The sequence below is a fragment of the Siminovitchia sp. FSL H7-0308 genome (genome assembly GCF_037980985.1).
Classification (GTDB): domain Bacteria; phylum Bacillota; class Bacilli; order Bacillales; family Bacillaceae_C; genus Siminovitchia; species Siminovitchia thermophila.
Genome location: NZ_CP150282.1, coordinates 1960830 through 2018500 on the forward strand (window position 1 = coordinate 1960830; position 57671 = coordinate 2018500).

General features: G+C 41.9%; 56 protein-coding genes and 1 pseudogene (2 of these 57 cut by a window edge). 15 read left to right on the top strand and 42 right to left on the bottom strand.

The window, feature by feature from the left end; genetic code table 11:
- The 3 genes in view from MHB50_RS09330 to MHB50_RS09340 are tightly spaced (at most 50 nt apart) and all read right to left on the bottom strand, a layout consistent with a single transcriptional unit that may run on beyond the window.
- Positions 1-611, bottom strand: the 5' portion of a protein-coding gene (locus MHB50_RS09330) for a PepSY domain-containing protein (protein ID WP_077112055.1). 79 nt of this gene lie to the left of the window's left edge; the window shows 611 of its 690 coding nt (coding positions 1-611); its start codon is at positions 609-611; its stop codon lies off the left edge, out of view.
- Between the two features lie 50 nt (positions 612-661).
- Complete coding sequence (locus tag MHB50_RS09335) at positions 662-2020, bottom strand: ATP-binding protein (protein WP_077112057.1); 1359 nt, start codon at positions 2018-2020, stop codon at positions 662-664.
- Positions 2017-2715, bottom strand: a complete 699-nt coding sequence (locus tag MHB50_RS09340) for a response regulator transcription factor (protein ID WP_339163373.1) — start codon at positions 2713-2715, stop codon at positions 2017-2019. Before MHB50_RS09340 ends, MHB50_RS09335 begins: the two co-directional genes overlap by 4 nt.
- A gap of 596 nt (positions 2716-3311) precedes the next feature.
- Between MHB50_RS09340 and MHB50_RS09345 the strand changes: the two genes are divergently transcribed.
- On the top strand, positions 3312-4931 hold the full coding sequence (locus MHB50_RS09345; protein ID WP_339163376.1) for an ATP-binding cassette domain-containing protein: 1620 nt from the start codon (positions 3312-3314) through the stop codon (positions 4929-4931).
- A 116-nt stretch (positions 4932-5047) separates the two neighbouring features.
- Here the strand turns inward: MHB50_RS09345 and MHB50_RS09350 are convergent, their stop codons facing one another.
- The 8 genes from MHB50_RS09350 to MHB50_RS09385 all read right to left on the bottom strand — a co-directional run bounded on the left by MHB50_RS09350 (position 5048) and on the right by MHB50_RS09385 (position 11951).
- A complete protein-coding gene (locus MHB50_RS09350) occupies positions 5048-5914 on the bottom strand; it encodes a DUF421 domain-containing protein (RefSeq protein ID WP_077112063.1) in 867 nt (288 codons plus the stop codon).
- Positions 5915-5929: 15 nt separating this feature from the next.
- On the bottom strand, positions 5930-6136 hold the full coding sequence (locus MHB50_RS09355) for a DUF1657 domain-containing protein (protein WP_077112065.1): 207 nt from the start codon (positions 6134-6136) through the stop codon (positions 5930-5932).
- A gap of 61 nt (positions 6137-6197) precedes the next feature.
- The gene (locus tag MHB50_RS09360) at positions 6198-6401 is read right to left on the bottom strand and encodes a DUF1657 domain-containing protein (RefSeq protein WP_077112066.1); all 204 of its coding nucleotides are present in this window, start codon (positions 6399-6401) and stop codon (positions 6198-6200) included.
- A gap of 108 nt (positions 6402-6509) precedes the next feature.
- Positions 6510-7580: an AI-2E family transporter gene (locus MHB50_RS09365; RefSeq protein ID WP_077112068.1), complete on the bottom strand. Its 1071-nt coding sequence runs from the start codon at positions 7578-7580 to the stop codon at positions 6510-6512.
- Between the two features lie 115 nt (positions 7581-7695).
- On the bottom strand, positions 7696-8661 hold the full coding sequence (locus tag MHB50_RS09370; RefSeq protein WP_077112070.1) for a rhodanese-related sulfurtransferase: 966 nt from the start codon (positions 8659-8661) through the stop codon (positions 7696-7698).
- Positions 8662-8794: 133 nt separating this feature from the next.
- On the bottom strand, positions 8795-10258 hold the full coding sequence (locus tag MHB50_RS09375; RefSeq protein ID WP_340085187.1) for an amidase: 1464 nt from the start codon (positions 10256-10258) through the stop codon (positions 8795-8797).
- 119 nt (positions 10259-10377) lie between these two features.
- On the bottom strand, positions 10378-11604 hold the full coding sequence (locus MHB50_RS09380) for an MFS transporter (RefSeq protein WP_340085188.1): 1227 nt from the start codon (positions 11602-11604) through the stop codon (positions 10378-10380).
- A gap of 14 nt (positions 11605-11618) precedes the next feature.
- Positions 11619-11951 (bottom strand): DUF1033 family protein, encoded by a 333-nt coding sequence (locus MHB50_RS09385; RefSeq protein ID WP_077112076.1) that lies wholly within the window; start codon positions 11949-11951, stop codon positions 11619-11621.
- 155 nt (positions 11952-12106) lie between these two features.
- On the opposite strand from MHB50_RS09385, the gene MHB50_RS09390 reads away from it, so the two are divergent.
- Positions 12107-12349, top strand: a complete 243-nt coding sequence (locus MHB50_RS09390) for a YkuS family protein (protein ID WP_340085189.1) — start codon at positions 12107-12109, stop codon at positions 12347-12349.
- A 20-nt stretch (positions 12350-12369) separates the two neighbouring features.
- Here the strand turns inward: MHB50_RS09390 and mobB are convergent, their stop codons facing one another.
- The 3 genes from mobB to moaA are packed head-to-tail and all read right to left on the bottom strand — an operon-like array spanning position 12370 to position 15188.
- Positions 12370-12894: a molybdopterin-guanine dinucleotide biosynthesis protein B gene (gene mobB / locus MHB50_RS09395; RefSeq protein WP_077112081.1), complete on the bottom strand. Its 525-nt coding sequence runs from the start codon at positions 12892-12894 to the stop codon at positions 12370-12372.
- Entirely contained in the window at positions 12867-14150 is a 1284-nt protein-coding gene (gene glp, locus MHB50_RS09400) for a gephyrin-like molybdotransferase Glp (protein ID WP_077112083.1), read from the bottom strand. Before glp ends, mobB begins: the two co-directional genes overlap by 28 nt.
- A gap of 27 nt (positions 14151-14177) precedes the next feature.
- Entirely contained in the window at positions 14178-15188 is a 1011-nt protein-coding gene (gene moaA, locus MHB50_RS09405; RefSeq protein ID WP_077112085.1) for a GTP 3',8-cyclase MoaA, read from the bottom strand.
- 162 nt (positions 15189-15350) lie between these two features.
- Here moaA and MHB50_RS09410 point away from each other — a divergent pair, with 162 nt between their 5' ends.
- Together MHB50_RS09410 and MHB50_RS09415 are read left to right on the top strand one after the other, a co-directional pair.
- Positions 15351-15929, top strand: coding sequence for a LemA family protein (locus MHB50_RS09410; RefSeq protein ID WP_077112087.1), 579 nt, complete (start codon positions 15351-15353; stop codon positions 15927-15929).
- Positions 15929-16699, top strand: a complete 771-nt coding sequence (locus MHB50_RS09415; protein WP_340085190.1) for a TPM domain-containing protein — start codon at positions 15929-15931, stop codon at positions 16697-16699. The genes MHB50_RS09410 and MHB50_RS09415 overlap by 1 nt, the downstream gene beginning before the upstream one ends.
- A 286-nt stretch (positions 16700-16985) precedes the next feature.
- Here MHB50_RS09415 and MHB50_RS09420 read toward each other — a convergent pair whose 3' ends face one another.
- The 3 genes from MHB50_RS09420 to MHB50_RS09430 form a co-directional block, all read right to left on the bottom strand.
- Positions 16986-18896: a hypothetical protein gene (locus MHB50_RS09420; protein ID WP_340085191.1), complete on the bottom strand. Its 1911-nt coding sequence runs from the start codon at positions 18894-18896 to the stop codon at positions 16986-16988.
- A gap of 13 nt (positions 18897-18909) precedes the next feature.
- Positions 18910-19782, bottom strand: a complete 873-nt coding sequence (locus tag MHB50_RS09425) for a MoxR family ATPase (protein ID WP_077112095.1) — start codon at positions 19780-19782, stop codon at positions 18910-18912.
- A gap of 99 nt (positions 19783-19881) precedes the next feature.
- Entirely contained in the window at positions 19882-20430 is a 549-nt protein-coding gene (locus tag MHB50_RS09430; protein ID WP_340085192.1) for a competence protein ComK, read from the bottom strand.
- Between the two features lie 229 nt (positions 20431-20659).
- On the opposite strand from MHB50_RS09430, the gene MHB50_RS09435 reads away from it, so the two are divergent.
- Positions 20660-22144, top strand: a complete 1485-nt coding sequence (locus MHB50_RS09435) for an aldehyde dehydrogenase family protein (RefSeq protein ID WP_340085193.1) — start codon at positions 20660-20662, stop codon at positions 22142-22144.
- A gap of 172 nt (positions 22145-22316) precedes the next feature.
- Positions 22317-22439 carry a sporulation histidine kinase inhibitor Sda gene (sda, locus tag MHB50_RS09440; RefSeq protein ID WP_077112101.1) on the top strand — a complete coding sequence of 41 codons (123 nt, stop codon included), beginning with the start codon at positions 22317-22319 and terminating at the stop codon, positions 22437-22439.
- Positions 22440-22492: 53 nt separating this feature from the next.
- On the opposite strand, the pseudogene MHB50_RS09445 reads toward sda, so the two are convergent.
- A pseudogene (locus MHB50_RS09445) lies at positions 22493-23279 on the bottom strand (DUF2935 domain-containing protein).
- A 213-nt stretch (positions 23280-23492) separates the two neighbouring features.
- Here MHB50_RS09445 and MHB50_RS09450 point away from each other — a divergent pair.
- Positions 23493-23933, top strand: coding sequence for a transposase (locus MHB50_RS09450; RefSeq protein ID WP_077112103.1), 441 nt, complete (start codon positions 23493-23495; stop codon positions 23931-23933).
- Here the strand turns inward: MHB50_RS09450 and odhB are convergent.
- Positions 23887-25155: a 2-oxoglutarate dehydrogenase complex dihydrolipoyllysine-residue succinyltransferase gene (gene odhB / locus MHB50_RS09455; RefSeq protein WP_077112105.1), complete on the bottom strand. Its 1269-nt coding sequence runs from the start codon at positions 25153-25155 to the stop codon at positions 23887-23889. The two genes, MHB50_RS09450 and odhB, sit on opposite strands and share 47 nt — an antisense overlap.
- Before the next feature lie 37 nt (positions 25156-25192).
- Positions 25193-28033 carry a 2-oxoglutarate dehydrogenase E1 component gene (locus tag MHB50_RS09460; RefSeq protein WP_340085194.1) on the bottom strand — a complete coding sequence of 947 codons (2841 nt, stop codon included), beginning with the start codon at positions 28031-28033 and terminating at the stop codon, positions 25193-25195.
- A 334-nt stretch (positions 28034-28367) separates the two neighbouring features.
- On the opposite strand from MHB50_RS09460, the gene MHB50_RS09465 reads away from it, so the two are divergent.
- Positions 28368-28841 (top strand): hypothetical protein, encoded by a 474-nt coding sequence (locus tag MHB50_RS09465; protein ID WP_077112109.1) that lies wholly within the window; start codon positions 28368-28370, stop codon positions 28839-28841.
- A 41-nt stretch (positions 28842-28882) separates the two neighbouring features.
- The gene (locus MHB50_RS09470; RefSeq protein ID WP_340085321.1) at positions 28883-30160 is read left to right on the top strand and encodes an MFS transporter; all 1278 of its coding nucleotides are present in this window, start codon (positions 28883-28885) and stop codon (positions 30158-30160) included.
- 541 nt (positions 30161-30701) lie between these two features.
- On the opposite strand, the gene MHB50_RS09475 is transcribed toward MHB50_RS09470, so the two are convergent.
- From MHB50_RS09475 to MHB50_RS09520, 10 genes are all read right to left on the bottom strand, one after another.
- Positions 30702-30929, bottom strand: coding sequence for a hypothetical protein (locus MHB50_RS09475; protein ID WP_340085195.1), 228 nt, complete (start codon positions 30927-30929; stop codon positions 30702-30704).
- Between the two features lie 339 nt (positions 30930-31268).
- Complete coding sequence (locus MHB50_RS09480; protein ID WP_077110326.1) at positions 31269-31454, bottom strand: H-type small acid-soluble spore protein; 186 nt, start codon at positions 31452-31454, stop codon at positions 31269-31271.
- Between the two features lie 64 nt (positions 31455-31518).
- On the bottom strand, positions 31519-32478 hold the full coding sequence (locus tag MHB50_RS09485; RefSeq protein ID WP_340085196.1) for a siderophore ABC transporter substrate-binding protein: 960 nt from the start codon (positions 32476-32478) through the stop codon (positions 31519-31521).
- Positions 32479-32497: 19 nt separating this feature from the next.
- A complete protein-coding gene (locus tag MHB50_RS09490; RefSeq protein WP_077110324.1) occupies positions 32498-33256 on the bottom strand; it encodes an ATP-binding cassette domain-containing protein in 759 nt (252 codons plus the stop codon).
- Complete coding sequence (locus MHB50_RS09495) at positions 33253-34206, bottom strand: iron chelate uptake ABC transporter family permease subunit (RefSeq protein WP_077110323.1); 954 nt, start codon at positions 34204-34206, stop codon at positions 33253-33255. Before MHB50_RS09495 ends, MHB50_RS09490 begins: the two co-directional genes overlap by 4 nt.
- Complete coding sequence (locus MHB50_RS09500) at positions 34199-35149, bottom strand: ABC transporter permease (RefSeq protein WP_340085197.1); 951 nt, start codon at positions 35147-35149, stop codon at positions 34199-34201. Before MHB50_RS09500 ends, MHB50_RS09495 begins: the two co-directional genes overlap by 8 nt.
- A 301-nt stretch (positions 35150-35450) precedes the next feature.
- The gene (locus tag MHB50_RS09505; RefSeq protein ID WP_340085198.1) at positions 35451-36161 is read right to left on the bottom strand and encodes an EcsC family protein; all 711 of its coding nucleotides are present in this window, start codon (positions 36159-36161) and stop codon (positions 35451-35453) included.
- A gap of 447 nt (positions 36162-36608) precedes the next feature.
- A complete protein-coding gene (locus tag MHB50_RS09510) occupies positions 36609-36800 on the bottom strand; it encodes a hypothetical protein (RefSeq protein WP_077110320.1) in 192 nt (63 codons plus the stop codon).
- A 16-nt stretch (positions 36801-36816) separates the two neighbouring features.
- Positions 36817-39948, bottom strand: coding sequence for an AAA family ATPase (locus tag MHB50_RS09515; RefSeq protein ID WP_340085199.1), 3132 nt, complete (start codon positions 39946-39948; stop codon positions 36817-36819).
- Complete coding sequence (locus MHB50_RS09520; RefSeq protein WP_077110318.1) at positions 39945-41090, bottom strand: exonuclease SbcCD subunit D; 1146 nt, start codon at positions 41088-41090, stop codon at positions 39945-39947. Before MHB50_RS09520 ends, MHB50_RS09515 begins: the two co-directional genes overlap by 4 nt.
- 973 nt (positions 41091-42063) lie before the next feature.
- Between MHB50_RS09520 and MHB50_RS09525 the strand changes: the two genes are divergently transcribed.
- The 5 genes from MHB50_RS09525 to MHB50_RS09545 all read left to right on the top strand — a co-directional run bounded on the left by MHB50_RS09525 (position 42064) and on the right by MHB50_RS09545 (position 43733).
- Entirely contained in the window at positions 42064-42489 is a 426-nt protein-coding gene (locus MHB50_RS09525; protein WP_077110316.1) for a DUF2621 domain-containing protein, read from the top strand.
- Positions 42490-42542: 53 nt separating this feature from the next.
- Positions 42543-42926 (top strand): fluoride efflux transporter CrcB, encoded by a 384-nt coding sequence (gene crcB / locus MHB50_RS09530; RefSeq protein WP_077110315.1) that lies wholly within the window; start codon positions 42543-42545, stop codon positions 42924-42926.
- Positions 42926-43285: a fluoride efflux transporter CrcB gene (gene crcB / locus MHB50_RS09535; RefSeq protein ID WP_340085200.1), complete on the top strand. Its 360-nt coding sequence runs from the start codon at positions 42926-42928 to the stop codon at positions 43283-43285. Before crcB (MHB50_RS09530) ends, crcB (MHB50_RS09535) begins: the two co-directional genes overlap by 1 nt.
- An 84-nt stretch (positions 43286-43369) precedes the next feature.
- On the top strand, positions 43370-43582 hold the full coding sequence (locus tag MHB50_RS09540; RefSeq protein WP_213089103.1) for a YozQ family protein: 213 nt from the start codon (positions 43370-43372) through the stop codon (positions 43580-43582).
- Positions 43575-43733 (top strand): hypothetical protein, encoded by a 159-nt coding sequence (locus tag MHB50_RS09545; protein WP_171973836.1) that lies wholly within the window; start codon positions 43575-43577, stop codon positions 43731-43733. The genes MHB50_RS09540 and MHB50_RS09545 overlap by 8 nt, the downstream gene beginning before the upstream one ends.
- 1050 nt (positions 43734-44783) lie before the next feature.
- Here MHB50_RS09545 and MHB50_RS09550 read toward each other — a convergent pair.
- The 6 genes from MHB50_RS09550 to MHB50_RS09575 form a co-directional block, all read right to left on the bottom strand.
- Positions 44784-45005 (bottom strand): YneF family protein, encoded by a 222-nt coding sequence (locus MHB50_RS09550; protein ID WP_077110312.1) that lies wholly within the window; start codon positions 45003-45005, stop codon positions 44784-44786.
- 78 nt (positions 45006-45083) lie between these two features.
- Positions 45084-45521, bottom strand: a complete 438-nt coding sequence (gene sirA, locus MHB50_RS09555) for a sporulation inhibitor of replication protein SirA (RefSeq protein WP_077110311.1) — start codon at positions 45519-45521, stop codon at positions 45084-45086.
- 358 nt (positions 45522-45879) lie between these two features.
- Positions 45880-47898, bottom strand: coding sequence for a transketolase (tkt, locus tag MHB50_RS09560; RefSeq protein ID WP_077110309.1), 2019 nt, complete (start codon positions 47896-47898; stop codon positions 45880-45882).
- Positions 47899-48015: 117 nt separating this feature from the next.
- The gene (locus MHB50_RS09565) at positions 48016-48249 is read right to left on the bottom strand and encodes a DUF896 domain-containing protein (protein WP_077110308.1); all 234 of its coding nucleotides are present in this window, start codon (positions 48247-48249) and stop codon (positions 48016-48018) included.
- Between the two features lie 153 nt (positions 48250-48402).
- Positions 48403-49059 carry a recombinase family protein gene (locus tag MHB50_RS09570; RefSeq protein WP_077110307.1) on the bottom strand — a complete coding sequence of 219 codons (657 nt, stop codon included), beginning with the start codon at positions 49057-49059 and terminating at the stop codon, positions 48403-48405.
- A 22-nt stretch (positions 49060-49081) separates the two neighbouring features.
- The gene (locus MHB50_RS09575; protein ID WP_077110306.1) at positions 49082-49267 is read right to left on the bottom strand and encodes a hypothetical protein; all 186 of its coding nucleotides are present in this window, start codon (positions 49265-49267) and stop codon (positions 49082-49084) included.
- 153 nt (positions 49268-49420) lie between these two features.
- On the opposite strand from MHB50_RS09575, the gene lexA reads away from it, so the two are divergent.
- On the top strand, positions 49421-50041 hold the full coding sequence (gene lexA, locus MHB50_RS09580; RefSeq protein WP_340085201.1) for a transcriptional repressor LexA: 621 nt from the start codon (positions 49421-49423) through the stop codon (positions 50039-50041).
- A gap of 78 nt (positions 50042-50119) precedes the next feature.
- On the opposite strand, the gene MHB50_RS09585 is transcribed toward lexA, so the two are convergent.
- The 6 genes from MHB50_RS09585 to spoVK form a co-directional block, all read right to left on the bottom strand.
- Positions 50120-51214, bottom strand: a complete 1095-nt coding sequence (locus MHB50_RS09585; protein ID WP_077110304.1) for a stage II sporulation protein P — start codon at positions 51212-51214, stop codon at positions 50120-50122.
- A gap of 363 nt (positions 51215-51577) precedes the next feature.
- On the bottom strand, positions 51578-51844 hold the full coding sequence (locus tag MHB50_RS09590; protein ID WP_077110303.1) for a hypothetical protein: 267 nt from the start codon (positions 51842-51844) through the stop codon (positions 51578-51580).
- A 1039-nt stretch (positions 51845-52883) separates the two neighbouring features.
- Positions 52884-54218: a type I glutamate--ammonia ligase gene (gene glnA / locus MHB50_RS09595; RefSeq protein WP_077110302.1), complete on the bottom strand. Its 1335-nt coding sequence runs from the start codon at positions 54216-54218 to the stop codon at positions 52884-52886.
- Between the two features lie 161 nt (positions 54219-54379).
- The gene (locus tag MHB50_RS09600) at positions 54380-55651 is read right to left on the bottom strand and encodes a methionine gamma-lyase family protein (RefSeq protein ID WP_077110301.1); all 1272 of its coding nucleotides are present in this window, start codon (positions 55649-55651) and stop codon (positions 54380-54382) included.
- A gap of 15 nt (positions 55652-55666) precedes the next feature.
- A complete protein-coding gene (gene hflX, locus MHB50_RS09605) occupies positions 55667-56914 on the bottom strand; it encodes a GTPase HflX (RefSeq protein ID WP_077110300.1) in 1248 nt (415 codons plus the stop codon).
- A 96-nt stretch (positions 56915-57010) separates the two neighbouring features.
- Positions 57011-57671 carry the 3' portion of a stage V sporulation protein K gene (gene spoVK / locus MHB50_RS09610; RefSeq protein ID WP_077110299.1) on the bottom strand. Its footprint extends 290 nt past the window's final position, so the window shows 661 of its 951 coding nt (coding positions 291-951); its start codon lies beyond the right edge, outside the window — the gene reads right to left on this strand; its stop codon occupies positions 57011-57013.

Genomic DNA, 57671 nt, shown 5'->3' on the forward strand with positions numbered 1-57671 from the left:
TCAATCTCTACTAAATAATACTTCAAGCCATCCGATTCCTTCAAATCCACATCTTCCACTTTGCCCTTTACTTGTTGTAAAGCAATGCCGGCCGCATCCTGTTCAGTGATGCCATTGCTTGTTTTGCCACTAGACTCCACAATGCTTCCGGTTTGGGCATCCACCTTTATTGTTTGATTCGACTGGCCATCATTCAAAACCGCATAATAAAAGTAGCGGTCCCCTTCGCGCTTTTTTTCTAACCGGTTGATTTCTCCTCCATATTGATCATGAATGATTTCTTTAATTTTATCTTCAGGCAGAGTTTGTTCATTGGGAGCTTCCGCTGGTTCCGGATTTTTCTGGTCGACTTTTAAAATGTCTCCATCTTTCCGTTGAACATAAATATCATAAAGCCCCGATTTCGTCTTAATGGTAAACAAATATGCTTCATTCGTCTCGCTGACTTCGGTAATATCTCCGCCATACATGTCTTGTACAATTTCTTTTGCTTCCGCTATAGTTAACGAATCTGCAGGCTTTAGTACATTGAAGAAAAGCCACAATAGGAAGCCAAGGAAGATAACGGTGGCAATGACGATGGGGGTTGGGCCTATTTTAACCTTTTTCATTTGGATCTCTCCATACGTTTTTTCCTATTATACCTGTTGTTGATGAGAATTTAATGAGAAGCAGGCATGTCCAGCCAAACTTGCGCTGTTGTTCCCTTTCCTGGCTCGCTTTCCAGCTTTACGTCGGCATGAATTGCGGCTGCCAGTTCCTTGGCAAGCGGGAGTCCCAAACCAAACCCGCCTGTTTTTCGCGCCCTTGACTGCTCCACACGATAAAACCGGTCGAACACTTTAGAAAGTTCCTCTTTGGGAATCCCCATCCCAAAGTCAATCACTTCAATGAGAGCCTGATGATGGCGAATTTTCACGTTCACTTTTATTTTTTTGTCACTATACTTTTGCGCATTGTCCAAAAAAATATATAATAACTGTTTTAGTTTTTGCGGGTCGGTAACGACGGTTGCATCCGCTTCTATAAACAGTTCTATTTCCCGTTTAAACCCTTCCCGAAAAGATTTGATTGATTCTTCCACAAATCCCTTCAAAGCGACGTTTTCCATTTCAACGTTCCACTGTTCATCATGCTTGGCCAATAATAGGAGCTGTTCAATCAAATTTCTCATTCTATGGGCTTCTGAATGAATCGCCTCTACTGATTCCTCAAACAGTTCAGGAGTATTCTTACCCCTCCTGAGCAAAAGGTCGGCATAAGCTTCTATAACAGTCAGCGGTGTTTTTAATTCGTGGGAAGCATTTTCCACAAACTGCTCCTGTTTTTGGTAATTAGCCTCCAGTTGCGCAATCATGTTATTAAATGTTTCTCCCATTTGATAAAGCTCATCTTTCGATTGTTTTGGGAGTTCAATTTTTTTATAACGGCCGCTTTCTTGAATCTCCTTCATTGTCCGAGTAAGTGAGGCAATGGGAGAAGTGATGAAATTGCTTAAAAGGCGGGACGATAAAAAGACCGGAATGGACGCCAGCAGCATGGCGGCAATTAAGACGGCCCGCAAAGTGTTTAAGTTACGTTCAACCGCGCCCATGCTCTCGGCCAATTGCAGCTTTACGACCTCGCCATCACGCCAAATCATGGGAATGGAAACAACTGCATAGGGAGTGCCGTTAAACGTCATGATTTTCTTTTGTTCATCCTTCGTAACCTTCCCGATTTTCTTTCTGAGTTCACTTTGTTCGGCTGTTGTGACAGAGGCAATCCGTGACCCATCCGCAGTAACGACTTGGAGCATGCCATTTGCCGGGACATAAGCCCTTAATAAATCATCGGCTGGAATGGACCCTTTTACCCTGTTGATTCCTTTAACCGTTTGCTTCGCCTCTCCTGTAACTCTTTCCAGCGCGCTGTCATATAACATTCGGCTAAAAGAAAAATAAATCGCGCTATTGATGAGCAGTAATAACACAATAAACATCGCGGTAGAAAATAAGTTGATTTTACTTTGTAATTTCATTGGCTGTCCTTTAATACATAGCCTACTCCCCGAACCGTATGGATGAGCGGCTCATGATATTTTTTGTCCACTTTATTTCTTACATAACGAATATATACGTCAACAATATTTGTATCTCCCAGATAATCATATCCCCAAACCCCGTTTAACAACTGCTCTCGATTTAAAACCTGGCGGGGATGCTTCATCAAAAAGGCCAGCAGATCAAATTCTCTTTGTGTCAAATTAATCGGTTCCTCCCCTCTTTTTACTTCTCTGGATAATTCGTTTAATTTTAATTCTCCAACTTGTATCCATCCTTCACTGACATGATCATTGGTCATCCGTCTGCTTGACCTCAATGCAACCCGTACTCTTGCAAGCAGTTCTTCCATTTGAAACGGCTTGGTTACATAGTCATTTGCGCCCAAATCCAGCCCCGATACTTTATCTTCCACTGAACTTTTCGCAGTCAGTAATATGATCGGCGTTTGCTTGTCGCTGCTTCTGATTCGCCTCAATATCTCGATTCCGCTCATTTCTGGAAGCATAATATCGAGGATGACCAAATCCCATGATTGTTCCCGAAACATCCTTAAACCGTCTAGTCCATTAAAAGCTTTTCCAATGTCGTAACCTTCAAAAGACAGTTCCAGTTCAATCACGCGAGCTATCTTCTCTTCATCTTCAACGATTAGTATTGCAGACTTATCCATATGCAACCCTCTTTTTTATTGATTGACAAACTCCCCAAACTTTACATTATGATAAATAAAGAATGTAAGTCTTGTAAAAAACATACCGAAAAAATACCGTTTTGAAAAGTCCTGGCAAAGGCCGACAAAGTAAAGTGCCCTGTTATTCTTTATCATCAAGCTCGGTAAAACCGCCAATGACGCAACCTCGTTTCAGGAAATATTTAGTGGAGCCGACAGAAACAGATCCGCGAACTATGCCCGAGGGTGGAATATAACCCTCGCCACCCATTCAATCATTCCATGACCGTTCAGAGAGTGTTGTGTTCCCCGTTTTTTCCTTCAAGGCAAGGAGAGCTTTTTACCGGCGGGATCGGCGACAAATAACGATCAGGCGCCCTGTCATCTGCTTTCTTACTTACTTGATAGTTTGAGTCAAGCAAAAGTCCATCTTTTTTCGCCTGCTCCGCTTAACACACCTGTCGGGATTCAGGCTGCTAACATTAAAAAATAGAATTTTGGCAAGTATTTTTTTAAATATATGTTTCCTTCTATCCAAACGAACAACTAAAAGTGTTATAATGGGTAGGAATTTCTTATGGAGGATTTGATTATAATTGATTACGGTGAATAATGTGGGTCTTCGTTTTGGAGACCGTAAACTGTTCGAAAATATAAACATAAAGTTCACGCCCGGAAATTGTTACGGTTTGATCGGAGCAAACGGAGCCGGCAAGTCCACCTTTCTTAAAATATTGTCCGGTGAGATCGAACCGCAAACAGGAGTTGTAACGATCAACCCCAATGAACGAATTGCCGTTTTAAAGCAGGACCACTTTCAATATGAGGAAGTAGAGGTCATCCAAGTAGTCATCAGAGGCCATGCGCGCCTATACGAAATCATGCAGGAAAAAGATGCTCTTTATATGAAAGCAGATTTCTCCGAAGAAGATGGAATGCGTGCGGCCGAACTGGAAGGCGAGTTTGCAGAGCTGAATGGATGGGAAGCCGAATCGGAAGCCGCCATTTTGTTAAAAGGCTTGGGAATTGCTGAAAACCAGCATGCCAAAAAAATGGCTGAACTTTCAGGGGCTGATAAAGTAAAAGTATTGCTGGCCCAGGCTTTATTTGGAAAACCCGATATTTTGCTGTTGGATGAGCCGACGAACCACTTGGATATTAAAGCGATTCAATGGCTGGAAGAATTCCTTATTAACTTTGAAAACACAGTTATTGTTGTCTCTCATGACAGACATTTTCTAAACAAGGTTTGCACCCATATTGCCGACCTCGACTTCAGCAACATCCAAATTTATGTCGGGAATTATGATTTCTGGTATGAATCAAGCCAATTGGCGCAACGGATGGCGCAAGAAACAAACAAAAAGAAAGAAGAGAAAATAAAGGATTTGCAGGCATTTATCGCGCGTTTTAGTGCCAATGCATCCAAATCCAAACAAGCCACATCTAGGAAAAAACTGCTTGAAAAAATTACCCTTGATGATATTAAGCCCTCTTCCAGGCGTTATCCGTATATTTCGTTCACGCCAAATCGGGAAATCGGCAATGACTTGCTAACGGTTGACGGTCTTTCCAAGAAAATAAACGGTGTCAATGTAATGGATCATATCAGCTTTACCATGAATAAAGGCGACAAAATTGCCCTAATCGGGAAAAATGAGATCGCCAAAACGACGCTGCTGGAAATTCTTTCGGGAAACATGGAGCCTGACAGCGGTTCGTATAAATGGGGAGTGACGACTTCACATTCCTATTTCCCGAAAGACCATACAGACTTTTTTGATGGGGTAGATGTAAATCTGGTTGACTGGTTAAGACAATTTTCACCAGAAGATGAAACTGAAAGCTTCTTAAGAGGTTTTCTCGGCAGAATGCTTTTTTCCGGAGAGGAAGTATTGAAAAAAGCATCTGTCCTTTCTGGTGGTGAAAAGGTTCGCTGCATGCTTTCGAAAATGATGCTTAGCGGCGCTAACGTCCTGTTACTGGACGAACCGACGAACCATTTGGATTTGGAGTCGATCACGGCACTGAATAATGGATTGATCAATTTTAAAGGATCGATCATTTTCACATCCCATGACCACCAATTTATCGAAACGATCGCAAATCGAATTGTGGAATTGACTCCTAAAGGAGTCGTCGACAAGCATATGACATATAATGAATATTTGGAGAACGAACCATTACAGAAACAAGTAGCAACCATGTATTCATAAATAGCTGTTCCACACAACTCACGGGCGCCAAGCTTTTAGCTGCCAAAGTTGCTTTGTATATGAACGCATAGGTTTATCGACGTTAAAAAAGGTCCCTTTCCTCAAGGTGACCTTTTTTATTGTCTCAACAAATGTTCTGACTTCTGAATAATTTCTTCTATTTTCTTAGCGTTTCTGCTATACATTTCCTTTGCTTTTTCATCTTCTGTCGCCAGTGCAAATGTCTCCAAGTCGGCGCCGCACTTTTTCAATGCGCTCAATAACATCGGCCTGTCTTTCGGTTGAGGAACTTGCATGTTATCATCATAAATATCGACAACCAACTGTCCGAACGGATCTACTTGTCCGATATATACATTATCAAGCGCGATATTTCGTTTCTTCAGCTCTACATCCAGCCATTCTCTTGTCATTCCGCTGGCGGACAAACCCGAATCCATGATTTTTCCCTCGAGGATAACAGTGTGTGGAGGCCTTTCCGGCGCAACTTCCATTTGCAAGTCTTTGGGAGTGATCGGCTGCTTTTCCTTTTTGAACATGACATTTAAATCGCCGTTTGCTTCAAGGACTGCAAATTCAACATCAGCAATATTAAAAACGTTTTTCTTCCTGAGAAGATGAAGGAGCTCTTCCACGGTATATTTTTCTTTGGTCAAGCTTTCTTCTTGAATTTTTCCATTCTTAATGACGACTACTTCTTGCCCTTCAATAAAGTTTCTTGCTTTCTTGCTTTTTAGCGCTAATAACCCGGCAATAAACGGAATGCCCGCCCAAACAAACATGCTGTATATGCCAGGCAGCATGTTTCGCTCCAAGCCGGTCGACAGTTCAGCGGCAATGCTGCCCAGCGTAATTCCTGCTACATATTCAAAGAATGAAAGCTGGGACAATTGCTTTTTTCCAAGCCATTTTGTCAATAAAAATAAAAAAAAGACTAAAAATAGTGATCGAAGAACAATGTTTAGCCATTCAGGGATTTCCAATCATTTCCCTCCTGTTTACGATTTTCTATACTGCAACTCTTCAGCCTTCAACAATTCGACCCTTAATCTCAAGTCACGGATAATCGGGTCTGTTTGCATCATACATTCATGGAAAATCTGCTTGGCTTCAGTATGGGAAGATGTGAGCGCCAGTTTACTGAACGAAGCCTGGATGCCTTCCAAAGTAGCAAGTGTCGTCTTTACATCTGATATGATCGTCATTTGTATTCACCTCTTATGGGAAAGGACAGAATGATTCGCCACTCTGCCCCCTTTTTTACGATTACTCACCATATTGCGGCTCTTCTTGAATCACTTCTTGAATCCTTGGCTCCAGTTGGTCTATCACAGACTGAGTTTGTTGAGCAGCTGTCTTGTACAGCTGTTTTGCCTGTTCATTATCTGTTTGTAAAGCATATCCTTCAAGGCTAGCCTGAGCGCTTTTTAAACCGGCCAGTGTTGTCTTCAAGTTGGTGATAACAGTCATATATGATCCCCCTTAAAAATGTTTTCATGAACGTTCCTATTTTGCGATAATCTGTCCGTATTTATAAAAAGAAAAAAATGACAAAAAAAATACCGCCAAACGGCGGTGTCATTCAAGTTTAACGTAACGGTACATGTGGCTGACGATTACCTTGATCAATGCATAGGCAGGAACAGCAAAAATCAGCCCGAGCAAACCGCCAAACTTTCCAGCGATTAATAAGACAAAAATGATCGTTAACGGATGGATATTCAGTTTTTTCCCCATGACGAGAGGAGAAGTGATATTGCCGTCAATTTGTTGGACGATGACGATGACGAGAATAACTAAGACCGCACGCAATGGGGAGTCTAATAGTCCCACAATCACAGCTGGAAAAGCCCCAATCCATGGACCGACAAACGGAATCACGTTTGTCACCATCGCCACAACTCCCAACACAAGCGAATATTCCAATCCGATAATTAAATAACCGATATAGGCTGTCACACCCACACAGAAGCTTACGATGAGCTGACCTTGGATATAAGCGCTTAATGCCTCATCCATATCTTTTAAAATATTCTCTGCTTCATCATGATGTTTTTTGGGCAATATTTTCAATAAAAAAGTGGGAGCTTGCTTTCCGTCCTTCAACATAAAAAATAAAACGAACGGAACGAGGACAAGCAGCATGACGGTATTGGCTATGAAACCAACTGCGCCGGCAATTCTTGTACCCGCGTCTTGCAGCATGCCTTTGGCGTTTTGCTCAATATAATCGGTGATCTTTTCGATCGAGAAATAATCATTTTCCTGGAAACGTAAAAACCAATCGCTCTGAGTCGTTGAATGAAACCATTGCTGAATATTGCTGGAGTAAGCAGGTATATTGTCGATCAAGAGATTAAATTGTTTTTGCAATTCAGGACCAATGACAAATACTGCTCCCGTCATTACGCCCGCTATCCCCAAAAATACAATAATGATTGCGAGGGTTCGCGGCATTTTTTTAGAGAGGAGATTTACTGCCGGCCTTAACAAATAATAAAGAATACCGCTAAGGACAATAGGAGGAAACAATGATTGAAATATGATCACAAGCGGTGTGAATATAAAACTGATTTTTGTTCCAAGATAAATAATGATGAAAACCATAATAATGGCCGTTAATCCTTTAAACCATTTTTCTTTAAGCATTCGTTCCCCTCTCTTTCACTGTTTGACAACATCTCCATTATCGCACATTTGAATATGTTTGTACCATACCATATTTAAAAACCCGCCACCTGGAAAAGATGACGGGTTTCATTCGTTACACGGAGGATGCTTTTTCCTCTTCCAGCTTTTGCAGCCTGTCCTGTATTTCTTCTTCTGTGAGCTGATGTTCTTTTACATAAAGATTCCTCGGATGTACACGGCATTCATCCGTACAGCTTCTCATATATTTATGTTCATTTTCTTCGGAGCATAGGAACTGTCTATTGCATTCCGGGTTGGCGCAGTTTACGTACCTTTCACACGGCTTGCCGTCAAAATAGTCACGCCCTACGATGACATGTTCTTTCTGATTGACAGGAACCGAAATCCTTTGGTCAAACACATAACATTTGCCATCCCATAACTCCCCTTGCACTTCTGGGTCCTTCCCATATGTGACAATTCCGCCATGAAGTTGAGACACGTCTTCAAACCCTTGCTTTAACAGCCAGCCGGAAAATTTTTCACAGCGTATGCCGCCCGTGCAATACGTTAAAATTTTCTTGCCCTCAAGTAAATCCTTGTTTTTTTCAACCCATTCAGGAAGCTCCCTGAATGTTTTAATGTCTGGGCGAATCGCTCCCCGGAAATGGCCAAGGTCATATTCATAATCATTGCGGGCATCAAGGACGACTGTATTGTCATCTTGCATCGCTTCATAAAATTCTTTCGGACTGAGGTATGTGCCCGTCACTTTCCGTGGGTTGACGTCATCTTTCAACCGCAGCGTAACAAGTTCTTTCCGTGGGCGAACGTGCATTTTTTTGAAAGCATGCGTGTCTGCCTCGTCTATTTTGAATACGATATCCGCAAAACGCGGATCTTTTCTCATTGTTTCCATGTACTTGTCTGTTTGCTGGACAGTTCCGGAAACCGTGCCATTAATCCCTTCTTTTGCCACGAGAATGCGGCCTTTCAGTCCCAGCTCTTTACAAAACTTCAAGTGTTGAGCGGCAAACTGTTCAGGATCATCAATGGTCACATACTGATAATAAAGCAACACCCTAAACTCTTTGGACATGTCAAATACCACCTATCGATTTATATTTGCAAGATATAAATGTATTTAGGCGTTTTTTCCAAGTGCGTGAAGGCACTAAGATATACACTTTACTCTTACACAATGAGTATTTTACATTTTGTCCAATTAAAAATCAAGAGCGTTCACTTTCCTGATCATGAGCCGCGCAGCGGACGTAACCGCCAAATTCTTCTTCAATGATTTCACCAACCGCAAAAAGTTGCTCTTCATTTCCTATTTTGCTGATGAGTTGTACGCCAATGGGCATGCCGTTCTCATCCTTCCCGGCAGGAACTGTTAGAGAAGGCAATCCCCACACATTTGCATACGCAATATACGGCATATACTTTTTAAACGTCTTTTTAATGGAAAATATTTCGGAATACAATTCTCCGTGCGGCGGGGCAGTCCGATGGTAAACCGGCAACAGCAAAATCTTATTTTCAAAGTATTCAGCAATGGCTTTATCTCCTTTTTCGATGATCTTGTGGAGATCCCTGACGCGTTTTTGACTTGGCTTGAACATTTTGGCACCAATGAGCGCCCATGTGAAATAACGGTGGTAATCCGAACGATTGGTGATTGCTTCCTTCACATATTCTTTCACAACTTCCCCATGCCCCTGAAAACCTGCGGCATCCGCAACCGATTTTCCACCATCGACTGACATGATTTGCTGCCAGATGATGGCACTCTCTTTAAAATAAGGGGGGTCTTCAATTCCAACCAAAAATACTTTGTTCAAATGATCCGCAATTTTTTGTATCAATTGTTCGGAAGATTTTTCAAGCGGATAAGCGCCTGCCGGAAGCTTATGAATGATGATATCGGAAAGTTTCTTTGCTGGGCTTTCCTGTCGCTTTGCAATCAACGAGTATATGAACCGGACATCCCTTATGGATTTGGCCATCGGACCGATGCCGAGCATTCTTTTTTGAATGGGGTGAACAATATCCGGAAAACTGCCGATATCGGAAACTTGCGCATTTCCAGACTTGAAGCCGACGACCCCGTTGAAATGTGAGGGAAAGCGAATAGAGCCCCCTATATCTGATCCGATTCCCGCAGCCGCGCCCCCAACAGCCATCAATGCCGCCTCTCCTCCGGAAGAACCTCCCGCGGTTTTCTCCAAATCCCAAGGGTTGTTTGTTTTTCCGAATCGTTTATTAGCTGTTTCCTGGCAAAAACAAAGGGTCGGGGTGTTTGTTTTTCCTAAAATAATGGCCCCTTCTTTTTGCAGGATTGAGACAACCTCCGCATTTTTATCGGCAACGATCCCGTCTCTGTTGGTAAGTCCGCCAGTCGTTTTCATGCCTGCTACATCAAAAGATTCTTTCATGCTGATCGGGACACCAGTCAATGTACCGTTACTGTTTCCGCTCTCCAAAAGACGATCAGCTTCTTTTGCTTCCTCCAGCGCCTCCTCGAAGCGATCTTCGACAAGCATATTCACTCTTGAATTGACATGTTCCAAATGTTTCATGTACGTTGTGACAACTTCAACAGATGACATTCTACCGGAATGTATTAAATCTATTAAAGTAGTAACATCCATATCCAAAATGCGCAGGCTGTTTTCAGGTGCCGTTTTCAACATTCTTGATATAAGCACTCCCTTCGGATTTTCATATATTTTACTAATTATTCGATAAATTCTCTCCAATATCCTTTATTTGATAAATATAAAACCCCGGGACCATCCCGGAGTTTTACACACTACACATGTTTTGTCAGTTCTCTTACTCTATCATCGCTTGGCAGCAACCATGTAAAAATACCGGCCAAAGGAAGAAGACTGCAAAGGATCATGACGAATTTGATGTTATATAAATCGGCAAGCATGCCTAATGCAACTGCACCAACCGCCCCCATGCCAAATGCGAGTCCGACAATCAGCCCGGATACCATCCCCACTTTTTTGGGGAGCAGTTCTTGGGCGTATACAACAGCGACGCTGAAGCTAGAAAGTAAAATAAAGCCGATAAGAAAAAAGATCGGTATAATAAACGAAAGCGGAACATGCGGCAAGGCGAGCGTCAATGGTGCCGCCCCTATCATTGACAAGGAAAGAATATTTCTTCTCCCGAACCGATCTGCCAACGGTCCGCCGAAAAATGTACCAAGGACACCGGCAAACATAAAGATAAAGACATATAATTGCGCGTGCCGGACAGTCAATCCGTAATCTTCCATCAAATAAAATTGATAAAAATTGTTGATGCCCGCTACATACCAGGATCTGGCAAAAACAAGAAAAACGAGCAAGGCAATGGCCACTTTAATTTTGGGATGAATCGGATACCCATTCTTATGAACCGTTTTTCCTTTTCTCGAAAAAGCGGCGGTTTGCAGCTGGGCTTTATACCATTTGGATACGAACATCAACATGATAATGCCTACTGTCGTAATGGCTATAAAAGCCAAGGCCCCCTTTTGGCCAAGCGGGACGAAAATGAAGGCCGTAAAAATGGGCGCAAGCGACTGGCCAAAGTTGCCTCCCACCTGGTAAATGGACTGGGCAAGCCCGCGCTTCGACCCGGCTGCCATATAAGCAACACGCGACCCTTCCGGATGAAAAACAGCCGAACCAATCCCAATGAAAAAGACTGATGCCAATATCATATAAAAATGGGACGATAAAGCAAAACCGATGAGCCCCAGCGTACTGACAAACATGCCTGCCGGAAGCAAAAAAGGCGTTGCTTTGCGGTCGGCAAAATAGCCAAACACCGGCTGCATGACAGATGCAGTCATGTTTAACACGAAAGCAATCCAACCAATTTGCGCAAATGACAGATGCAAATGCTGCTCAAAAATAGGATTCATCGCCGGTACAACAGATTGAATGGAATCATTTATCAAATGGCTGCCGCTGATCGCATAAAGCACTCCGTATACGGTCGTTAACTGTGTTTGTTGTTTTGAAGTCAACGCATTATTCATAATAACTCTCTTTCTTAGCCAAAAATAAACTGCTCTTCTATTTTTGACAAATGATAAGGTTCCCCGTTCAATAATATGAGCAGGCCGTAATATATTTGCAAATCTTCGTCGCAAGGATCACAGTAAACATAATCTCCATCTTTCCAAAACGCCACCATGGAGGTATTTTTTATTTTTACGTGATCAAAACGGGAAACGAATAATTTGTATAGAGCACCAAACTTCATAAAGGCGCTGTTCTTGTCCGAACATACATATGTGGCCAATATATCGTTTTTCCAATCAGGAAAAAACCACCACGGTTCATTTTCACCTTTCATGATTATGACTTCCCATTTTTGAACCATGTTTAATCCCCCAAACTATCATCCACGCTTTTCATTATACTACAAAGACATGTCTTTGATTATACAATTCTCCCGTTTTTGACTCCATCAAAAAGCTCTCTTACTGTTTATTTTTCCTAACAGTTGGACATGGATATTTAGCAAGGAGGTGTTGATTGATGAGAATTGGCGTGGAAGAAGGATTAACGAACGTTACAGAAGCGCTTCAGCAAAAAGGCTATGAAGTTGTTTCATTATCGAATGCGACGGATTTGGACGGATGTGACTGCTGTGTTGTCACCGGAATGGATTCCAACATCATGGGCATGCAAACGACCACGACAAAAGTACCTGTGATTGAAGCGAGTGGATTGAGTGCAGAAGAAGTATGTAAAGAAGTTGAAAACAAATTACATTAAAACAAAAGAAAGACCGGCCTTCATTTCCGGTCTTTCTCTTTATATACATATTGACCCACAAACCACTCCAGAAAAGGTTCCAATTCAGTCAGCAAAAATAAAGGAACATTTGCCCCCAATTGTAATGGCTCCCGGCAAATAATCGCCTCAATGTGATGTAATTCTCCCAGCAAATCCACATCTTCATTGTCCCTTAACAAGACTGCCTTGGGGTAGCCGTGATGCTTATAACCTTCCACTAGAATAATGTCCACTGGGATATCGTTGTATAATTGAATGATTTCCTCCAGTTCCCACGAACTTTTTTGGGCTTCTATATGCAATATACCGTTGCCTTCCACAGCGGTCACATTTGCACCGGCCAGGCGGTGTTTTTCCGAATCTTTTTGTACTGAAATTCTTTCTGGAAAACCGCCGTGACCGTGATGCTTAATCGTCCCCACCTTAAGGCCATGGATTTTACATGTGGCAATCAATTGTTCCATTACCGTTGTTTTGCCGCTGTTTTGATATCCCGTTATTTGGAAAATCTTGGCTCCTGCCATGGCTTGTCACTTCCTTCGGCATCTTCCAGAAGCATCATATCAACATGATCTCCCGCCTGAAACCCTCTCGTTCCTCCGGGAAGGACAATGAAACAATCGGCCCAAGCAAGGGATGTGACAACACCTGACTTATCAAGCCCAACCGGTTCGGCATACACTTTGCCATCTTCAAACAAGATACGGCTCCGAACAAATCGGCTGAAAGGATTCGGTTTCGGAAAATCACTTTTTAACGTGCCTCGAATCGTCCGTAAATAAGGCCTGTCCGAGTGCAGCCAATATTTAATATAGGGCCCTGCAAACAACTCAAATCCGACATAGCAGGCTGAAGGGTTTCCCGATAGACCAAATAATAGTTTTCCATCCCTTTCCGCACAGCTCGTTACACTTCCCGGCCGCATCGCTATTTTATTAAAAAGGAGGCGGGCACCGATTTGTTCATATATTTCCGGAAGGTGATCATAATCGCCTACGGACACCCCCCCAGTGGTGATGACGGCATCACACTCTTCAGTTGCTTGCATAATCGTGTCGCGCAGTTTTTCCAAGTCATCGGCACACTGTTCATACCTTTTATATTGCGCACCCGCACGCAATATTTGTGATTCGATCATATACCCGTTGCTGTTGCGGATTTTCCCCGGAACCAGGTCATCTTCCGGCCCAAGAAGCTCACTTCCGGTCGCGAGGACGCCGATAAGCGGCTTTTTGGCGACAGGCACTTTGCTGTAGCCAAACGTGGCAAGCAGTGCTTTGATTCCTGGGTTGATACGGACGCCTTTGTCGATAAGCGGAGTTCCTTTTTTCGCGTCTTCCCCTTGAAAGGATATATTATCCCATTTTTTCATCACGCGTTTGATTTCAATAAAGCTTTCTCCATTTTCTTTCAGTTCGTTTACAAGCTCCAACATCACAACACAATCGGCCCCTCCCGGGATTTGCGCGCCTGTCATGATCCTGATCGCTTCCATGGGACCGACTGTTTTTCCGCTCACTTGGCCTGCCCCTATTTCATCAACCACTTGCAGCCGTTGCGGGTTGTCACGGGAAGCATTTTCGGTATCGGATGATCTTAACGCAAACCCATCGTAAGGTGAACGATTGAAGGGCGGAACATCATGATCTGCAATGATCGGCTCCGATAAAAAGCGGCCATCACACTCATCGATGGAGACAAGTTCCGTTTCGCCCCTTTTCTTATATTCCATCATCTTTGCAACTGCATCCCGCACCCAAATCGGCTTTCTAATTTCCATCGGCTTCCCCCTCATCTTCTCACTATGTTATCCACCTATATAAGACATTTCAATTTTCTCTTTGCGCCTTACACTTTCTTCTGTCCGCTCATCTGAATAACGATCTGTTCTTCGTTCCCATACTGAACGGATTTTGTCAACGAGCGGACCTTCATCTGGATAGGTTCTTAAAATGTTCCGCAAATCATGTCCTTTGGAAGCAAACAAGCATGTATAAAATTTTCCGTCAGCCGAAATCCGCGCTCTTGTGCAACTGCCACAAAAGGATTCCGATACAGATGTTATGAATCCGATCTCCGTTTTTGAATCCTTGTATCTGTACCGCTTGGCTACTTCTCCAAAATAATCGGGATCTACAGGCTCCAATTCAAAGTGTGCGGCGAGCTTGTTGAATATTTCTTTTTTGGTAACGACTTTTTGAAAATTCCAGCCGTTCGTATTGCCTACATCCATAAATTCTATAAAACGAAGCGTGACCCCCATATCCCGAAAGTGCTCGGCCATTGGAATGATCTCACTTTCATTGACGTCCTTTTGTACAACCATATTCACTTTTACCCCTAAACCTGCGCGAATGGCGGCTTCTATTCCACGTAAAACAACGTTGGAACTCACACCCCGGCCATTTATCTTTTTAAATATCTCATCATGCAGAGCATCAAGACTGACATTAACCCTTTTAAGTCCTGCTTGCTTCAGATTTTCCGCTTCTTTCGTCAATAAGACTCCGTTAGTCGTCAATCCGATATCATCAATTCCTTCTATTTTCGTTAAGCGTGATATTAAGGAGGTGATATGTCTTCGAAGCAGCGGCTCGCCACCCGTAATTCTCAATTTCCTGACACCCAATTTGCTGAAGACAACTGCAAGCCTTTCTATTTCTTCAAATGACAAGATTTCCTCTTTGGGCAAAAACGTAAAATCAGGCCCAAATATATCAGCAGGCATGCAATATTGACACCTGAAATTGCATTTATCTGTGACGGAAATCCGCAAATCCTGCAAAGGACGCCTCAATTTGTCCTGTAATCCCTCCATTAAATCTCCTCCAATTCCAACTGTTCGCCGCTATATGGAAATTGTATCATTTTTCTATTGTTTGGACTAACAAACTATATTTGAATGATAAGCTCTTTTTAAGAAAAAAATGAAACCTTATAAGGCTTTATTCGGTATAATGACTAATAAGGAGTGAAAGAAATGAGAAAAAGCCTGAGTGCGATTATTGGGATTGTTGTGGTACTCGCCATTATCCTGATCCCTTTATTTGGGAGCTATAATGGATTTGTCAATGCTGAGGAAGAGGTCGAGAAGACACATGCCCAAATTGAAAATCAGCTCCAGCGACGAGCCGATTTGATCCCAAATTTAGTAGAAACGGTGAAAGGATACGCGAGTCATGAAGACAAAGTTTTTAGTGACATTGCGGAAGCAAGATCCAAGTTGATCGGGGCAAAAACGCCTGAAGAGCAAGCAAATGCAGATGCCGAACTGACGACCGCTTTAAGCAGACTGCTCGCCATCTCTGAAAATTATCCCGAATTAAAAGCCGATAAACAATTTACACAGTTGATGGACGAGCTTGCCGGAACTGAAAACCGGATCGCGGTTGCGAGAATGGATTACAACGATCAAGTGACAGTCTACAATAAGAAGGTAAGACAGTTCCCGGGACGCATTACAGCATCCATATTTGGGTTTGAGAAGAAGGAGTACTTTAAAGCAGATGAAGAAGCGCAAAATGTGCCGGATGTAGATTTTGAAAGGAATGGGGAGTAATGAAAAGGGTCCTCTTTTCCCTCCTCTTCCTTTTTCCCATCCTTTTATTTGCCCAAGGACAGCAGGGTTTTGCAGCTAATATACCGGATCCAGTTGGAGATATTTATGTACAAGATTTCGCCAATGTGTTATCAGAAAAGGAAAAGCAGGAGCTTGTGGAACTGGGGAAATATTTGGACGATCAAACGGAAGCGCAAATTGCGGTTTTAACCGTTGAGTCGCTTGGAAAAGAAACAGTCGAGGAATACGCATTGGAAGCTTTCCGCCAATACGGGCTTGGCGGCAAAAACACAGACAATGGGGTATTGTTGCTGCTTTCTCTGAATGACCGAAAAATCCGCATTGAAGTTGGGTATGGTCTTGAAGGGGCTCTTCCTGACGGAAAAGTTGGACGAATCTTGGACAGTTACGCCCTCCCCTACTTGGAAAAAGATGAAGTCAATTCGGCAATCATCAATACGTATAAACAATTGTTTAATGAAGTTGGAAAAGAATACAATGTGGATAAAAAGGCCGATGCAAAAGGGTTTGAATATACGGAAACAGATGACGGACCTTCATTGCTGACGGTCATTATATTTTTCCTGATTTTCGCCGGACTTGTATTTTTAGACTTTCGTTTTCTTGGCGGAGCTCTCAGTTTGTCACTGCTCAGAATGCTTGCCGCCATCCTCCAAAGCGGTGGTCGTGGCGGCGGAGGCGGTGGTGGATTCCCGCGATCTGGAGGAGGCGGTTCAAGTGGTGGTGGCGGTGCGAGTCGTGGCTGGTAAAGCGAAAAGCGCTAAGACACCCCATTACAGAGGCGACAAGCGCTGGAGCTTCTGAAAGAGAAATGTTTCGATTGAAGCCGCGAAGCAAACTTACACCCCTGGTGCCTAGAGCAAATCAAACAGAAAAGCGACAGGCGCGGTTTAACCGTGTTAAACTGGACGGAAAGCGCCGGCCATAACGGAAGTGAGGTTCTTACCTGCACTTCCGTTTTTTATATGATTTCAGTTTCGTTCGGTGGGGCATGCTTAATTCTTCAATAGACGGCATTCATTATTTTATCAGATGCTAGTCATTGAGCGATTGATTGAGTAATTTTTTCAGCAACGGAAAAAGGATATCGGGAAGTTGATCCGCTTTTTCCGCCATTATGCTTCTGTTTCCATAAATATTTTTAAATACTTCCTCTTGGCCCGGATCAATTCCGTCATTGGAAAGCAGAATGTTAAATACTTCAATTCCCTTCTTTCTGGCCTCTGCTACGGCTTCATGGGTGTCTATAATCCCATTTTGATGGTAGCCGTATGCAGACGGTTCCCCGTCGGAAAAAACGAGAAGAAACTTTTGCTTTTCCGGCCTATGGATCAGCCTTTCGCTTGTTACACGGATGGAAAAACCGTCACGGTTATCCTCTTTTTCTTCCAGTCTCATTATTTCAGGCCCCGTACTCTCGTTTAGAGAACGGGAAAACGAAATGACCTTGTCAAAATAGTTTGGCTGTTCATCCTTTGTCGCTTCATCCGCATCTTCCCAAAATCCCGTCACTTCATGAGGTACACGAACAGACTTCAACGCTTCGTGGAATAAAATAATCCCCCGTTTCGTTTCCGTCATTTTATCTGACATCGATGCAGAGCAATCAACTAATAAGCTAAAAACGGCATCAATCTCTTTGACAGGTTCGGTTTTTTTATAAAATAAGTTCGGATAATCCTCAATAAAATACGGTATGAGATTTTTTCCGAGCCGTCCTATCTTCCGATTTGTAAGCTGTCCGGTTTTTTTCTTTTCCAACGTTTGTTCGATGATATTTTTTAGTTTTCTTTTATAAAACAAAACTCCTTCCCTGAGTTTTCTGTATTGCTCTCTATCGTTAGCATCAGGTGTTTGGGGAGGTATAAAAATGGCTTTTGCCTGTTTATTCACCTCTCCGTAGCGATGTGGTTCGTCTGTTGTTTCGATTCCTTCGTTTCCTTCAAGTTCTGTATTTGCCCACGCTTTGGAAGCTGACTTTCCGCTTTTTCCCCGAACGATCGTCATTTCAGTTTGGTCCGGATCTCCCTTTCGCGCATTTCCCTTTGGCAAACTCGATTTCGTTCCCCTTTCCAGGTTAAAATACAAATGGTTGTCTCCTTCTTTTTCTGTCTCGCGGTGCCACGTTTTCATTTCCTCTTGGAACACGTCTTTATTTTTGGCATCTGCTGGATCATTGTTTTCAAGGAAAGGTTTTCTTGCTTTACCTGTTTGAGCCTTCATCAGGGTGTTGCCGGATAATACGGGCAAGTGAAAGTACTCATTGATCATATCATCTGAAAAAAGCAGTTCAGCCTTTTCAACAACTTCGGCACAAAGAATGGCACAATCTTTCGTGGATTGGGCTTCATACATTTTTTCCAACTTCTCGAGAAACAATGGTATGTGCCTATCGAGTTCAACGGGAAAAGCTGGAAAAGTCGCAAAGGGCTTATTCGTATTCCAAACTGCGTAAATGAAATTAAAAAAAGCGTCTATCCATAAGTTTTTTTCAAGGTTCACATTCATTTGCGATTCAAAGTAATCCATATAAACGGCACGTCTTGTGTGAAACTCCCTATTCATCCCCGTGCGCTTACGCTTACACTCTTCTTCAATCCTTACATCTTCCGCCAACATAAACAATTGTCGGGCGAAGCTTGGAATGTTGGTCTCGGCCGCAAACTTGGAGAAGGGTTCAATCTCGCGAAAATCAGTAAAATGGATGTTTCCGAAAGCCCGCAAAAAGATTTCACTTTTCATTCCATCTATTTTTATTTTTTGGGGACGATCATCCCAAAAATGGCTTACATATATCTTGTTCTCTTGAAAGCTTATATACGATAATTTTCCAAAATCCACCTTGTATTGATTGGTTTTGGCCAGAGTTTTCGCCAAATCTTCCAACTCCAACAAAAGAAAGGAGTTGATTTTTTTGTCGTTGAAATCGATAAAGTGGTATAGCATGAAACCACTCCCTTTAAAATAACGTAGCGGCTATATTCATCACCGCTGCTCTCTCTCTGTCCTCTTCCAGTTTATCGGCAATACCTCTTTGTACTGCGCGAAGCGGCGGCATAAAAACCGCCAAGTCACAAGAATCTAATAACGCCCTGATGGATGCAGCTTCTTCGGGAATTTGGCCGTTTCTTACCTGGAAAAGGAGATCATCAGAAAAACGAATGAATTGTTGAATTAATTTTTCATCTTTTAAAAGACTTTCTTGTTGAATAACTTTTTTTAATACTTCTCCCTGGACATAAGGGATATCGATTACGATAAACCGGTTTTTCAACGCCTCGTTTAAGGGAACTGTTCCAATATATCCCTCGTTAATAGCGGCGATCACACCAAAGGTTTCTTTTGCCTTTACCACGTTTGCTGTAAACGGGTTTGTAAACTTTCTTCTGTAATCGAGGATGCTATTTAAAATCGGGAGTGTCTCCGGTTTGGCCATGTTAATCTCATCGATATATAATAAATGCCCCCTCTCCATCGCTTTTACGACGGGACCCGGAACAAATTCAATGCGGTTTTTCCCCTCTTTTTCGCTTATTGTTTTAAATCCGAGCAATGCTTCAGAATCGGTGTCGACGGAACAATTTACACTATGCAAAGGCTGTCTGAAAATATGGGACAAAGCTTCTGCCAATTTTGTTTTTCCGGAACCAGTCGGACCTTTTAATAAGATATTTTTTCCCAATGATAAAGCGATGACCGCATCACTCAAAATGGAAGAATCATCCGATAAAAAGCCGTTTTCTCCGATTTGTTCTTGATCATAGTGGGAAAATAACTTGTTTCTTTCTTGAATCATTTCTTGAATGTTTTGTGGAAGTTCATTTAATAACATGGGAACAATCCTTTCTTAGTTCCAACTGCTTGGCTTTGTAGCCCTTCTATTTTACCAAACTTCCCGTATCAAAGAAAAAAGCATGCTTTTCAGCAGGCTTTAAGATTCGCTATTCGTCGAATTGTCGTTTTCTTCGCTCCCGAGTATGATGGGACCAAGTGGATTATTCGTCGGCTCTTTATGGTAAGAATATAAGCCCCGTCCGACTTTGATAATTCTTTCATCCGCTTTCATAATGGTGTTCATAAAGGTTGTCATATTGGCGATTTGAAAGCCGGTGCGCTCTTCTATTAATTTTTCCAAATCTATGCCGCGAATGGGAGAAGTTTGTTGCTTCAAAATATTTACCGCGGCTTCGCGCATTTTCGTCGTTTTGCTTCTCCTGGAGGGCCGCGCCCTTCTCATCTTGGCTCCAGTCCATTCTTTCTTTTCACCATCTTGTTGGGGAGCTTGCAAATAAGGCTGTGATCTTTCTAAAAATTTTAAATCTTGTTCAGACGTCCCGGTCTCGGCAGATGTTTGGGCATCAAGTTCTCTTAAACGGCTAAAAATATAAGCTCTTTCTTTCTGAATTTGTACGATCAACCTTTCTTCCGCGTCTTTCATTTGCTCCAGTCTAAATCTTAATGCAGCTCTTTCATCAAACATAAAATAAAACCTCCTGTCACAACATTATTATAAGTTGTTTGCATTGAATTAGTAAAGAATTAGTTTTTATATACTAAATATTCTTTTACTAGTAACTATTTGTCGTATCTTGGTAATTTTTGCCTAATTATTTTGTTTGTATATTTCCTATATTCATAGTATACTAATATTTGGAAGCGGTTTCTATTTATATTACCATCCTTGGGAAAATTTTTAAAGGAGGAGTTCAATGAGTCAAGTAGCATTGGAAGTCAACGAAAGAGTGGAAAAGTTTTTACAGGGTACGAAAAAGCTTTATATTAACGGAGAATTTGTTGAGAGTGCAAGCGGAAAGACATTTGAAACCCCTAATCCGGCAACGGGTGAAACTCTCGCAACCCTGTATGAAGGAGAAGCGGAAGATATCAATCGAGCGGTCAAGGCAGCCCGCAAAGCCTTTGATGAAGGCAAATGGAAAAAAATGAGCGCTGCCCAAAGAAGCCGATTAATGTACAAGCTCGCCGATTTAATGGAAGAACACAAGGAAGCGTTGGCCCAACTTGAAACATTGGACAATGGAAAACCGATTCGTGAAACAACAAATGCCGATTTGCCGCTTGCTATTGAGCATATGCGTTATTACGCAGGATGGTCAACAAAGATTACAGGACAAACCATTCCTGTTTCAGGTCCGTTTTTTAACTATACCCGTCATGAAGCTGTCGGTGTAGTCGGACAAATCATCCCTTGGAATTTCCCGCTGTTAATGGCGATGTGGAAATTGGGGGCCGCACTGGCGACTGGATGTACGGTCGTGTTGAAACCTGCGGAGCAAACGCCGCTATCCGCCCTATACTTAGCAGAATTAATTGAAGAAGCCGGATTTCCGCCGGGAGTGGTTAACATTGTTCCGGGATTTGGAGAAACGGCTGGACAAGCTTTGGTAGACCACCCGGAAGTGGACAAAATTGCCTTTACGGGGTCCACTGAAGTCGGAAAGCTCATTATGGAGCGCTGCGCCAAAACAGTCAAAAGAGTTACGCTGGAACTCGGCGGAAAATCACCAAATATTATTCTGCCTGATGCTGACTTGAAAAAAGCCATTCCAGGTGCATTGAATGGCGTCATGTTTAACCAAGGGCAAGTATGCTCTGCCGGATCACGCGTATTTATTCAAAAGAAACATTTTGATAACGTTGTCGCTGATATGGCTTCCCATGCTAAAAGTATTAAGCAGGGATCCGGCCTTGATAAAGATACTCAAATGGGGCCGCTTGTTTCTGCCGAACAACAGAATCGGGTACTTAACTATATTGAGAAAGGGATTAACGAAGGGGCTGAGCTGCTCACCGGGGGCCAACAGCCGCGTGAAGAAGGATTCTTCGTGGAGCCAACCATTTTTGCAGACGTTAAAGACGACATGACGATCGCAAAAGAAGAAATTTTTGGACCGGTTATTGCTGCTTTGCCTTTCGAAGATCTTGATGAACTGATTGATCGCGCCAACAATACGGAGTATGGATTGGCGGCAGGTTTATGGACGCAAGATGTGGCGAAAGCCCATTACGTGGCAAACCGTTTACGCGCGGGTACGGTATGGGTGAACTGCTATAATGCCTTTGATGCCGCGTCTCCGTTTGGAGGATTCAAACAATCCGGTCTTGGGCGCGAAATGGGATCTTACGCCCTGAACAATTATACTGAAGTCAAGAGCGTTTGGATCTCATTAAAATAAAAACGGATATAATACGAAAGAAGCCTTCTGTATTGAGGCTTCTTTTTATCGTCTACAGCAAAAAAATTATAGATAAAAACAATGAAAACCCTTACTTTTTCACCAGAAAAAAGGTATAATGGTAGGTGAAGAACAAGAATTATTCAACTTTCACGAGGAGGTTTTTGCCTGCATGAAAATTTTAAGCAACGAACAGCTTGTAGCAGCCTACCGAGACGCGAAGAAGAATAATCATGGTACAGAATGGATTCGACTATTGAAAATGGAAATAAGGAAACGTGGTTTAAATCCCTAATAAACAAATCATTTATTATTTTTTTAGAAATAAAGCGTGCGATCAAGCACGCTTTATTTGATTCGCGGCTTTGTTGGATCACATTCCGGGCATTGTTCTTTTGTAGATTCAGCCAGTTTCGTCAAATAATAGCATTCTTCCCGAAACATATGGTCAGCCATCAATGCCGGAAAAGTACCGAGTACTTGTGCTGAAATATTCAGTTCGAGCAATTCATTTAAAAACTTTTGAAAAGCCTGGATCTCCAGTTTACTTTCATCGTTCATCCGGTCTAAAGCCGGAAAATCATACTTCTTCGTACGTAAATAAAATACTTGTGAATTCAACAGCTTTTAAATAAAACTGCTCAAAGTGGACTGTAAATAAATGGCTTTTTTCTTTCAGCTTCTTCTCGGTGGCATCCAAGTTGACATAAATGGCTTCCGCATGCCCATACGCATCTTGCAGCCATAGCAAATGATGATGTAGCTCGTGGAGGATTGGAGGGGATTCATTTTTCTTAAAGTAACTTAAAATGCGTTCATATTCTTCCAATTCATTGATGGTATGGTTAATAAATGTAGGAGAAAGCTGGATCTTCACTTTTTTGGCGAGTTGTTTTTCAAGCAGCGAGAGCTTAAACTTCTTCAATTCCCTGACACTGCCTTCTGAACGCAATGTTAAGTCATAGAACGGTCCGGTGCTTTCAAGTTGGCGTGCTTCAAAAAGAAGCTCATCAAATACCTTTTTGAACCGCTTTGCTTCACCGATCGCCCGATTTTCTTCAGGGCTTAAAGAATCAAGGATAAACGTTGAATGATCTCCCAGGACTTGTAGCCAAAATTCATGTTCAAATTTCAACGCATTAAGGGACCTTTGCTTCCGAGGAAGCTGAAGAGACCTGCGGAAAGCGAATATTTTCGACGTAGCGATGATAGGGATTTTTTAACATAAATAAAGGGACTGTCCAAAAAGTCGGTGAAAATCGATTTTCTCTGTGACAGCCTTTTCCTTTTCACTTCTCCTTTTATCAAAACATATATACAAAAAATCGTCCCATCTAGTAAAATGTAAGTGACCAAACAAACATTAAATATGATCTATGAAGAGATGAAGGCAAAGGCCAAGACAGCCCTTGAATGTGAAGAGATCGCAGAAATCTACTCCCGGCGGAAGAACGAGATAGAAAGTGTGTTCGGTCACATCAAGGGCAATCGGTCGTTCCGCCGATTCTCCCTGCGGGGACTCAAAAAGGTCCACGTGGCATTCGGGATTGTGGCCCTGGCCCATAACTTCCTGAATGTGGCGGGCATTCGCCAGCTGCTTTCAGGGGGAGACCCGAAAAATACAAAATCAGGCGAAAGAAAACAAACCGTTTTCCTCCGCCTGATTTATTTTAGGGGCTTTTTGGACAGTCCCTTTTTGCTATTTTTTATTTACTTATGCCCCAGCCTCAGGTATAAACATCTTATCCTTCTAGCAGGAGGTCTTCCGGATTCTCAAGAAGTTTTTTGACCGTGACGAGGAATCCAACAGCCTCTTTTCCATCAATGACACGATGATCATATGAAAGGGCAACATACATCATCGGACGATTTTCCATGCGCTCTGCATCAATTGCTACCGGGCGGGTTTGAATGGTGTGCATCCCCAGAATCCCAACTTGATTGCCATTTAAGATTGGCGTTGATAACAAGGATCCAAACACTCCGCCATTCGTAATCGTAAAAGTTCCCCCTTGCAAGTCGCTTAAGGAGAGTTTGTTGTCGCGTGCTCTCAAGGCAACAGAAAGAATATCTGCTTCAATTTCGGCAAAGTTTTTCCGGTCACAGTCGCGAATAACCGGAACGACAAGGCCCTCGTCAGTGGAAACAGCGACTCCGATATCATAGTACTTTTTCAAGACTAGCTCGTTGCCATCAAGCTCTGAATTAACTGCTGGATATTTTTTCAATGCAGCGACAACGGCTTTAGTAAAGAACGACATAAAGCCAAGGCGTACATCGTGCTCTTCGAAAAATTTATCCTTTTTCTTTTTGCGAAGCTCCATGACAGCAGTCATATCAATTTCATTGAAAGTCGTGAGCATAGCTGCTGTTTGCTGTACTTCAACAAGCCGCTTTGCAATCGTTTGACGGCGGCGAGACAAGCGGACTCTTTCCACCGGCTTTCCAAATTCCTGCGATTGTGGCGGTTCTTGTTTTGGAGCAGCAGCCGGAGTTGGCGCTGCTTGTGGTTGAGCAGGCTGGTTGGAATAGGATTCCACGTCTTGCTTACGAACCCTGCCCAGCGGATCGACAGTCGGAACAGCCGACAAGTCAATTCCTTTTTCCCTGGCCAATTTGCGTGCCGCAGGGGAAGCAACCGGACGATCTGTTGCAGTTTGAGCCTGCTCTTCTTGTTTTTCTTCTTGGGCTTGCCCTTTTGGCTGTTCTGTTTGGGCAGGCTGAGGGGCTTCCTCTTTTGCCGGAGCCGGAGCAGGTTCACTTGCCCCTGCGGATGCTCCGGCTTCCACGATTGCTATCACATCGCCGACCTGAACCGTCTCTCCCTCTTCCGCTTTTAGCTCTTTAACGACTCCTGCTTCTTCGGATATGATCTCAACGTTTACTTTGTCTGTTTCCAATTCAACAATATACTCGCCCTTTTCCACATAGTCTCCAGGTTTTTTTAACCATTGGGCGATAGTTCCTTCCATAATCGATTCTGCCAACTCTGGTACTTTAATTTCGGCCACTTTGAAATCCTCCTCTAACTTTACGGGTAAATTCAGCTTAGTTGTTTTTTGTCAATGCTTCATTAATAATGCGGCTTTGTTCCTGCCTGTGAACAGTCGGGTCACCCTCTGACGGGCTTGAACGCTTGCGGCGCCCAATATACTTGACATCCACACCTTCAGGGGCTATATCCCAAAGGTAGGACACTGCATGACTCCAGCCCCCCATATTTTTAGGTTCTTCCTGAACCCATACCAACTCTTTAACGTTTGGATAACGCGAAATAATGTTGGTTATTTCTTTTTTCGGGAATGGATACAGTTCTTCTACCCTTAAAATATGGATCCAATCTGGATTGTCTGCATCTTTTAGGCTCTCTTCCAAATCAATGGATACCTTTCCGCTGCAAAGGATGATCCGTTCAACCGTTTCAGCCTTCTCTCCCAGACCTTTTTGTTCAATTATCGACCTGAATTCGCCATTGGTCAATTCTTCAACGTCTGCGGCCGCAAGCGGATGACGCAGCAAGCTTTTAGGTGTCATTAGAACAAGCGGTTTCACTTCATCTTTTTTCAGTATGGCTGCCTGTCTTCGTAAGATGTGAAAATATTGTGCCGCCGTCGATAGATTGGCTACAATCCAGTTATTTTCTGCAGCACTTTGCAGGAACCTTTCCACTCTTCCGCTCGAATGCTCCGGCCCCTGGCCTTCATAACCATGTGGCAACAGCATGACGAGTCCTGATTTTTGCCCCCATTTGGCACGGCCCGAAGAAATAAATTGGTCAAAATAAACTTGAGCCATATTGGCAAAGTCTCCGAACTGGGCTTCCCACAACACAAGCGTTTCTGGTGCGAAAACGTTGTAGCCGTATTCAAACCCGACTACTGCCGCTTCGGTCAAAGGACTGTTATAGACGACGAAAGATGAATTTACATCACTTAAATGGTGCATCGGGATGTATTCTTCACCCGTTTTTACGTCGTGTAAAACAAGATTGCGCTGCGCAAATGTTCCACGCTGGGAATCTTGCCCCGTTAAACGGATAGGGGTCCCATCTTTCAAAATAGATCCAAAAGCAAGCGCCTCAGCATGGGCCCAATCTATTTTCCCTTTTTCTTTAAAAACGTTTTCCCTGCGCTGCAATATCCGTTTTAATCTGCCGAATACATGAAAGTTATCCGGCCACTTTAATAATTCATCATTTATATTGGAAAGAATCTTTTCATTTACGGCCGTTTGTACCTTTGGCAGTTTATTGATATACTCCGGAGGATTCATGACGATGTCCGGATTGTCTTTTGTTTTAGGAACTTTGTCGTAAGCTTTTTGTAACGACTCTTGAATTTTTTCATCAATTTGCTTGATTTCTTCCTTCGTTACGTGGCCTTCTTCAAGCAATTGTTCCGCATACTGTTCTTTGATTGTTTTATGGTTTTTAATCATGTTATACATGATTGGGTTTGTCACCATGGGCTCATCCATTTCGTTATGCCCAAAGCGGCGGTAACCGATTAAATCAATAATAAAGTCTTTATGGAAGTTTTGTCTGTATTCATGGGCGAGCGTTGCTGCCGCCAGAACCGCTTCCGGATCATCGGCATTGACGTGCACGATTGGCACTTCAAAACCTTTCGCAACATCAGAGGCGTATAACGTCGAACGCGAGTCTCGGCTTTCGGTTGTAAACCCAATCATATTGTTTGCAATAATATGAATGGAGCCTCCGGTGTTATACCCTCGCAAACGGCCCATATTCAGCGTTTCCTGCACAATTCCCTCGCCAGGAAAAGCAGCGTCCCCATGCACAACAATGGCAAGGCAATTATCCATATCTTGTTCAGGATATCCAGGGACATTGCGATTCTCCTGCGCTGCCCGTGTAAAGCCGTCGACGACCGGATTGACTACTTCAAGATGGCTCGGATTGTTGGCCAAAGTAATTCTCGTTGTTGCGGTGTTCCCACGCTTCAGCTTTCTGTCCGCACCAAGATGGTATTTGACGTCGCCTGTCCATCCGTAAGTAATTCCGATGGAACCTTCGGATGGAATTAACTCTTTATTAGGCGCATGTTGGAACTCGGAAAAAATTAATTCGTAAGGCTTTTCAAGGACATGCGCCAACACGTTCAGCCGTCCTCTATGGGCCATTCCGATATTGATCGTTCGCGTACCCTTTTCCACGTTCAAACTAATGATTTTATCCATTAACGGCACCAGAGCTTCAAGGCCTTCTATTGAAAATCGTTTTTGCCCCACAAAAGTGCGGTGAATAAATTTTTCAAACCCTTCGACTTCCGACAAGCGGGTTAACAAGGCTTTTTTTCGCTCTTTCGTTAATTTCGGATAGAAAACGCCTTCTTCTATCTTTTGTTGAAGCCAGTTTCTTTCGTCAAGCTCATGAACATGGTGATATTCAAACGCCAATTTTTTTGTATATACCTCTTTTAAATGTTCAATCGCTTCATAGCCGTCCTTTAAACTTGATGGAGCATTGGGAGAAATGAATGATGCCGGTATTTGCTTCAAGTCAGCTTCGGTCAAATTATATTCAGACAACTCGAGCTTTCTTGTGTTTTTTTCCTTCCGCCGGATCGGGTTAATATCCGCAATCAGGTGCCCATATGTACGTATGTTATCCGCATACTTGACGGCTGCAACGATCTTGCTCAACTGGTTGTGGATGGCAGGCATCTGGAATGAAACATCAGCCTGACCGACCGTTGTTGCGGCATTGGCTGTCGACGGTGCGCCCCACTTGTCGAACACTTCTTTCATCTCAGGATCAACACTGCTTGGGTCTTCCAAATACTTTTCGTACAATTCCATTACATACCCAAGGTTATGCCCCGAAAACTCCTGCCAGGGCGAATCTTGGAAAGATGCTTCGTTACTCATTTGTTTAAACCTCCACCATTTAAACCTCTGATTTTCATCTCTTTTTATGAAGCTTAGATAAATGCACATCCATTTTATCACTCAAATGAAACGAGTAAAAGCGTAATGACATCATTTTGACAAATTTTTATTTAACTGGGCATCTTAAGGTAAAATATCATCATATTTTATCGAATTTTGCTCACGATCCTTCTTTCATTAATATCTCTAAAATCCATATACCATCTTACTACTCTTTAAAAAAAATTCAAATAAATACGCTTTTTTTCTCCCTTGTTGCGCAACTTTTACATAAGCATATAATGTATCGAGTTGTTTCAAGGGAGGGAGGCGGATGTTTCCATGGAGCATGTTTCCATTTAATAACGACGAAATGAAGAATATTGCCGACAAAATGAACCCAGCAGATATTCAATCTTATGTATCGGAAATGATCAAAAAATATGTCCCTCCTCACATGGAAAATTCAAACGTTCCATTCAACTTCCAAACAGCGAACAGCTCCCAGGCGCAAGAAAAGGAACAACAAAAATTTCATGTAGATGTTTTTGAGACATTTGATCATATTTTTATAAGAATTCAATTGCCGGATGAAGAAACTCATAAACAGTTAAAAATATTCCATACGTCCAATCAAGCGATTATTGAAAATATGCCCGAACCAGGTAAGCGCCATACCATCATCTTGCCCAGCCTTGTAAAAAGGAAAGGTGCTACGGCTTTGGTTAAGGATCTCATTCTTGAAATTAAGATCCCCAAAATGGATGATATGCAGTTGACGGAAGTGGATGTGTCCGAAAAATTTTAAAAGACCGGGTAAAAAACAAAAAACGAGAAACAGTAATGGTAATGATTGATCTGAAAGGAAGAGCCATGGAAAAAACTCATACAAACAATGCAACAGCAGACAAAAAATGGGCTATTGTTTCCATTGCATCCATTCCGCTTATCATGACCCTGGGAAATTCCATGTTAATTCCCTTGTTACCCTTAATGGAAAAGAAACTGGACATTTCCAAATTGCAATCCAGTTACCTGATTACGGTTTATTCCATTGTTGCCATCTTTTTCATTCCGATTGCGGGATTTTTATCCGACAAGTTTGGGAGGAAAGTTGTGATCATCCCCTCGCTCGTCATGACAGGGATCGGCGGGCTCATTTCCGGATGGGCTGCCTGGAAAATGGAAAATCCATTCCTTTTAATGCTCGCAGGCAGGGTAATGCAGGGAATCGGGGCAGCCGGTGCTTTTCCGATTGTCCTGCCACTGGTGGGAGACATGTTTAAACGGGATAAAGATGTCAGTGCCACATTGGGCGTAATTGAAACTTCAAACACTTTCGGAAAAGTATTGAGCCCGATTCTCGGATCGTTATTGGCAGGCTTGGTTTGGTTTCTCCCCTTTTTTTCAATCCCGCTTTTTTCCCTTATCTCTTTGCTTCTTATTTTATTTTTGGTCAAAAAGCCTAAAGGGGACAAGCATGAGCTCTCATTTGGCAGATTTATTCATCATACGAAAAGTATTTTTGCGGAACATCGGCACTGGCTGATTGCTGTTTTTTTAATCGGCGCCATTTTAATGTTTGTTTTATTCGGTTTCTTGTTTTACTTATCATCAATTCTTGAGGAAGATTACCACTATGACGGTTTGAAAAAAGGTTTTTTACTTGCCATTCCGCTGGCAGCGCTTTGCATCGCTTCTTTTATTACTGGAAAAATCATGAAAGACAGCTTGCCAAAAATGAAGTGGATTTCCTTTTTCGGGATCGTTTTGGCAGGAGCCGCCGTCATCGCCCAAATGCTTTCAGATCAGTTTCTTTACTCCATCTCCGTTTTTGTATTTTGCGGTATTGGGATTGGGTCGGCACTTCCATGTTTGGATGCCCTTCTTACGCAAACTATCGAGAAAGATATGCGGGGAACAATTACATCTATCTTTAGTTCCATGAGATTTATCGGAGTTGCTGCCGGTCCTCCCGCAGTGGCCCTTCTTATGAAGCACAATAACCAGAGCGTTTTATTCGTGTTGGCGGGCCTTTCCATTATTGCGGCACTTTTAGCGTTAAAAGGAATTAACCCGGAAGGGAAAAAGGAAAAAACAGCGGATGTGAAACCGGCACTAAAGTGAGATTTTCTGTATTTTTACTTCTCTTGCTTGATGCTATTCAGTATGATTATGCGTTGTGTATCATTTGGGGTTAATCAGGGTATGAAAAGCGGTTGCTGATAGAACAACAAAAGCTATATATAATGAAACGGCTGGGACACAACTAAATCAGCTGATGAAAAAACGAACAATAAAGTGAAACTTCATTCAGTAGGAGTTATCTTCCATCTCCTACTGATTGTTAGTTGAACCAATCGGGCATTTAGGGGCCGTTTCTCACACTTAGACCTTTTGTATTCACTCAAGATTTTGAAGTGGGAGTCTTACGGCACCTTACATGCCGGATCAATTGTCCCAGTGTATCATACGCAAACTTTTAGCGTAGTCAAAATAGGCAGACTCCTGCGGGAATAGCTAAAGCTGAAGAGACTTGCGGAAAGCGAAATATGTTGACATAGCGATGATAGGGATTTTTTTAACACAAATAAACCGAACAATTATAAATGAATTGTTCGGTTTTTGCTATTTCGTATTTGCTTATGTCCCAGCCGTTTCAAATTTATTATTTCTTTTCTTTACGTAACTCATTTAAATCTTTAAACTTTTCGAACAGTTCATTTACGCACTCTTTGCTACTGTATTTACCATTACCATACTTGACAATGTCTAACTTTGCATAAATAAGCTTTAAAAAAGATTTTGCCTCTTTCTCGTTTAAATGATTTATCGTCTTCAGTATATCATCGTATAGATTTTCAGCTTCTTCTCCAGCTATTTTTCCTTTGGACATTTCAGCACATCCCTTTTAAAGTTTTGCTATTAGATTAACATATTATGGTAACGTTTATAAATCAAAGGAAAATGTTAATGAGCTAACATATGCTCTTTTGCATCCAACAATTCATCACAACGTTGATGACGGAAGAAAAAACATCGTGAACAATCACACCGCTACATTATTGAGCTCCAGGGCGTGTTGTCCATTTTCAAGGGCAGGTTTTTACTGATCGCCAACCTTCCAAAAGTGGCGGGCGCCCTCCAGGGGAGGTCCGCCAAATGGAAAATCAGCCGGGAGAAAACGATTTGTTTTCTTTCCGACTGATTGATATGAGGAGGCTTTTAGCCCCCCTTATTCTTCGGTTAACTGTGAAATTTCCACGGTCGTTGGTTCTTTCGTGGAACCCGCCCCCCGTAAATGCACAGTGGCGGTTGTTTCATCATGATGCAATTGATCAATCCATACAGATGTGCCATTGTATGTCACTTCAATATCAGCGGGAGAAGATAGGATTTGCCTCACGCGCTTTGCATCCAATAGTCTCACTCCGATCCTTTTCTACTAGCTTTGGATACAGATGAGAATTTTATTCAGACCAATGTTAGAAAGCTTTCTCAACCTCTCCGATCATTTCTTCCATGGATTGTAAACCCCCGCCGGAAAGATACCAATAATCGGCATCTAAATAAATGATCTTTTCATTTTTAAAAGCATTGGTCTTTTTAACAAGGTCGTTTTCAACCGTCTCTTTTGCAGGAGTTGCATCCTCTTCAAGCGCCGCATTGCGGTCAATGACGAATAAAATGTCAGGATTTTTCTCCAAAATATATTCAAATGAAATTCCTTGACCGTGCGAGGATGCCTCAATTTTTTCATCTGCCGGTTTAAAACCGAGCACATCATGAATCAATCCAAATCTTGAACTTGGGCCATAAGCACTTACTTTCCCTTCGTTTGCTAATACCACAAGGGCTTTTTGATCCATTGAAGTTGCTTTTTCATTGATGGCTGTAATTTGCTTTTCAATATCCTCTATTTCGGCTTGAACTTCTGTTTCTTTATCAAAAATCTTGCCGACTGTTTCCATATTCTTTTTGAAGGAATCCATATAGTTGCCATAATCGAAACCGACATAAACGGTCGGGGCAATTTCGGCAAATTGGTCATACAAATCAGCCTGGCGCCCTGAAATAAAGATCACATCAGGTTTTAACGAGTCAATTGCTTCAAAATCAGGTTCTTTCAGGCTCCCCAGATTTTTATAGTCCTTACCGGAATATTTATCCAAATACGCAGGGACCGTTGCTTGAGGAAGACCTGCCACCTTTATGCCAAGCTTATCCAGTGTATCCAAAATGCCAAAATCAAAAACTACGACGTTCTCAGGATTTTTGTTGACTTTCGCTTCGCCATACTCATGCTCGATTGTAATCGTTTCTTCTTTTTTATCAGGTTCCTTCTTCTCTTCACCTTTTGAACCAGATGATTCATTGCTTGCTCCGCAAGCACTTAATGTAAATGCCAGCAAGCCGGCCATCATGAAAAATAACCATTTCTTCATTGTATTCATCTCCTCTTTATCAAGAATAATAAACGCAAATTCTGCAATTATTTACATTTTTAATTGGTATATCCATGTCATATATTTCTCTTAGTGAATCGGACTGTATGATTTCCTTCGTTGGACCATCTTTTACGACTTTGCCATTTTTCATGGCAACAATCCGGTCCGAATAGACGGAGGCAAAGTTAATATCATGAAGAACGATGACAACCGTCTTTCCGAGTTCATCGACAAGTCTCCTTAACATTTTCATAATTTGCACCGAATGTTTCATGTCAAGGTTATTCAACGGTTCATCCAGTAAAATATAATCTGTGTCCTGCGCGATCACCATGGCAATGAATGCCCGTTGCCGCTGGCCCCCCGATAGTTCATCCAAATAGGTATCTTGCATGGTTAATAAATCCATATAAGTTAAGGCTTCATCTACCTTGATTTCATCCTCTGCCGTCAAGCGTCCTTTCGAATAAGGAAATCTGCCAAAAGACACAAGCTCACGAATGGTTAGTTTTACATGTAAAAAATTGGACTGTTTCAGAATCGAAACTTTTTTCGATATTTCATCTGATGAAAGCTTCTTCATATCTCTCTTGTCCAATAACACTTCTCCCGTATCCGCCTCTAATAACCTGCTCACCATCGATAACAATGTCGACTTTCCAGCCCCGTTTGGACCGATAAAAGATGTGATTTGGCCACGGTGAATGTCTACTGTTACATCTTCTACCACTTTCGCTTTTCCATATAATTTCGATAATCCCCGTACCATAATCATGGTGATCGACTCTCCTTTAATAATAAGTAAAGAAAATATGCTCCTCCGACAAAGTTAATGATGACACTCAGCGTTGTGGAAAAAGTGAAGATGCGCTCAACAGCCCATTGTCCTCCCACAAGCGCGATGATGCTCATAAAGACGGCCCCGGTAATATGGACCCTGTGCTTATAGGTTGAAAAAAATTGATAGGACAAATTTGCCACGATCAGTCCGAAAAATGTGATCGGACCCACTAACGCCGTAGAAACGGCAATCAAAATAGCTGTTATGACAAGCATATTTCTGGCGATTTTTTCGTAAGCTATGCCAAGGTTCACCGCGATATCACGACCCAGCAACATCACGTCCAAGAAACCAACGGAACGCCAGCCAATGGCAAAAACGATACAAATGATAAAGAACGCGAGCCAGACAAGATCGCCATTTACATTATTAAAACTTGCAAACATCCGGTCTTGAACCATAAGAAATTCGTTGGGATCAATCAGTACTTGCAAAAATGTACTGATACTTTGAAAAAATGTCCCTATAATAATACCGACCAGGAGTAAAAAATAGATTGATTGCTGCCCTTTTTTAAATAACAGCCGGTACAACAACAAGGCAAAAACAATCATGACCCCGATTGACAAAAGAAAATTCACTTGTTTGTTCACTACAGTGATGTGTTCCGAGCCCAGAAAAAAAATAAAAACAGTTTGTATCAACAGGTACAAAGAATCAAGACCGATAATGCTCGGTGTCAATATGCGGTTGTTTGTTACTGTTTGAAAAACAACCGTAGAATATGAAACGGCCGCACCTGTCAAAACCATTGCCAACAGCTTAATAGCCCGACGCGGCAACGCGTAATCATAACTTCCATTCAAATCGTGAAACAAGTATAGGAAGCATAAACCAACGGCGATGAGGAAAAGGCTGCTCATTTTAATGATATTACTACGCATATGCCTTCCTCCGAAAAAGCAAATATAAGAAAATACCGCTGCCTATAATGCCCACCATTAAACTAATGGAAATTTCATATGGGTAAATTAAAACGCGGCCCAAAACATCACATGCCAAAAGAAATATGGCTCCGAGCAATGCCGTGTAAGGCAAGGTTTTTTTCATATGGTCGCCCATAAAGATAGATATGATGTTTGGTATAATCAAACCTAAAAAAGGAATCATCCCTACCGTTAATACGACTGTTGCCGTTACAAGTGAAACGAGTATCAAGCCGATATTGACGGTTTGCTTATAGGAAAGTCCAAGATTTTTCGCAAAATCTTCTCCCATTCCGGCAACCGTGAATCGATGGGCGAAGAAGTAAGCTAACAATATAATGGGTATGCTTATGTACAGCAGCTCATATCGGCCTTTCATGATCATTGAAAAGTCACCCTGCAGCCATGCTGACATGTTTTGGATCACATCGGCCTTATAGGCAAAAAACGTTGTTATGGACGATAATATATTTCCAAACATGAGTCCGACGAGCGGAATAAAAATAGCGTCTTTAAATTTAATGCGATTGAGGATATTCATAAACAAAAACGAACCCGCAAGCGCAAATGCAAATGCCACTGACATTTTTACGAGCATTGCAGCGTTGGAGAACAAAAGCATGGAGACAAGGATCCCCAGTCTTGTTGCATCCAAAGTTCCGGCTGTTGTAGGCGAAACAAATTTGTTTCGGCTTAATTGCTGCATGATCAGCCCACAAATGCTCATACCCGCTCCTGCTAAAATGATGGATATAAGCCGCGGAAGCCGGCTGACCAGAAATACTTCTGTTTCTTCTGATGAAAAATCGAGTAAATCTAAAGGAGTAATATCGCTGACTCCTATAAACAAAGAAAGAGTACATAAAAAAAGAAGGACAAAAACAAAATATGTTATTCTCACGGACCACCCACCAACATTTTCTATCTGTTTTCACCGAAAGTGATAATCATTATCAATTGGTGTCATACTCATTATAGCACTGCAAAAATGGGTGTCAATCACTAATTGAAAATTTTTCTCAATTAATGACAGGGCTGTGTCACCAATAATGAATTGCATCACAATCAAAGCCGCGCAAACACAAATAAGGCGTTCCCCCTGAAGAAAACACCTTTCGTTCACCCAAATGGCGAGCCGTCAGACAACCGCCATTCCTTTCGTGTTCAATTTTTCTGAGAATCTCTTGGTCGCATGATCATTCTCACTGTGACAATAATCGCAAGCGATAACAATTTCCGGCTGTCTCACCCAAGCGGTCGAGCAGTTGGTAATTCGCATATGCCCCAAAAGCCGCACCCAATCCGGGAATGAGCTGCAACATTTTAACCAAGTCTATATAATCTCGGTATTCTTGTTGCAGTTTACGCCAATCCATATCAACGAGCCTTTCTTTTTCCTCTTCCCAATTCTCAATCGTATTCATTGTTTCTCTTCTCGTTTCGTCACTTGAGAAAGCAAGTTGAAATATATGCAAAATAAACAGCCGCTCACTATATTCCTTCGTATCAAAACCGTAAATATGAGCCGCTTCAAACAAAAACTTCATTTCAATAGAGAGCAGCAAAGGAAAATCGGCCAAACCAAGCAAGATTCCCCCTGCGCCAGTTCCCGCTCCTTCAGCAACTGCCGTTTTACGGTAAATTGACAGCTTTTCTTTCAGCAGTTGATCCCGTTGAAAAAGGCTTAACTGATCTTTTGGTTTTGATGTTGTCAATATATCTGATCCAAAAATCGTTGCTTTCACCATATTTTTGATACTTTCTGAAATCACCTGGTGGGCTTTTTCAGGAATCAAATCATTCATCTTTGTTTGCGCTTGTTTCGATAAACGCTGTAAAAGGCTCGATTTTTTGTACATGTTCCTTTTCCATGCTTGAACGTCTTCAAATACTTTTTTCTCATATTCGTTCATGATTCCCACCCTAAAACTTTATTTGCTTATTTTATACGTATTGAGAAGTCATTTAGTTTCATTGTAATTGGATCAAATATAGCGCAATATCTTTTACAAACTTCAAGCCGTCTTCCATCATATCGTTAAAGCGTTTTCTTGTTTTATTTCCTCGAGCTCATGTCCCTTGCGTCTAAAAAGACCACATGTTCGAAAGTCCGCCCGCTGTCAACTTTCTTGTCTTGTCATGAGTGCGGCATTGGCAAATCGCTAAAACGGCGATGTATTCGAACGTGCGATTACATGCCGCCAAGTTTTTTGTCTGGTGCCACCTCCGCGCGAGTGTTTTTTCGAAACATTTCCGGAAATGGCAACTTTGTGTTTAGGATCACATGCTCACTACTCGTTAACTTTGGAACTCACAAACACTAAGCCTAAAAAAAGATCGCCAAAGCGATCTTCCCCCATTTATTCTTTGTCTTTTTCTCTCCATTTTTTTGCGAATTTCACATTTACGATGCAAGACCCAATAAAAATCAACACTAAACATATGCCAATCAGCGGATAACCCAACTTAAACGCGAAAAAAGAAAAGACAGCCAAACTGATGGCTATAAACCAATTAAATGTCAATGTCGCGATAAAAAAAGTCTTTTCCAAACCACCTCACCACCCTTTACGAAAAAACAAATTCGGTGCTGCTGCCACTTTGTCCTGCCAATACTTCCAAACGGGCGTCAATTCTTTCTTTTAATTCCGGAACATGGGAAATGATGCCGACCAGCCTGCCGCTGCTTTGGATATCCATTAATGCTTCTATCGCTTGGTCTAGCGATTCAGAATCAAGCGTCCCGAAACCTTCATCAATAAACATCGTTTCGAGTGATACACCTCCGGCATGCCGCTGAACGATGTCAGCCATCCCCAGAGCAAGTGACAATGCCGCTTTAAAACTCTCGCCGCCCGATAATGTTTTGACATGGCGTTCCTGTCCGGTATATTCATCAAATATGAGCAATTCCAAACCGCTTTGAATGTTGCCTTTCGATTTGTCTTTTTTTCTTAAAAGCCGATAACGTCCGCTTGTCATTTTCGTCAGGCGATTATTGGCCGACACTAAAATTTCATCAAGGAAGGAAGCCAAAACATATCGTTCAAACGTTAGTTTGTACGCATTTTGTCCTCTCGCAATATCAGCCAGATGACCGATCAACTCATATTCGTCCTCCAGTGACTTGATATGCGCATCCATTTGCAGAATGGCTGTTTTGATCTCTTTATTTTTCTTTATGTTCATAACTAAGCCGGTTTGCCGCTCATTCATTCCTTCAAGAGTCCGCTCCAGTTCCCGGCACTCTTCTTCAAGCTGTTTTAAATCGGGCTTTTTAACGTCTTTTAGGCGATGTTCATATTCTTTTAATCGATCTGTTACCGACCGGACATCTTCACCATAAGTTTGTATTTCTTTTTCCAGATTCTCTACCATGTCAGGCTCTCTTTTTGCCTGTTCATAGTGGCGATAGCTGGAAAAGCCTTCATGTTCAAGTTGTTTTAAAAACGCTTCGCGCTCCACATGCAGCTTTTCTTTTTGCTCATTGATCGTTTCCTGCAAGTTTTTAAGGACTCCCGATAGCGCCGCAAGCTGTTGGTCGAAATGGCGGAAATCTTCGTCGGCTTTTTTCCGGGCCAATTCCATGGCGTTCAATTCTCTCTTGAGAAGCGCCACCTTTTCGTTAAACTTTTCTATTGTCGATAATTCTTCCGGAATGTTTTTAGTGAGTGCGCGCATATGGGCTGACAGCTCCGCAAGCTCGTTTGCTTCCTTCCGCTCCCGATCCATCAAGCTTTCCAATTCTTCATGAAGCTTTCGGCATGCAGCTTCTTTTTCTTTGAACTGCCCTTCGGTTGCGGGAAGTTTGCTAATGGCTGCCTTATGTTTGGCAATCACTTTTGCCATCTCTTCCAGCCTTTCCTTTACTCTCTTGAGCTCGCTATCCATACGGTCTTGCTCAAAGTTCGGAAATAGCCTTTTCACTTCTTCCGTAAGTTTTTCTATGCTTTGTTCCGATAAATGAATCGACGTCTTAAGCTCAATCTTGCTTCTTTCCAATTCTTGGTATTCTTTCTCGAGGGTTTGAACATCGCTTTTAGCGGCACGAATATCATCCTCGTTATGCATGCTGCCTAACATTTGTGCCGGGTGTGGATGTTCGGGAGAACCGCAAACCGGACAGGGGCGCCCATCAACAAGATGCTTTGCCAACAAAGCGGCCTGTCCGGACTGCCATTGCTTTTCAACATGTTCTAATGTCGTTCGTGCGTCATCCAATTTTTTGCTAGCTATCTTCCATTCAGAGGATTTCAGCTGAAAATGCCGCTGCAAATCATTTTTTTCTTGCCTGGCCCTCATCAATTCACACAATGTTTCGTACGTGTTTTTCAAACGGACTTGTTCCAGTTCCAATTGAACTGTTTCAGTTTGAAGCCGGCCAAATTCTTGCATTTCCTTCTGTAAAAAAGCAATCTCTTTTTCCAATGACTGATTCGTTTTTTTATGATTGTCTATTTGTGCACGGGTATCTTTTACCTGATTTTCCAAGAGGAGAAGGTGATTTTTTTGTTTTTCATAAGAATATACGTCTTCTTGAATGGCATTCAATCGGGCCAGTTCGACTTTTATCCACTCTCGCCTTTCCTCGTTTTCTTCTTCTTTTTCAAGCCGCTTTTTAGCTTCGGATTTTTGCTTTTTAGTGGCTTCCATGTTTGCTTCCAATTGTTTTAATTTGTTTTCACGCTCTTTTAAGTCTTGATGGAGGCGACGGCATATGGCTTCTTGATGCTCCAGGTTGTTGGCTTTATGCGCCATTTTTATTTCCTTTTTTTTGGCTTCTATCACTGGCTGGATGTGGTCCAGTTCTGCTTTTTTCCTTGTTAGTGTTTGAAAAGCTGCGATTTCCTTAAGCAAGTTTTCAGCTTCGTGTACTTTTCTTTTTGCTTCATCTCTTTCACGTTGTTTCTGTTCTATTTTTTGAGCAAGGCTTAATGTTTCTTCTTCCATTTGTTTTGTTACTTGATCCAACAAAGGGAGAACCGTGTTTTTATTAGGTATCTTTTCGGAAATGGCCGTCTCCAATTCTTCATTCCCGTATGTATAAGCGCCTTTGATCGTTTGGCTTCTTAACTCTATTCCGGATAGTACTTCGTTTTTCAAGTCATTTGCTTTATCTTTTAGACTTTCTTCAACCTTTTTATACATTTCTGTATGAAACAATCGTTGAAGAATGACTTCCTTTTCCTTGCTGTTGGAAGTTAAGAACTTGCGAAAATCTCCTTGCGGGATCATCAATATTTTCCTGAATTGATTGGCGTCCAGTTGAATAATTTCCTTTATTTTTTCTTCGGTATCACGAACATTGGCGGCCAAGAGCTTTTTTGATCCTGATTCATCAAATATGTACAGTTCTGCCCTGGCGTTTATAACGGTATACCCGTCACCCCTCGTTTTCTTTTTTAGTTGCTGGGGAGAGCGCCAAATATAGTACGTTTGATTTCTGAGAGAAAATTCAAGAGCAACTTCCGTTGGCACATGATCCTTGGCAAAATGGCTGCGAAGATCCATTCCGTCCCGGTCTTCACCGCTTGCTTTTCCGTAAATGGCAAAGCTGATTCCGTCAAAAATGGACGTTTTTCCCGCACCGGTTTTCCCGGAAATGACAAACATTGTCCTGCTTTCCAATTGGGAAAAATCGATGATCTCCGTATCTGCATACGGTCCGAACGCCTGCATCATTAACTTTAGTGGCCTCATGCATATATTTCCTCCTTTAGCACACTTTCCAATACTTTCTCCATTCGTTCTCTTTTCTGCTCTGTGAACTCTCTCGTTGTCATTTCACTGTAAAACTCCGAAAAAAGCTCCAAGTTTGTTTTCTTTTCATGTGGCTGCTGGCTCGACAAATGTTGCCTTTTCATATCAACCACCTCAATGTTTCTCTCCAAATGCAACACATTTGGGTAAACCGACCGCAACTTATTCATGGGATCCAGGATCGCTCCTTCATCCAACAGCGTAATTTTTAAATAATCATCTGTCTTTTGGGAATTGTAAAAGCTTGGGTCTAGCAATTCGTCTATAAATCCGGTTAGCTCGCGCATGTCCTTTTCAGGCGTCAGTGTTTTCTCTTCAATAGAAAACTCCCCGTTCGACCGTAATTGTATAATAGAAACACTTTTTCTCTGGTTTACCTCTGAAAAAGAATACTTCAATAGCGAACCCGAATAGCGGATTGATTCATGTTTAATGGCGTCGGGACTATGCAAGTGCCCCAGTGCCGTATATGTAAAAGGGCTAAAGCAATCCACATCTACACAACCGGAACCTCCGACAGATAATATCCGTTCTGAGTCAGTTGTTTTGCCTCCTGTCACGAAAGCATGGCCGACGCAAATAGCAATGGATTCCTGATCCATATTTTTCTCTATTTCTCCGGAAATGCGCATGGCGGCATCTTGAAATGATTGAATGCTATCATCTTGAAACAGGTCCCGGACAATGCCCGGTTCAGCATAAGGAACGAGATAAAAATGGACGCCGTTTATATCGACTGGCTGAAAGCAATGATCAAGGCGCCCCTGTATGTAAAATTGACTATGCCGATACCAGGAAGAGCCGAAAGCCAGCCGATCGGGACTGTCGTGATTGCCTGCTATCGCCAATACTGGAGTGTTAAGTTCAACATTTATCTTGAATAAAACCTCTTCCAGCAGTTTCACTGCTTCTACCGGGGGTACAGAGCGATCATATAAATCACCTGATATAATGACCGCATCCGGTTTTTCCGCGGCCACAAGGTTGATAAATTGATCTAACACGATCCGCTGCTGTTCCGTCATATATACCCCATGTACGAGCTTCCCCAAATGCCAATCAGCTGTATGAATGATTTTCACCTGATCACCTTGTTTCCTATTTTTGATTATCTATTATTATAGCAAATCGTCCACTCGCCGGTTCTGAAAGAATGAGATTTCATCAGAATAAAGCCATCTGATCGGGAAGTTTTGTCATCGAATCGACAACAGCAAAAATACTTGGTGACAAGCTTTATTTTAAATTCCTCATTATATTTAGCCATAAAAACACCCCCGAAAATGAAACTTTGTGGAATCTACAGACACCACAATTTTGTTAACGCGAGCAAAAAGTCATAACGCTAAAAGCGTGCTTGACGGAATGAAAGACCCAAGCATATACAACCGCGCTAGCAGTAGCAACACGGCAGTGTACAGCAAGATAGAAGAACACGAGTGCCGGAAATCCAACTTCACTGCTAAATGGCAGAACTACTGTAACCAGCTCAGTCTTCAAGGTATTGATTTGTTTAACGAGAAGGTTCCTTTTCGTAAATGCCCTCGCTATCCAGAAAACACTGGCTTTGCTCCTTATGTCCATTGTCATTTTCCGACCGGCTCATTCGGAATGTGAGAACGAGCCTGCCCGCTTTTTCGCCATCAGAAACATCTTGTTTCCTCTCCCCTTTTCATCATGAACTGTCTAATATCGCAGTGCTCGGTTCATTCCATCACTAACAGCCCATGTTTCACAAAAAAACCAATCACGGTCTTATACCATATAACTCACCAGTACCGGAATCACCGCAGCTGTTTGTGAACGTCTCGCACTTTTTGATCCGCCTATCATGTAATCCACCCCGTGATTAAAAATTGGTTTTAGCCTGGAACATTTCAAAAAAGTTTACGGCTTATATACTGACGACGGATGAAAAAAGACACCTGAAAACCAAAGTCGAAAGGACAGATTATCACTATTCCTTCACATTCAACAATGCAAGCGCTTGTCACCTTCTTTTTTAATTGGCTATAATGAATATAGTTTAGGCAAGTTTTTTCAGGGGGTTAAGAAATGCTTGAAGGTTGGTTTTTAGTATTTATCCTTTTTTGGGTAGTCGTTTTAATTGCGCTCTTTGCCATTGGAGGATTTTTTATGTTCCGCAAATTTTTAAAGCGCCTGCCAAAAGAAGACGGGAAATCGGATATGGATTGGGAAGAATATTATGTGGAAAAGACAAAGTCATTATGGACAGAAGAACAAAAAGCACTCCTGGATGAACTCGTGAGTCCTGTGCCTGAATTGTTCCGGGACGTCGCCCGCCACAAAATCGCTGGTAAAATAGGTGAGGTGGCCCTAAAAGAGAATGTCAAACGGTTAAATTTGGATATCATTATAAAAGGCTATATTTTGGCAACGCCAAAGCGCGACCATAAATTTCTTCGTAAAAAAATGAATGAATTAAACATAGACATTACGCCATATGAACATTTTTTTTGAGGCTTCCAAACGTGATCGGGAGCCTTTCCTTCATATAAAAGCAGGTGAAACATTTGAACTATATCGCAGTCGGAATCGGCGGAATGGCAGGAAGTGTCCTCCGGTATTTAATTGGTCTTTACACGATCGAATTATGGCATGGCGGGTTTCCTTATGGAACGTTCATTGTCAATGTGACGGGTGCCTTGATATTGGGTTTTTTGACTGGGTGGCAATACGGGAAAAAACTTCCCTCCTATATCGTTTCAGGACTCGGAACCGGATTCATCGGTTCCTTTACCACTTTTTCGGCTTTGAGCTTGGAAACTGTCCAACTTATTGACACCTCGCCACTGACTGCCTTGTTATATGTTGTATTAAGTAGTGTCATCGGCCTCTTCATGGCTTTCTTTGGGTTGTTGTTGGGAAAAAATAGTTCTCGAAAGGACACTGTCTAATGAAGCTCATATGGCTTATTGCAATAGGTGGATGTATCGGAGCTACAGCGAGGTTTTGTCTGGCAAACAAAGTGAAACCGATCAACGACTTTCCCCTTTCCACCCTGCTTGTGAATGTAATCGGTTCTTTCCTGCTTGGATTCTTTTCAGGTGCTGTGTTGAACTCGACAATTGCCCTTCTGGTTGGAACCGGCATTTTGGGTTCGTTTACAACTTTCTCCACCCAGAAAGTGGAGATCGTTTCATTGCTTGATCAAAAGAAATGGCGCACCGCCTTTTTTTATATGGCTGTCAGCTATATTGGCGGCATTGTACTGGCATTTGGAGGATATGCACTGGGAGCGTTTTTTTCTTCCTAACTGTACAGGTAAACTTTTCTTGAATGTAATTGGCCAACCTCACAAATAATACATACAAATAGTGATAAGTAGGAGGGCATATCATTGAGCGATTCTTTAAAGTTATCTGGCAGGCAATACAAGAAGGAAGATGAACATGGAAAAGACATTTTATCAAAAGGTCTTGCCATTACACATGAGCAAGTAAGTGATGTATATACAGAAGGTGTCATAGAAGGTGTTATTGAGAATGAGAACGGGGAAAACATAGCACTTGCCGATATTCAACAACAGGACAGGAGAAAAAAGCATGACTGACAAACAGCAATATAAGAATGACATAAAACAATATCAGATGCCAAAAGCACTTCGCCGCAGTAAAAAGTCTGCCTACCGTGTCGGATATACTGCCAGTACAGGCAATGACACCGGAGGAAAGGACGAGCCTGGAAAAAGAACGGATTTGTAAGTGCCAGCCGGGCTTAAAAAGATGGAAAGAGTTGAATAGGGAGAATCAACAGATACCACCTTTTTGTTTTACGTTAGCAAAAATCATAACGCTAAGAGCGTGCTTGACGAAAATGAAAGACCCAAGTATATACAACCGCGCTTGCCGGCAGTGACAAACGGAAGGAATGAACAGAAGTCTGTCTCCCTACATCATGATGAACTTTGGGGAAATTTCAACTCTTTTGTACAACCGTTGCTTCACCAAACCTAGACAAAGAAGAATATGTATCAGTAAAAAATGGCTCCGATTTGTCAATTTAGAAGATCGGGGCCATCTTTTCTGACCGTGCCAAATGCCCATATGCGAGATTTTGCGGCCATAGTCCTATTTGTACATCATTTATCCTGATATTTGACCAAGAGAGAATCAAAATTTAAGAGATTTTGTTGAAAATTTCAATTTATATTTACAAAAATAGTAGAAAAGACTGATATATATTTGATATAATATGCTTAAATTTTGATTTACAAAAAATATATATAATACACTGAAAATAACAAGAAGGGACGAGACAAGGTGGAGAGTTTACTTTTAGAGATTGAGAAAAAGCGAGAACAATTAATTGCAGTATCAAATCATGCAAACTTGACATCCCAACTTGTATTGCAATACAGTACTGAGCTGGATCTTTTAATCCATCAGTATAATCTTATGACTGTCACGAAACTACAACAGCAGGCGGCTAATTAACAAAAAACATAACAGACGGGAACGTCTGTTTTTTTAATTTGTTTAAAGAACGTCTGATTCATGTTGAATCCTGTCACCCCCTTTTTCCTTTATTCACCCCACGTTATCTAGTTTACATAAAATAAATTATCGGCAGCCATGTTGCATATCGCGCAGATAGAAAATTATTATGAATATTACGTGTATTAACACTAGAAAAAGCCACTTCTTCTGCTTGATAATTGTAACAGAAAAAGTGGCTTGAGAAAGCTTAAACATCAAGCTATTTTTTGCAATGTAACAAATGAGTAAATCGGATATACATTGGTAAATCAACGTTTACTTATTATCCATCTGTTTTTTCATCATGGACATCATTTGATTCACTTTTTTCTGGGAAGGTTTCATTCCCATTTGCATCATCATCATTTTAAGCATTTGTTCATTGATTGGCGGATTTTTCTTTAAATAGTCCATCATATATTTACGGGCAATGAAAAACCCTAAAGCAACACCAGCCAAAAGAGCCAGTACGCCCGTTAATACAAATTGCCACCACATTAAGTAATTCCTCCTTCAAGTTGTCTACCATCCAGTTTACTGAACCCCCAAATATTATACAATACTTGATCATGCATTTCATATGTATTTTCTTTCTTTTACAGGTTTCACCCAACCATAGCGTTCATTTTCTCTATCAACGGCAAAAAAATGGCCTTCATATTTTCGAAGTACTTCAAAAAAAACAGACTCTGACTCAAATCCGCCCCAAGCCTTCAAACATAGCAAGTTTTCTTCAATGGCCAGTTCTGCTCCATTTCTCCCTTTGGGATTTCCTGTACAGTATACTTTTCCCTTAATCATTATTTTTCTGTTTTGTATAGACTCTGATAATAACTTATGCAGTTCTAAAAAAGGTAAGGGCCGGGTTATATAGTCGATTTGCTGCTTAATAATCTTCCTCTGTTTGTCTATGTTCGCATCTTGTGCGGTAAATAATTTATAAAATTTACTTTCACGGCCATAAAAGTAATCTGCAAACTCATCTTTTATTAAATAAATTGAGTATTTTCTCACTTGCTTCGTCACTCCCGCCGTTTTTCATTATTATAATGGAGACGCTATAAGAAGTTTGTCAATTCCTCTGTACTCTTTCACAAATCATTTTTTAACATATATTCTAGATGACCTAATGATTTCCCTTTTTTTAACAAAAGATCATTTTTTTCAAAAACAAACGAATGTTTCCAAGAAAAAGATGACATTCTCGAAACGTTTTTGTGAATGTTGCTTAAGAGAAGAAGATAGAATTCCGATTCGCGGCGATTACATAGCATGAGCATATCGAAAAAGGGAGAGCTGTAACGGCAAAAAGCCCCAGCCAAACGGCTGGAGCCAGACACAAAAAAGAATTTCCTAGCAGGAACATTTCCTTTTATTTTTGAAGCAAAGCTTTTACCTTTTGAACGACGTTATTGACTGTGAAGCCATATTCTTCGATCACCTTTTCACCAGGAGCTGAGGCACCAAAACGATCGATTGCCAAGATATCCCCTTCATCCCCTGTATATTTATGCCAGCCAAGTGATGAACCCATCTCGATGGCCAAGCGTTTTTTAACAGTTTTCGGGAGCACAGTTTCTTTGTATTCATCTGATTGCTGTTCAAAGCGATCCCATGACGGCATGCTGACAACGGAAGCATGAATGTCTTCTTTTTGAAGGGCTTTTTGTGCAGCGATTGCCAAGTTTACTTCAGATCCTGTAGCAATCAACAGGACATCTGCCTGCTCTTTATGAGCAGGTGAAATAATATAGGCGCCTTTTTCAACACCGTCTTTGGCTCTTTCTGCCGTAAACGGCAATGTCGGCAGGTTTTGCCGCGTTAAAACGAGCGCAGTCGGCTTATTTTCAGATTCTATCGATAAGCGCCATGCCGCCGCTGTTTCATTGGCATCAGCAGGCCTGATCACAGACAAGCCAGGCATTGCGCGCAACGAAGCAAGTTGCTCGATAGGTTCATGTGTAGGGCCGTCTTCCCCAACAGCGATGCTGTCATGTGTAAATACATAAGTCACTGGGATTTCCATTAAGGATGCAAGCCGGATGGCGGGACGAAGATAGTCCGAGAATACAAAGAACGTACCACCAAAAACTTTCAACCCGCCATGAAGAGCCATCCCATTTAAGGCCGTGCCCATACCAAATTCGCGTACCCCAAACCAGATGTTCCTGCCTTCGTAAGAAACTGGGGAAAAATCTTTTTCTTCTTTGATCATTGTTTTGTTAGAGCTAGCCAGATCCGCAGCCCCGCCAATGAGATAAGGAAGATTTTTGGCAATGCTGTTCATCACTTCACTGCCTGATGCCCTTGTTGCCAGACTGGATCCTTCTACATATGTCGGGATATCTTTATCCCACGCTTCAGGAAGTTTTCCTTCAATGGCGCCTTCCAATTGCCTGGCAAGTTCAGGGAAAGCGGCTTTATAGCTTTCAAAGAGCGTTCGCCACTCTGCCTCTTTTCGAGTTCCGCGTTTGATCGCTGTTTCTTCAAAATGTTCATATACTTCTTTAGGAACATAAAAATCTTCTTCATATGTCCATTTGTAATAGTCTTTTGTAAGCTTCATTTCCGCTTCACCGAGCGGGGCCCCGTGGGCATCTGATTTACCGGACTTATTTGGGGCTCCGTAGCCGATAATGGTCTTTACTTCAATCAAAGTCGGGCGAGTATGATCGGCTTTGGCTAGTTCAATGGCTTCGGAAATCTGCTCAAGGTCATTTCCGTTTTCAACACGGATATATTGCCAATCGCATGCTTCAAACCTGGCACCTACATTTTCCGAAAATGATTTGTCCAGATCCCCATCAAGGGTGATATCGTTGGAATCATACAATACAATCAACTTTCCAAGCTTGAGATGACCTGCCAGTGAAACGGCTTCGGAAGCCACCCCTTCCATTAAATCCCCGTCACCGCAGAGTGTATATGTATAGTGGTCGACAATATTGTAATCTTTTTTATTGTAAACAGCCGCCAAATGGCGTTCAGCCATGGCCATACCAACCGCCATTCCGATTCCTTGTCCCAGCGGCCCCGTTGTCGCCTCTACCCCAGGTGTATACCGATATTCCGGATGTCCAGGCGTTTTGCTTCCCCATTGTCTAAAATGTTTAATGTCTTCCATTTTAAGGTCGTAACCTGACAAGTGAAGGAGACTGTATAAAAGCATTGAACCGTGACCCGCTGATAAAATAAAACGGTCGCGGTTGAACCATTCGGGATTTTTTGGATTGTGGTTCATATATTTTGCCCATAATGTATAGGCCATGGGTGCTGCTCCCATCGGCAAGCCGGGATGACCTGAATTCGCCTTTTCAATTGCGTCGATTGACAGCGTTCTAATTGTATTGATGGCCAGCGCGTCAATCTCGGCCACATTGTTGTTATGCATCTAAATATCTCTTCCTTTCCCATTTTGTTCTATAACATATCATAAAGATATTTTTGCATTTTCACAACTTTTGAGTATAAAAAAACATCGAAGCGGGTCGATGTTTGTAAAGAAATTTTAATGAAGTTTTTTCTTTAGCTGGATAGAGCGAAGTTTTTCAGGCGTTACTTCTTGTCCCGTAGAATCAAACACCCTTACTTGTTCAATTGTCTGTTTCATGGAAGAGCGAAACGCTTTTAAATATTCGCCGCGAAGTCTCGACTGCTCCTTTGCTTCTTCCTTGGACAGGCCTTTTTCTTTCGCTTTTCGGGCTAGCGCATTAATCCTGGCGAGCTTTTCTTTTGAAAGCATACTCAAACTCCTTTTTTACGTTAAGTTAGCTCCAGTTTACTAAAATCGATGGGTGAAAACAATCTATACGCCCCTGACTGATAGATGAAAACGCACTATCTACATGAAGCTAGAGTTCGCAATGTCAGAGATGGACAACAGTGGACAACACTGTCATGAACCCTGATTATCCTCCTGCTCCATAAACTCTTTGTATCGTCTATGTACCGTTGCTTTGGAAACTTTGAAACCGAACCCCCTCATCATGGCAGCTATCTCTTCAAAGGTCATATTGTTTTGTCTAAGGCGAATGATTTCTTCCACCGGGACCTCTATTCTTTCCCGCCCATGCCGGTTCCCCTGGTTTTTCAAGTTTTTCTCCGGTTGATAGCCCTTGGCAACGGCTCTCTTCATGCCCCGTTTAATTTTGATATTATGCAATTTCCTCTGATGTTCTTCGATCATCGCCACAATATCCAATAGAATGGAGTCTGTTTCCGATATTTGCAGTTCTCCGTTATGAGACAGGCTGTACAATGTTACACCTTGCTTAAGAAGAACATGCATGAGGGCTATTTTGGCATTGCCCCGTCCAAGCCTCGTTTCATCCTGGATCAGGACAGCACCAATTTTATCGCCTTCTATTTTGTCGAGCATATCAAGTACGCCGGGACGGTTTAAATCATAGCCGCTCGCTTTGTCGAGAATGATGTCACTTACATCAAACCCCCACATTTTTGCCGCTTGCACAAGTTCTTCCTGTTGTCTTTCCAATGAGGTTTCCTGTGTGTGTTTGTTTGTACTGACCCTGCAGTAAATAATGGCATGCATTTTTTCAACCCCAAAACAAAAGTCATCTATTTTTTTGATTCATTGTCATTTCACTTTGATCTTGTAGATCATTGTATACATTTGCTTCGACAGTTTTCAAGGAAGTATTCTCTTGTTCCCAATTGAATATCATGACTAATCCCATAATTAATGACAGTATAAAAAAGATAATGACGAATGAATAATGTTTCCATACGGACGCAATCATTCATATTCCCTCCCCGAAAGTTTGTTCGCATCCAAAAAACATTATAATAGGAACACCTGTTTGTGTCAATAAAATTACGAACCCATGTTTGCTTAATGAAAAACCGCATGCTATAATAAGGTCAATTCATCACGGGAAAAAGGGTGTGAAAAGGTGTCAAAACTTACAAAAAGGCAAGAAGACATATTAAACTTTATAAAAGATGAAGTGAAAAAAAAGGGCTATCCTCCGTCTGTTCGCGAGATTGGGAAAGCGGTTGGCCTCGCATCAAGCTCCACTGTACACGGGCATCTCGCCAGGCTGGAAAGCAAAGGCCTTATCAGGCGCGATCCGACAAAACCGAGAGCCATTGAAGTTTTAAACCAGAATGAGGAAACAATCGTTCAAAAAACGGTCAATGTTCCGCTTGTCGGTAAAGTCACTGCCGGGCTGCCGATTTCAGCAGTTGAGAATATTGAAGATTACTATCCGCTTCCGGAATTACTTGTTCCGGCAGACGAGCAAGTATTCATGCTGGAAATCGTAGGTGAAAGTATGATAGAAGCCGGGATTCATGATGGTGATTTTGTCATCGTGCGCCAACAAAAAACGGCCAACAACGGAGATATTGTCGTCGCAATGACCGAAGAAGACGAAGCGACAGTCAAAAGGTTTTATAAAGAAACCGGCTATTTCAGACTTCAACCGGAAAACGCGAGTATGGAGCCCATTATCGTATCCAATGTCGTCATTTTGGGAAAAGTGATCGCCTTATACAGGCGCTTTGTCCATTGATCAAGCCTCCTTCGCTATCCATACACGACGCACGAGCGGCCCAATCCCCCGTATCGCATTGAGCCGCTTATTTTTTGCTCACTTATTTGTGCCCGCTTCCTTTGCTTCACCCCAATAATATTCGCTAAACACTTCCGCCAATACATCGACTGTACGATAGAGTTCCTCCAACGTATTATCCACCCCGCCAATCTCGATCAAGAGCGCATTTTCGGTTAAATCTTGGTTGTATACTCCATTCCCGTCTGCCTTCGTTTTTCCAAAAACCCCTCTTGACAGCCCGGGATATTTTTCTTGAATAGAATGATGCAATCGTGTTGCGAATTCCAGGTTTTTCTGATAGTTCGGATGTTCCTGTCCGATCACAAAATACGGCTTGGCATACGTTTTTCCGTTAATTGTCGCAGTCGTAACCCCTTTTCTCTGCGAATCTCGATGAATATCAAAATAAAAGCGGACTTCCTCTTTTTGTTTCATCGTTTCCACGGCAATCTCACGTGAAAGCTCATATGATTGAAAGAATTTCATATTTCTTTTTTTCAAAAGCGCCTGAATATCGACCTCATTCACCAACGTACTAATTCCCTTTTCTCCCAGTTTTTCTCCCAATCTTTTTCCTAGCAGTGTCACATTTTTCTCTTTGTGCCACGCGCGGTTTGGATCCGTTACATTTGGAAGAAGAGGAAGAAATGACTCCGTATTATGTGAAGAATAGATAAAAACAACGGGCTTATCTATTGTTGTCTGTTCTTTTGTCGGCGGAGATTCCTCCGCAGAATCATCACTCTCTTCCCAAACATCCAAATCATCCGGAGGCGGGGATTCAATCGGAAGATTCGTAAAATCAGTCCCTTTTCCAGCCACAATAATTTTTGGGGTCGCTGCATGCAGTCCCGGAATCTCACTAATTAAAAATGTCTTCATGTTCCGCAGATTGATGTTCGTAAATAATTCGAGAATATCTCTGCCCAAAGTCTGTTCAAAACCTTCGGGAATAACGGATTGTAAAGCGTGGTTTTCCAACGACATGACATATAGGAAAGTTTCTGTTCTTGACGGATCATCACCTATGAAGGACAATAAGCTGATTTTTACACTTGAAAAGGCAATTGCCGAAATTAGGCAAAAAAGTGCGACAACCGTTGCAAAAGATTTTGCTGCGAATTTGAACATCGGGTTCATCCTTTAAGAAAGATTTTGTAATACCATTTATATGAGCGTTGATAGAGTCTATGATTAAAAAGTTGTTCATACCTATAAACTTCGGAAAATAAAAAAAGCCCCATAGGGGCCCACGGGGTTTAAAAAACAATCTATTCTTTATACATTAGGAATTTTTTAGTAGATCAAACTGTTCGCTCGTGTCCAAACAATTAATAGATTTACCACTTTTACGAACATCCCATTACATGTTAAGTACCTGTAAACGGCTTTCATTTATGGAAAATTTTGAAATATAATGTAATGATGAAAGACTTGATACAAGGGTTGCGGGGCGATTGCAAAGTTCATAGTCAAGAAGGGGACGGGCAACATTTAGTCTGTCTCGTTCATCATGGATGTTTCGTTATTGTCGGGCGATTGCTTTTTATTTTTCTTTTCGCTAAAAGGTTCTTCGACAGTTGCTTCTCCAATGGTTGGCTCTTGCAAGCTTGCCAACTCCGGATCAATTGCTTGTTTTGTATTAGCTTTTATATGTAAAGACCCATTATCGTCAACGGATTGCACATCTTCGCACTCACTTGAAGAAGCAGTAAACATGAATCCGGAAAGCAACATCAATATAAAAGGTTTTTTAAGCATCTTATTACCTCCATCCTTATTCCGTCTATAGGAATCTTATCATTTTTGGGCAAGTATTTTTTTCGTTTCGGTATTTTTTAATCTAATCTAAAACAATGTCAACTGCGTTTAAAAAATGACATGCGCAGGTTACTAAAACCCTATCATAGTAAAGCTTCACAAACTTTTAATTGTTCAAACAGCTTGTGTGTTTAGCTAGTGGTTTATATGACCGTAGTGGCAATGATTCTATTTTAAGCTCCCAAAGCCGGCACGCTCGTGAAAAAAATTTTTATGCAAAACAAAAACCCCTCCTGTATAGGAAAGGCAGTATGCTTGACAATATATCTGTTATGGTAGAGGTGAAATAATAAATCGTCGCTGGCTGCATCGATCATAAAGTGCGCACTATCTTCAATATTGTACCTTTGTATGAAAAAATAAAAACACCCCGTAGGAGATGTTAAGACTTACGATAGAAATATTTTTTATGTTCCTAAGATGTACCTACAAAAAATAGAAATGGGTCATGAGAAGCGTGAATATAACTCCTGCTTTAACAGCCATTCCGTCACCTTCCTAAAAGGTAGTCTTTTTTTGGGAAATTCATCAAGAAAAGTATGGCGACAATCCGTTTCAGGTTGCCGGTTTCCTTTTGAATTTCAACATCTTTTCACCTCTTTAACTGCAATTTATCACACCCATGTTAATACTGTTTGTAGTATATGTAAAGTTTTCATTTACAAAACAAAAAATGACAGTGCGTAAAGATTCACTTATTTTCCATTTATTAGACATCTGTAAAAATGGCTTTTAGTCATTCAGACAATACAACAAATATTCATTCTTATTGGAAGCTTGAACGGACATGATATACATCCAGTCATCATTAGCCAGTTCTGCAACATTGGCACGCCAGGAAAAAATGGACCATCAAGACAATAAAATGTTGCAAAAACCGGACTGTTATCGGTTTAAGGAAAAATAAATGTACAAAAACCGAAATGTCCCAGTCAGTAAAAAAACCGAAGGAGCCTAACAGCCCCAACGGTTTTATAAATTAATACAGCTTCATGTACTGCTCCCTTTCCCATGGGTGTACCTGGGTCCTAAACATTTCCCACTCAATCTCTTTTGCTTCAATAAAGTTTTCGAGGATGTGCGGTCCTAAAGCGTCTTTCATAACTTCGTCAGCCTTCAGTTCCTGCAATGCTTCGTGGAGATTGTGGGGTAAATCGACAACCCCTTCTTTCTCCCGCTCATTTTTGTTCATGATATAAATGTTGCGGTCTACCGGTTGTGGAGGAGATAGTTGTTCTTTAACACCGCTTAATCCGGCCTTTAATAGGACGGCCATTGCAAGATAAGGATTTGCTGTTGGATCGACGCTCCGAAGTTCAATTCTTGTGCTTTGCCCTCTTGATGATGGTATTCTGACAAGCGGGCTCCTGTTTTGGGCAGACCAAGCAATATAACATGGGGCTTCGTAACCCGGGACGAGCCGTTTGTATGAATTGATCGTTGGATTTGTGATTCCTGTAAAGCCAGGTGCGTGCTTAATAATACCTGCCATAAATTGAAATGCCGTTTCGCTCATTTCCAGCTCACCATTTGGATCATAAAAAGCATTCTTCCCGTTTTGAAATAGAGACATATTGAAGTGCATCCCTGATCCCGCTACACCAAATAGGGGCTTTGGCATAAACGTGGCATGCAGGCCGTGTTTTCGGGCAATTGTCTTTACGACAAGTTTAAATGTTTGGATGTGATCACATGCACTGACGGCATCCGAGTATTTAAAATCGATTTCGTGCTGGCCGGGAGCCTCTTCATGGTGTGAAGCTTCGATCTCAAAGCCCATTTCTTCAAGCTCTAGCACAATGTCACGGCGGCAATTCTCACCAAGGTCGGTGGGAGCCAAATCAAAATATCCGCCGTTATCGTTTAATTCTAATGTCGGTTCACCCTTTTCATCCAACTTAAAGAGGAAAAATTCTGGTTCCGGTCCAAGGTTGAACTCAGTAAATCCATATTCTTCCATTTCCTTTAAAACCCTTTTTAAATTGCTTCGCGGGTCACCTAAAAATGGCTCCCCGGATTTATGGTAAACATCACAAATCAGTCTCGCCACTTTTCCCTTTTCGGCAGTCCATGGAAAAATGACCCATGTATCAAGATCCGGCACCAAATACATATCGGATTCTTCTATTCTTACAAATCCTTCAATGGAAGATCCGTCAAACATCATTTTATTATCCAGTGCTTTCTCTAATTGGCTGATGGGGATTTCAACATTTTTTACTGTCCCCAAAATATCAGTAAACTGCAACCTGATAAACTTCACGTTTTGTTCTTCTGCCAGCTGTGTGATGCTTTCCCGTGTAAACATGCTCATGTGCGAATATTCCTCCTGGAATGACAGATTCAACATGACAAATCATCATGAAGTAAAGAAAAATATCATGTACGAAATGATAAATGCCACAGTTTCATCTGTCAAGAAAAAATTTGAAAAAGACAGCAAGCTATTACTGTCTTCCATATATATATATTCACTTAATTTACACGAATCAAACCTTTATCCAGCAAATAATCCACCGCAGTGGAAATGGCAATTTTTACATGGGCATATGTAAGGCCTCCTTGTACATATGCGGCATATGGAGGACGGATCGGGCCGTCGGCTGACAGTTCAATGCTGGCCCCTTGAATAAAAGTACCGGCGGCCATGATGACAGGATCATTATAGCCCGGCATTTCACTTGGATAAGGCATAACATACGAATCCACCGGTGATGCGGCCTGGATAGCCTGGCAAAACGCAACCATTAAATCGGCATCGCCAAACTGGACGGATTGTATTAAATCTGTTCGCGGCGCATCCCATTTCGGCTCCGTGTTCATCCCGATCTGTTGCAGAAAAGCCGATGTAAAGACAGCTCCTTTCAGTGCTTGCCCCGTAATATGGGGTGCCAGGAAAAACCCTTGATACATTTCAAGCAGGCTGTAAAGGGAAGCTCCGGCTTCTGAGCCAAGGCCCGGGGATGTCATCCTATAGGAACAGTCTTCAACATATTTCGATTTCCCAACAATATAGCCTCCCGTTTTTACAATTCCTCCCCCGGGGTTTTTAATAAGTGATCCTGCCATCAAATCGGCTCCAACATGGCATGGCTCACGTGTTTCTACAAATTCACCGTAGCAATTGTCAACAAAAACAATCAGCTCCGGGTTTATTTCTTTTACAAAAGCGATCATTTCAGCGATTTCTGCGATAGTAAATGAAGGACGGTCGTCATAGCCTTTCGATCTTTGTATACCAATTACTTTCGTCTTTGAATTGATTTTCTGTTGAACAGCTTGAAAATCCACTTTTCCTTCCTGAGTTAAAGGGACGGCTTCATAAGCGACGCCAAATTCCTTCAGTGATCCGCTGGATTTGCCGCGAATCCCAACAATTTCTTCCAGTGTATCGTACGGCTTTCCAGTAATATATAGCAATTCATCCCCGGGACGAAGCACTCCAAACAACGAAATAGCGATGGCGTGAGTGCCTGAGACAATTTGTGGGCGGACAAGCCCGGCCTCCCCGCCAAACACATCGGCATAAATGCTTTCAAGTGTTTCCCGCCCCATATCATCATACCCATACCCGGTGGATGGATGAAAATATGTATCGTTCACACGATGCTTTTGGAAGCATGCTAATACGCGATATTGATTTATTTCAATGAGCTTGTCAATTTCTTTGAGCTTACCCGAAATTTTCTCTTCAACAGCTTCAATGACGGGGCCCAATTTCTCTCTATGTGTCAAGTACGTATACATTTTTTGCTGACTCCTTCAAACTTCATATAATTTTAGCGATCCTGTTACAGGATGATCTGGAAGAACGTAACCTTTGCATTTATAGGCCTGTTCTTTCTCCAAAAAAGTTAATTCTCTCAAAATCGTGTCGCTCTTTAATACAGACAAAAGCCGCCCTTCATGTGAGGGAATGATTACATGATAGTACTCCATGGATGCTACGGCCATACTTTCAATTTTTTGTTTTAGCAGATTTCGGTCATTCTCATCAAACGCACTCATTAGAACCGCATCTCCTGAACTTGGAACAAAATCAGAATGAATTTGATCTGCTTTATTGTATACGGTCAATTGGGGCAAGTGTGCTATTTCCAGTTCTTTCAACAGCTCTCGAACTGTCTCTTCATGATTGCTATAGTCCGGGTTGGAACAATCAACAACATGCAGCAACAGATCCGCCTCACGCGCTTCTTCCAATGTAGAGCGGAAAGCCGCAACCAATGTAGTGGGCAAATCCTGAATAAAACCAACCGTATCTGTAATCAAAACCGAGTATCCGCTTGGGAGGACAATTCTTCGTGTCAGCGGATCAAGCGTCGCGAACAATTTGTCTTCCGCAAACGACTCCGCCATCGATAAACGGTTGAATAATGTTGATTTTCCGGCATTTGTATAGCCTACAATGGCGATTTGATACGTATTATTTCTTTTTCTCCGAGATCTGTAACCTTTACGATGTTGCACAATCGTCTCCAATTGCCTTTTAATTTCGTCAATCCTCCGCCTGATATGCCGGCGGTCAGATTCAAGTTTTGTTTCCCCTGGTCCCCTTGTCCCAATACCGCCCCCAAGCCTTGACAAAGCAATTCCTTGGCCGGCGAGCCTAGGCAATAAATATTGCAATTGGGCAAGCTCTACCTGCAATTTCCCTTCTCTTGATTTGGCGCGCTGCGCAAAAATATCAAGAATGAGCTGTGTTCTGTCCAGCACCCTTCCAGAAAACTTTTCTTGAAGATTACGCAGTTGGGTTGGGGTCAATTCGTCATTGAAAATGATTAAATCAGGCTCCAACTCTTCCACCAGCGACTGAAGTTCTTCCAACTTTCCTTTTCCCAAATAAGTTGAGGGATGGAGCCGTTCCCGTTTTTGTACCATTGTGGCCAGTACTTTCGCTTTGGCTGTAGTTGTCAACGAAGCCAGTTCATCCATTGAATATTGAAAATGATGCTCGTTTGCATCGAGCTGGCAACCGACAAGAATAGCTGTTTCTTCATGTTTGAGCATTTTAGACACTCCTGCTTTCTTTACAATGTCTAAACACATCATAACAGATATGTTTGGAAAGAAAAAAGAAACTCCGCCAGAAGTCGGAGTGGACATTTAAGTATAGGTGTTATTTTTCGCAAAGACCAAATCGCGGCTATGAAGCGTCATCAAATTATTACGGTTCAACCTGCTTTCGGAAAGAAGCCGCATGGCCTGCGCCCGCACCGCGCCTTCGATAATATTGCGGACATACCGTCCATTGGAAAATGTGGATCTGTTCACACCTTTGGCGTATATAAGATGATCTTTCAATTTCGCTTCTGCTTCATGGGTAAATTCATATTGCTTCTCTCGTAACATGCGTCTGGCAATTTCCATTAATTCATTGACAGAGTAGTCCGGAAAATGAAAGACAAGTGGAAACCTGGAGTGAAGGCCGGGATTTAAACTTAAAAAATAATCCATTTCTTTTGAATATCCAGCCAGGATTAAAATAAAGGTATGCTGTTTATCTTCCATATGTTTAACAAGGGTATCAATCGCTTCTTTGCCAAAGTCTTTCTCACCACCGCGGCCAAGTGAATAGGCTTCATCAATGAATAAAATACCGCCGGATGCTTTTTTGATTAAATCCCGTGTTTTTTGTGCAGTGTGGCCAATGTACTCGCCAACAAGATCAGCCCTTTCCGCTTCAATCAGATGTCCTTTAGGAAGAACCTCCATTTTATGGAGCAATTTGCCAATCAGCCTGGCGACAGTCGTTTTTCCTGTTCCC

Excerpts from the sequence above, each read along its gene's own strand:
- MHB50_RS09485 (WP_340085196.1), bottom strand. The coding sequence starts at position 32,478 with ATGAAGAAATGGTTATTTTTCATGATGGCCGGCTTGCTGGCATTTACA.
- sda (WP_077112101.1), top strand. The coding sequence starts at position 22,317 with ATGAAAATTTTAAGCAACGAACAGCTTGTAGCAGCCTACCGAGACGCG.
- MHB50_RS09410 (WP_077112087.1), top strand. The coding sequence starts at position 15,351 with ATGAGAAAAAGCCTGAGTGCGATTATTGGGATTGTTGTGGTACTCGCC.
- MHB50_RS09415 (WP_340085190.1), top strand. The coding sequence starts at position 15,929 with ATGAAAAGGGTCCTCTTTTCCCTCCTCTTCCTTTTTCCCATCCTTTTA.
- hflX (WP_077110300.1), bottom strand. The coding sequence starts at position 56,914 with ATGCTCAAACATGAAGAAACAGCTATTCTTGTCGGTTGCCAGCTCGAT.
- MHB50_RS09590 (WP_077110303.1), bottom strand. The coding sequence starts at position 51,844 with ATGCTTAAAAAACCTTTTATATTGATGTTGCTTTCCGGATTCATGTTT.
- MHB50_RS09370 (WP_077112070.1), bottom strand. The coding sequence starts at position 8,661 with ATGTCCAAAGAGTTTAGGGTGTTGCTTTATTATCAGTATGTGACCATT.
- MHB50_RS09490 (WP_077110324.1), bottom strand. The coding sequence starts at position 33,256 with ATGATTATGGTACGGGGATTATCGAAATTATATGGAAAAGCGAAAGTG.
- MHB50_RS09470 (WP_340085321.1), top strand. The coding sequence starts at position 28,883 with ATGATTGATCTGAAAGGAAGAGCCATGGAAAAAACTCATACAAACAAT.
- moaA (WP_077112085.1), bottom strand. The coding sequence starts at position 15,188 with ATGGAGGGATTACAGGACAAATTGAGGCGTCCTTTGCAGGATTTGCGG.
- MHB50_RS09365 (WP_077112068.1), bottom strand. The coding sequence starts at position 7,580 with ATGCTTAAAGAAAAATGGTTTAAAGGATTAACGGCCATTATTATGGTT.
- mobB (WP_077112081.1), bottom strand. The coding sequence starts at position 12,894 with ATGGCAGGAGCCAAGATTTTCCAAATAACGGGATATCAAAACAGCGGC.
- MHB50_RS09425 (WP_077112095.1), bottom strand. The coding sequence starts at position 19,782 with ATGTTATTAAATGAACTTCCACAAAACATTCAAGAAATGATTCAAGAA.
- MHB50_RS09380 (WP_340085188.1), bottom strand. The coding sequence starts at position 11,604 with ATGAATAATGCGTTGACTTCAAAACAACAAACACAGTTAACGACCGTA.
- MHB50_RS09565 (WP_077110308.1), bottom strand. The coding sequence starts at position 48,249 with ATGCTTTCAAAAGAAAAGCTCGCCAGGATTAATGCGCTAGCCCGAAAA.
- MHB50_RS09355 (WP_077112065.1), bottom strand. The coding sequence starts at position 6,136 with ATGACGATCATATCAGATGTAAAGACGACACTTGCTACTTTGGAAGGC.
- MHB50_RS09465 (WP_077112109.1), top strand. The coding sequence starts at position 28,368 with ATGTTTCCATGGAGCATGTTTCCATTTAATAACGACGAAATGAAGAAT.
- crcB (WP_340085200.1), top strand. The coding sequence starts at position 42,926 with ATGAAGCTCATATGGCTTATTGCAATAGGTGGATGTATCGGAGCTACA.
- MHB50_RS09385 (WP_077112076.1), bottom strand. The coding sequence starts at position 11,951 with ATGGTTCAAAAATGGGAAGTCATAATCATGAAAGGTGAAAATGAACCG.
- MHB50_RS09505 (WP_340085198.1), bottom strand. The coding sequence starts at position 36,161 with ATGAACGAATATGAGAAAAAAGTATTTGAAGACGTTCAAGCATGGAAA.
- glp (WP_077112083.1), bottom strand. The coding sequence starts at position 14,150 with ATGGAAATTAGAAAGCCGATTTGGGTGCGGGATGCAGTTGCAAAGATG.
- MHB50_RS09495 (WP_077110323.1), bottom strand. The coding sequence starts at position 34,206 with ATGCGTAGTAATATCATTAAAATGAGCAGCCTTTTCCTCATCGCCGTT.
- MHB50_RS09570 (WP_077110307.1), bottom strand. The coding sequence starts at position 49,059 with ATGCATGCCATTATTTACTGCAGGGTCAGTACAAACAAACACACACAG.
- MHB50_RS09585 (WP_077110304.1), bottom strand. The coding sequence starts at position 51,214 with ATGTTCAAATTCGCAGCAAAATCTTTTGCAACGGTTGTCGCACTTTTT.
- MHB50_RS09435 (WP_340085193.1), top strand. The coding sequence starts at position 20,660 with ATGAGTCAAGTAGCATTGGAAGTCAACGAAAGAGTGGAAAAGTTTTTA.
- tkt (WP_077110309.1), bottom strand. The coding sequence starts at position 47,898 with ATGCATAACAACAATGTGGCCGAGATTGACGCGCTGGCCATCAATACA.
- MHB50_RS09340 (WP_339163373.1), bottom strand. The coding sequence starts at position 2,715 with ATGGATAAGTCTGCAATACTAATCGTTGAAGATGAAGAGAAGATAGCT.
- MHB50_RS09375 (WP_340085187.1), bottom strand. The coding sequence starts at position 10,258 with ATGTTGAAAACGGCACCTGAAAACAGCCTGCGCATTTTGGATATGGAT.
- MHB50_RS09575 (WP_077110306.1), bottom strand. The coding sequence starts at position 49,267 with ATGATTGCGTCCGTATGGAAACATTATTCATTCGTCATTATCTTTTTT.
- MHB50_RS09430 (WP_340085192.1), bottom strand. The coding sequence starts at position 20,430 with ATGTTTGATGAAAGAGCTGCATTAAGATTTAGACTGGAGCAAATGAAA.
- MHB50_RS09335 (WP_077112057.1), bottom strand. The coding sequence starts at position 2,020 with ATGAAATTACAAAGTAAAATCAACTTATTTTCTACCGCGATGTTTATT.
- MHB50_RS09600 (WP_077110301.1), bottom strand. The coding sequence starts at position 55,651 with ATGTATACGTACTTGACACATAGAGAGAAATTGGGCCCCGTCATTGAA.
- MHB50_RS09475 (WP_340085195.1), bottom strand. The coding sequence starts at position 30,929 with ATGTCCAAAGGAAAAATAGCTGGAGAAGAAGCTGAAAATCTATACGAT.
- MHB50_RS09515 (WP_340085199.1), bottom strand. The coding sequence starts at position 39,948 with ATGAGGCCACTAAAGTTAATGATGCAGGCGTTCGGACCGTATGCAGAT.
- MHB50_RS09550 (WP_077110312.1), bottom strand. The coding sequence starts at position 45,005 with ATGTGGTGGCAATTTGTATTAACGGGCGTACTGGCTCTTTTGGCTGGT.
- MHB50_RS09545 (WP_171973836.1), top strand. The coding sequence starts at position 43,575 with ATGACTGACAAACAGCAATATAAGAATGACATAAAACAATATCAGATG.
- glnA (WP_077110302.1), bottom strand. The coding sequence starts at position 54,218 with ATGAGCATGTTTACACGGGAAAGCATCACACAGCTGGCAGAAGAACAA.
- MHB50_RS09525 (WP_077110316.1), top strand. The coding sequence starts at position 42,064 with ATGCTTGAAGGTTGGTTTTTAGTATTTATCCTTTTTTGGGTAGTCGTT.
- MHB50_RS09420 (WP_340085191.1), bottom strand. The coding sequence starts at position 18,896 with ATGCTATACCACTTTATCGATTTCAACGACAAAAAAATCAACTCCTTT.
- MHB50_RS09360 (WP_077112066.1), bottom strand. The coding sequence starts at position 6,401 with ATGACTGTTATCACCAACTTGAAGACAACACTGGCCGGTTTAAAAAGC.
- MHB50_RS09460 (WP_340085194.1), bottom strand. The coding sequence starts at position 28,033 with ATGAGTAACGAAGCATCTTTCCAAGATTCGCCCTGGCAGGAGTTTTCG.